The sequence below is a fragment of the Streptomyces sp. NPDC019443 genome (assembly GCF_044389785.1).
Classification (GTDB): domain Bacteria; phylum Actinomycetota; class Actinomycetes; order Streptomycetales; family Streptomycetaceae; genus Streptomyces.
Map to the genome: position 1 here is coordinate 113,776 of NZ_JBIRYJ010000004.1, position 57,671 is coordinate 171,446.

Annotated in this window: 47 protein-coding genes, 1 tRNA gene, 1 pseudogene and 1 riboswitch (2 of these 50 only partly in view); of the genes and pseudogenes, 22 read left to right on the forward strand and 27 right to left on the reverse strand. The window is 70.0% G+C overall.

Annotation, left to right across the window (positions count from 1 at the left end; genetic code table 11):
- Positions 1-473, reverse strand: the start of a protein-coding gene (locus ACH492_RS14730; RefSeq protein WP_398986412.1) for an aromatic amino acid ammonia-lyase. The gene continues 1,042 nt to the left of window position 1, outside the view; the window shows 473 of its 1,515 coding nt (coding positions 1-473); its start codon is at positions 471-473; the stop codon falls past the left edge of the window.
- 141 nt (positions 474-614) lie between these two features.
- On the opposite strand from ACH492_RS14730, the gene ACH492_RS14735 reads away from it, so the two are divergent.
- From ACH492_RS14735 to ACH492_RS14790, 12 genes are all read left to right on the forward strand, one after another.
- Positions 615-1,781: an ABC transporter ATP-binding protein gene (locus ACH492_RS14735; protein WP_398986414.1), complete on the forward strand. Its 1,167-nt coding sequence runs from the start codon at positions 615-617 to the stop codon at positions 1,779-1,781.
- Positions 1,778-2,437, forward strand: a complete 660-nt coding sequence (locus tag ACH492_RS14740) for an ABC transporter permease (RefSeq protein ID WP_398986417.1) — start codon at positions 1,778-1,780, stop codon at positions 2,435-2,437. Before ACH492_RS14735 ends, ACH492_RS14740 begins: the two co-directional genes overlap by 4 nt.
- Positions 2,438-2,441: 4 nt before the next feature.
- A complete protein-coding gene (locus ACH492_RS14745; RefSeq protein WP_356225166.1) occupies positions 2,442-3,110 on the forward strand; it encodes an ABC transporter permease in 669 nt (222 codons plus the stop codon).
- Positions 3,111-3,122: 12 nt separating this feature from the next.
- A complete protein-coding gene (locus ACH492_RS14750) occupies positions 3,123-4,064 on the forward strand; it encodes an ABC transporter substrate-binding protein (RefSeq protein WP_398986419.1) in 942 nt (313 codons plus the stop codon).
- Positions 4,065-4,177: 113 nt separating this feature from the next.
- Complete coding sequence (locus tag ACH492_RS14755) at positions 4,178-4,597, forward strand: hypothetical protein (RefSeq protein ID WP_398986421.1); 420 nt, start codon at positions 4,178-4,180, stop codon at positions 4,595-4,597.
- A 604-nt stretch (positions 4,598-5,201) separates the two neighbouring features.
- Positions 5,202-6,443, forward strand: a complete 1,242-nt coding sequence (locus tag ACH492_RS14760) for a cytochrome P450, cyclodipeptide synthase-associated (protein ID WP_398986423.1) — start codon at positions 5,202-5,204, stop codon at positions 6,441-6,443.
- A gap of 110 nt (positions 6,444-6,553) precedes the next feature.
- Complete coding sequence (locus ACH492_RS14765; RefSeq protein WP_398986425.1) at positions 6,554-6,946, forward strand: nuclear transport factor 2 family protein; 393 nt, start codon at positions 6,554-6,556, stop codon at positions 6,944-6,946.
- Between the two features lie 322 nt (positions 6,947-7,268).
- Positions 7,269-9,308, forward strand: a complete 2,040-nt coding sequence (locus ACH492_RS14770; RefSeq protein WP_398986428.1) for an ATP-binding protein — start codon at positions 7,269-7,271, stop codon at positions 9,306-9,308.
- Positions 9,309-9,626: 318 nt separating this feature from the next.
- Entirely contained in the window at positions 9,627-11,129 is a 1,503-nt protein-coding gene (locus ACH492_RS14775; RefSeq protein ID WP_398986430.1) for an MFS transporter, read from the forward strand.
- Positions 11,130-11,183: 54 nt separating this feature from the next.
- Complete coding sequence (locus ACH492_RS14780; protein WP_398986432.1) at positions 11,184-11,624, forward strand: SRPBCC family protein; 441 nt, start codon at positions 11,184-11,186, stop codon at positions 11,622-11,624.
- Between the two features lie 67 nt (positions 11,625-11,691).
- Positions 11,692-13,053: a carotenoid oxygenase family protein gene (locus ACH492_RS14785; RefSeq protein WP_398986434.1), complete on the forward strand. Its 1,362-nt coding sequence runs from the start codon at positions 11,692-11,694 to the stop codon at positions 13,051-13,053.
- A 210-nt stretch (positions 13,054-13,263) separates the two neighbouring features.
- The gene (locus ACH492_RS14790) at positions 13,264-13,893 is read left to right on the forward strand and encodes an ABC transporter permease (RefSeq protein ID WP_398986436.1); all 630 of its coding nucleotides are present in this window, start codon (positions 13,264-13,266) and stop codon (positions 13,891-13,893) included.
- A gap of 516 nt (positions 13,894-14,409) precedes the next feature.
- Here ACH492_RS14790 and ACH492_RS14795 read toward each other — a convergent pair.
- Positions 14,410-15,798 (reverse strand): cystathionine beta-synthase, encoded by a 1,389-nt coding sequence (locus ACH492_RS14795; protein ID WP_398986438.1) that lies wholly within the window; start codon positions 15,796-15,798, stop codon positions 14,410-14,412.
- A 163-nt stretch (positions 15,799-15,961) separates the two neighbouring features.
- On the opposite strand from ACH492_RS14795, the gene ACH492_RS14800 reads away from it, so the two are divergent.
- From ACH492_RS14800 to ACH492_RS14810, 3 genes are all read left to right on the forward strand, one after another.
- Entirely contained in the window at positions 15,962-16,966 is a 1,005-nt protein-coding gene (locus ACH492_RS14800; RefSeq protein WP_398986440.1) for an SGNH/GDSL hydrolase family protein, read from the forward strand.
- Positions 16,967-17,177: 211 nt separating this feature from the next.
- The gene (locus tag ACH492_RS14805; protein WP_398986442.1) at positions 17,178-18,398 is read left to right on the forward strand and encodes an acetyl-CoA C-acetyltransferase; all 1,221 of its coding nucleotides are present in this window, start codon (positions 17,178-17,180) and stop codon (positions 18,396-18,398) included.
- 422 nt (positions 18,399-18,820) lie between these two features.
- Entirely contained in the window at positions 18,821-19,636 is an 816-nt protein-coding gene (locus tag ACH492_RS14810) for a hypothetical protein (protein WP_398987320.1), read from the forward strand.
- Between the two features lie 14 nt (positions 19,637-19,650).
- Here the strand turns inward: ACH492_RS14810 and ACH492_RS14815 are convergent, their stop codons facing one another.
- The gene (locus ACH492_RS14815; protein WP_398986444.1) at positions 19,651-19,977 is read right to left on the reverse strand and encodes a hypothetical protein; all 327 of its coding nucleotides are present in this window, start codon (positions 19,975-19,977) and stop codon (positions 19,651-19,653) included.
- 99 nt (positions 19,978-20,076) lie between these two features.
- Between ACH492_RS14815 and ACH492_RS14820 the strand changes: the two genes are divergently transcribed.
- Positions 20,077-20,307: a DUF4287 domain-containing protein gene (locus ACH492_RS14820; protein ID WP_307662990.1), complete on the forward strand. Its 231-nt coding sequence runs from the start codon at positions 20,077-20,079 to the stop codon at positions 20,305-20,307.
- A gap of 91 nt (positions 20,308-20,398) precedes the next feature.
- On the opposite strand, the gene ACH492_RS14825 is transcribed toward ACH492_RS14820, so the two are convergent.
- Positions 20,399-21,289, reverse strand: a complete 891-nt coding sequence (locus ACH492_RS14825) for a Bax inhibitor-1/YccA family protein (RefSeq protein ID WP_398986445.1) — start codon at positions 21,287-21,289, stop codon at positions 20,399-20,401.
- A gap of 150 nt (positions 21,290-21,439) precedes the next feature.
- Positions 21,440-21,525 (reverse strand) — tRNA-Leu (locus tag ACH492_RS14830).
- A gap of 400 nt (positions 21,526-21,925) precedes the next feature.
- On the opposite strand from ACH492_RS14830, the gene ACH492_RS14835 reads away from it, so the two are divergent.
- Positions 21,926-22,696, forward strand: a complete 771-nt coding sequence (locus ACH492_RS14835; protein WP_398986446.1) for an ABC transporter ATP-binding protein — start codon at positions 21,926-21,928, stop codon at positions 22,694-22,696.
- 50 nt (positions 22,697-22,746) lie between these two features.
- A complete protein-coding gene (locus tag ACH492_RS14840; RefSeq protein ID WP_398986448.1) occupies positions 22,747-25,299 on the forward strand; it encodes an ABC transporter permease in 2,553 nt (850 codons plus the stop codon).
- 62 nt (positions 25,300-25,361) lie between these two features.
- Here ACH492_RS14840 and ACH492_RS14845 read toward each other — a convergent pair whose 3' ends face one another.
- From ACH492_RS14845 to ACH492_RS14905, 13 genes are all read right to left on the reverse strand, one after another.
- Entirely contained in the window at positions 25,362-26,651 is a 1,290-nt protein-coding gene (locus tag ACH492_RS14845) for a class I SAM-dependent methyltransferase (RefSeq protein WP_398986450.1), read from the reverse strand.
- A gap of 285 nt (positions 26,652-26,936) precedes the next feature.
- Positions 26,937-28,316, reverse strand: coding sequence for an NAD(P)/FAD-dependent oxidoreductase (locus ACH492_RS14850; RefSeq protein WP_398986452.1), 1,380 nt, complete (start codon positions 28,314-28,316; stop codon positions 26,937-26,939).
- Between the two features lie 382 nt (positions 28,317-28,698).
- A complete protein-coding gene (locus ACH492_RS14855) occupies positions 28,699-29,613 on the reverse strand; it encodes an exopolyphosphatase (RefSeq protein ID WP_398986454.1) in 915 nt (304 codons plus the stop codon).
- The gene (locus tag ACH492_RS14860; RefSeq protein ID WP_398986456.1) at positions 29,610-30,143 is read right to left on the reverse strand and encodes a DUF501 domain-containing protein; all 534 of its coding nucleotides are present in this window, start codon (positions 30,141-30,143) and stop codon (positions 29,610-29,612) included. Before ACH492_RS14860 ends, ACH492_RS14855 begins: the two co-directional genes overlap by 4 nt.
- A 36-nt stretch (positions 30,144-30,179) precedes the next feature.
- Entirely contained in the window at positions 30,180-30,653 is a 474-nt protein-coding gene (locus tag ACH492_RS14865; protein WP_398986458.1) for a septum formation initiator family protein, read from the reverse strand.
- A 97-nt stretch (positions 30,654-30,750) separates the two neighbouring features.
- Complete coding sequence (gene eno, locus ACH492_RS14870) at positions 30,751-32,037, reverse strand: phosphopyruvate hydratase (protein WP_398986459.1); 1,287 nt, start codon at positions 32,035-32,037, stop codon at positions 30,751-30,753.
- 285 nt (positions 32,038-32,322) lie between these two features.
- Positions 32,323-32,985, reverse strand: a complete 663-nt coding sequence (locus ACH492_RS14875; protein ID WP_398986461.1) for a transglycosylase family protein — start codon at positions 32,983-32,985, stop codon at positions 32,323-32,325.
- 3 nt (positions 32,986-32,988) lie between these two features.
- A riboswitch (cyclic di-AMP (ydaO/yuaA leader) is annotated at positions 32,989-33,160 on the reverse strand.
- 288 nt (positions 33,161-33,448) lie between these two features.
- Positions 33,449-34,345, reverse strand: a complete 897-nt coding sequence (locus tag ACH492_RS14880) for a transglycosylase family protein (protein ID WP_398986463.1) — start codon at positions 34,343-34,345, stop codon at positions 33,449-33,451.
- 112 nt (positions 34,346-34,457) lie between these two features.
- On the reverse strand, positions 34,458-35,708 hold the full coding sequence (locus ACH492_RS14885) for a cytochrome P450 (protein ID WP_398986465.1): 1,251 nt from the start codon (positions 35,706-35,708) through the stop codon (positions 34,458-34,460).
- Positions 35,705-36,706, reverse strand: a complete 1,002-nt coding sequence (locus ACH492_RS14890; protein WP_398986467.1) for a nucleoside triphosphate pyrophosphohydrolase — start codon at positions 36,704-36,706, stop codon at positions 35,705-35,707. The genes ACH492_RS14885 and ACH492_RS14890 overlap by 4 nt, the downstream gene beginning before the upstream one ends.
- 22 nt (positions 36,707-36,728) lie before the next feature.
- Complete coding sequence (locus ACH492_RS14895) at positions 36,729-37,379, reverse strand: SurA N-terminal domain-containing protein (protein ID WP_398986468.1); 651 nt, start codon at positions 37,377-37,379, stop codon at positions 36,729-36,731.
- 62 nt (positions 37,380-37,441) lie between these two features.
- On the reverse strand, positions 37,442-37,915 hold the full coding sequence (locus ACH492_RS14900) for a GtrA family protein (RefSeq protein ID WP_398986470.1): 474 nt from the start codon (positions 37,913-37,915) through the stop codon (positions 37,442-37,444).
- The gene (locus tag ACH492_RS14905) at positions 37,912-38,889 is read right to left on the reverse strand and encodes a glycosyltransferase family 2 protein (RefSeq protein ID WP_398986472.1); all 978 of its coding nucleotides are present in this window, start codon (positions 38,887-38,889) and stop codon (positions 37,912-37,914) included. Before ACH492_RS14905 ends, ACH492_RS14900 begins: the two co-directional genes overlap by 4 nt.
- A gap of 124 nt (positions 38,890-39,013) precedes the next feature.
- Here ACH492_RS14905 and ACH492_RS14910 point away from each other — a divergent pair, with 124 nt between their 5' ends.
- Positions 39,014-41,398, forward strand: coding sequence for a YfhO family protein (locus tag ACH492_RS14910; RefSeq protein ID WP_398986473.1), 2,385 nt, complete (start codon positions 39,014-39,016; stop codon positions 41,396-41,398).
- A 170-nt stretch (positions 41,399-41,568) separates the two neighbouring features.
- Positions 41,569-42,498, forward strand: a complete 930-nt coding sequence (locus tag ACH492_RS14915) for a class I SAM-dependent methyltransferase (protein ID WP_398986475.1) — start codon at positions 41,569-41,571, stop codon at positions 42,496-42,498.
- A gap of 70 nt (positions 42,499-42,568) precedes the next feature.
- Here the strand turns inward: ACH492_RS14915 and ACH492_RS14920 are convergent, their stop codons facing one another.
- The 3 genes from ACH492_RS14920 to ACH492_RS14930 all read right to left on the reverse strand — a co-directional run bounded on the left by ACH492_RS14920 (position 42,569) and on the right by ACH492_RS14930 (position 46,881).
- Positions 42,569-44,092, reverse strand: a complete 1,524-nt coding sequence (locus ACH492_RS14920; RefSeq protein WP_398986477.1) for a protein kinase — start codon at positions 44,090-44,092, stop codon at positions 42,569-42,571.
- The gene (locus ACH492_RS14925) at positions 44,089-44,709 is read right to left on the reverse strand and encodes a hypothetical protein (RefSeq protein ID WP_398986479.1); all 621 of its coding nucleotides are present in this window, start codon (positions 44,707-44,709) and stop codon (positions 44,089-44,091) included. Before ACH492_RS14925 ends, ACH492_RS14920 begins: the two co-directional genes overlap by 4 nt.
- A 102-nt stretch (positions 44,710-44,811) precedes the next feature.
- Complete coding sequence (locus ACH492_RS14930; RefSeq protein ID WP_398986481.1) at positions 44,812-46,881, reverse strand: N-6 DNA methylase; 2,070 nt, start codon at positions 46,879-46,881, stop codon at positions 44,812-44,814.
- Between the two features lie 214 nt (positions 46,882-47,095).
- Between ACH492_RS14930 and ACH492_RS14935 the strand changes: the two genes are divergently transcribed.
- Positions 47,096-47,917 carry a DUF4352 domain-containing protein gene (locus ACH492_RS14935; RefSeq protein ID WP_398986484.1) on the forward strand — a complete coding sequence of 274 codons (822 nt, stop codon included), beginning with the start codon at positions 47,096-47,098 and terminating at the stop codon, positions 47,915-47,917.
- Positions 47,918-47,973: 56 nt separating this feature from the next.
- Positions 47,974-48,798 (forward strand): hypothetical protein, encoded by an 825-nt coding sequence (locus ACH492_RS14940; RefSeq protein ID WP_398986486.1) that lies wholly within the window; start codon positions 47,974-47,976, stop codon positions 48,796-48,798.
- A 62-nt stretch (positions 48,799-48,860) separates the two neighbouring features.
- Here the strand turns inward: ACH492_RS14940 and ACH492_RS14945 are convergent, their stop codons facing one another.
- The 6 genes and pseudogenes from ACH492_RS14945 to ACH492_RS14970 form a co-directional block, all read right to left on the reverse strand.
- Positions 48,861-49,607, reverse strand: coding sequence for an N-acetyltransferase (locus ACH492_RS14945; protein WP_398986488.1), 747 nt, complete (start codon positions 49,605-49,607; stop codon positions 48,861-48,863).
- A gap of 10 nt (positions 49,608-49,617) precedes the next feature.
- A complete protein-coding gene (locus ACH492_RS14950) occupies positions 49,618-50,412 on the reverse strand; it encodes an HNH endonuclease family protein (protein ID WP_398986490.1) in 795 nt (264 codons plus the stop codon).
- 274 nt (positions 50,413-50,686) lie between these two features.
- A pseudogene (locus tag ACH492_RS14955) lies at positions 50,687-50,891 on the reverse strand (hypothetical protein); the annotation flags it as partial.
- 148 nt (positions 50,892-51,039) lie between these two features.
- Positions 51,040-54,570 (reverse strand): transcription-repair coupling factor, encoded by a 3,531-nt coding sequence (gene mfd / locus ACH492_RS14960; protein ID WP_398986492.1) that lies wholly within the window; start codon positions 54,568-54,570, stop codon positions 51,040-51,042.
- Between the two features lie 337 nt (positions 54,571-54,907).
- Positions 54,908-57,490 (reverse strand): ABC transporter permease, encoded by a 2,583-nt coding sequence (locus ACH492_RS14965; protein ID WP_398986494.1) that lies wholly within the window; start codon positions 57,488-57,490, stop codon positions 54,908-54,910.
- Positions 57,487-57,671 carry the final stretch of an ABC transporter ATP-binding protein gene (locus ACH492_RS14970; RefSeq protein ID WP_356225148.1) on the reverse strand. Its footprint extends 604 nt past the window's final position, so only the last 185 of its 789 coding nucleotides appear in the window; its start codon lies beyond the right edge, outside the window; it ends in the stop codon at positions 57,487-57,489. Before ACH492_RS14970 ends, ACH492_RS14965 begins: the two co-directional genes overlap by 4 nt.

The window sequence follows — 57,671 nt, forward strand, 5'->3', positions numbered from 1 at the left end:
GCGAGGGCCGCGATGTCACCGGTGCCGACCGAGCCGAACTCGTTGACGACCGGGTACGCGCCGCTCTCCAGCGCCTCGCAGAGCGCGGTGACGATGCCGGGACGCAGTCCGGCACCGCCCGCGAGCAGCTGGTTCGCCCGTACGGCGAGCATGGCACGGACCTCGCGGGCGGGCAGCGGATCGCCGATCGCACCCGCGTGCGAGCGCAGCAGCCGCAGACCGTGGTCGGCGGCGGCCCCGGTGGGCACGTCCTCGTTCCGGTTGGCGCCGACGCCGGTGGAGCGCCCGTAGACGCGGCCGGACGCGGCGAGCTCCCGCGCGGCGTCCCAGGCGGCCTCGACGCGCTTGATCGCTTCCGAGCCGGGTACGGGACGGGCCGCGCCGTCGGCCAGCCGGATGACGTCCGCGACGGGGAGGCTCTGTCCGTCGAGGACCACGATGCCGGTGGGCGAGTCCACCATGTGGGACGACATCACGCGCAAAACCTTCCTTTTCGGACGGCTTGTCTTGCCTTCCGAGCATCCGTAACCAGTGATTTACCCCGGGGCATTGACAACTTATTCAGACACCGAGAACTCTGCATGACGATATGCAGGCCGGGCAAGGGACGACTGATGATCAAATTCGAAGCAGTGAACAAGCGCTTCCCCAACGGCACGACGGCAGTCCACGACCTCACTCTGGAGATGGCCGACGGCGGTATCACCGTCCTCGTCGGCTCCTCCGGATGCGGTAAGACCACAACGCTCCGCATGATCAACCGAATGGTCGAGCCGACCTCGGGCACGATCCACGTCGGCGGCAAGGATGTTCTGACGCAGGACGCGGCTCAGCTGCGCCGCTCCATCGGATACGTCATCCAGCAGTCCGGCCTGTTCCCTCATCGCACGATCCTCGACAACATCGCGACGGTGCCGCTGCTGCTGGGCTGGGGCCGGCGCAAGGCGCGGGCGCGGGCCGCCGAGCTGCTGGAGACGGTCGGCCTCACCGCCGACACCGGCAAGCGCTACCCGCACCAGCTCTCGGGCGGGCAGCAGCAGCGGGTGGGCGTGGCCCGCGCGCTGGCGGCTGACCCGCCGGTGCTGCTGATGGACGAGCCGTTCGGTGCGGTCGACCCGGTCGTCCGCACCCAGCTCCAGGACGAACTACTGCGTCTTCAGCAGGAGTTGGGCAAGACGATCGTGTTCGTCACGCACGACATCGACGAGGCGGTCCGGCTGGGCGACCGGATAGCGGTGTTCCGCACGGGCGGCCATCTGGTCCAGTGCGCGACCCCGGCGGAACTGCTGGCGCGCCCGGCGGACGATTTCGTGGCGGACTTCCTGGGCGCGGAGCGGGGGTTGAAGCTGCTGTCGCTCTCGACACTGGCGGGCGTTCCGCAACAGCGGGCCGCCGCGCTGCGGTCGGACGAGCCGGTCGCCGCGGCGGCCGCGGACGGCCGCTGGCGGCTCGTGGTCTCGCCCAAGGGCGAGCCGCAGGGCTGGCTCGACACGGACGCGCTGCCCGCACAAGGCGTGGCCGGTGACGCGCGGTTGCTCCCCGTACGCCCGCTGCGCGACGGTGACTCCCTCCTCTCCGCCCTCAACGAGTCGGTCGCATCCCCGGCCGGCCTGGTCGCCCGGGTCGACGCGGACGGCGTCCTGACGGGCGTGAGCGCACGAGAGGTGATCCACGACAAGGCGGGCGAGTGGCACGGCTCGGCGGCGACCGGTACCGGGCCGGACCTGGCCGGGTCCGCGACGGACACCGCGACCACCCCCCTCAAGGGCGGCACCTCATGACCATCGAATGGTCGTGGATATCCGACCACGCCGGCGACCTCACCACCCTCACCCTCTCCCATCTCCAAGCCGCCCTCTCCGCAGTCCTGTTCGGGCTGCTCATCTCCCTCCCCCTGGCCGTCTTCGCCCACCGGATCAAGCCGCTCCGCGGATTCCTCCTCGGGCTCTCCAACGTCCTGTTCACCATCCCCTCCATCGCCGTGTTCGTGCTGCTCCTCCCGGTCTCCGGGCTGACCCGCACCACCACCGTCATCGGCCTGACGATCTACACCCTCGTCGTCCTGCTCCGGAACACCGTCGAGGGCCTCGACTCCGTGCCGGCCAAGACCAAGGAGGCCGCCCAAGCGATGGGGACGCGCCCCCTGCGTACCCTCCTCACCGTCGAGCTGCCCCTCGCGCTGCCCGTGATCATGGCCGGCGTGCGCATCGCGACCGTCATGTCGATCTCGCTCGTCAGCGTCGCCACCTACATCGGCGACGGCGGCCTCGGCCAGCTCTTCACCGACGGCTTCCAGCGCAACTTCCCCACCCCCGTGGTCGTCGGCGTCGTCCTCACCCTCCTCCTCGCGCTGATCGCGGACACGCTGCTCGTCGCCGTGCAGTACGTCCTCACCCCCTGGACCAGGCTGCAACATTCAAAGCGTGAGAGGGCCTGACGACATGTACGAGCTCTTCAAGAACCTCGGCTCCTGGCTGGTCAGCGGCGAGCAGTGGACGGGACCCGACGGCATCGGCCACCGACTGACCGAGCACCTCCAGTACTCGCTCCTCGCGACCCTCATCGCCGCCGTCATCGCGCTGCCCGTCGGCCTGCTCATCGGGCACACCGGCCGCGGCGCGTTCCTCGCCATCAACCTCTCGTCGTTCGGCCGGGCCCTGCCCACCGTCGGCCTCGTCGTCCTGGTGTTCCTGGCCAGCGGCCTGTCCATGACGCCGGTGTACGTCGCACTGGTCGCCCTCGCCGTCCCGTCGATCGTCACCAACACCTACGCCGGCATGACCGCCGTCGACCCCGAGGTGAAGGACGCCGCCCGCGGCCAGGGCATGCGCGGCCACCAGGTCCTGTTCCAGGTCGAGATCCCGCTCGCGCTGCCGCTGATCATGACGGGGCTGCGGCTCGCCCTGATCCAGGTCGTGGCGACGGCCACCATCGCCGCGTACGTCAGCTTCGGCGGACTGGGCCGGTACGTCTTCGACGGCCTCGCCCAGCGCGACCTCGTCCAAGTCCTGGGCGGAGCCGTACTCGTCGCGATCGTCGCCGTCGTGCTCGACCTGGGGCTCGCCGCCCTCCAGCGTGTCCTCTTCCGCCACCGCACCGCCGCTCACTGAGGAGCTTCAGCCATGAACCGACGTACCCTCCTCGGCGGCCTGTTCGCCGCGGCCTCCGTCCCCGCTCTCGCCGCCTGCAGCAGCGGCATCACCTCCCTCGAAGGCGAAGGCGGCAACGTGTCAGGAGGCGGCTCCAGCAAGGACGGCGTCACCATCGGCACCGCCAACTTCACCGAGAACCAGATACTCGGCTACCTGTACGCGGCCGTGCTCGAAGCCGCCGGTGTGAAGACCAAGGTCCGCCCCAACCTCGGCACCCGCGAGATCCTCATCCCCGCACTCCGCGGCGGCGACATCGATCTGCTCCCCGAGTACCAGGGCGCGCTGCTGCACTACCTCGACCCGAAGGCGAAGGGCACCGAGGAGGGCGAGATGCAAAACGCCCTCGCCATAGTCCTCCCCAAGGGCCTGCAGATCCTCCCGTACGGCCTGGCCGAGGACTCCGACGCCTTCGCCGTCACCCGCGAGACCGCCGACGAGTACGGCCTCAAAACCCTCGGCGACCTCGCCAAGCAGAACGGCAAGCTGGTCATCGGCGCGGCCCCGGAGGTCAAGAAGCGGGTCGTCGGCGTCGTCGGCCTGAAGGACGAATACGGCGTGGAATTCAAGGAGTTCAAGTCGCTGGACTCCTCCGGGCCGCTGGTCAAGGGCGCGCTGAAGAAGGGCGACGTGCACGTCGCCAACCTCTTCACCACCGACACCGACATCGCCGCCGAGGGCTGGGTGGTCCTCGCCGACCCCAAGAACCTGATCCCCGGTCAGCATGTGGTCCCGCTGATCGCGGACCGCAAGGCCGACTCGACCGTGCGCAAGGCGCTGGCCCGGCTCGGCGCCGTACTGACCACGGAGCAGCTGACCGAGCTCAACCGGCAGGTCGACAAGGACAAGAAGGACCCGGAGGACGTCGCGAACGCCTGGGCGAAGCAGCACGGGCTCGCCAAGAAGGGAAGCTGAAACCGATGGCTCATCGCGGACCGTACGATCCTCACCCCCCAGGTAGCCCTAGGGACAAACAGTGGGGCTACCCCCACTGACGCGGCTGCCACCCGCCCGTAGCGTGAAGCGTTATGGAAGCCCGCGACCCTGAGCTCAAAAAGGAGCTCGACGCCACCCTGCACGCCCGCCGCGAGCTGGGGGAGGAGTACGACTCCGCGCTCGTCGAATCATTCCTGGAGAAGGTCGAGCAGCGCCTCGACGGCACGGTGGACCGCCGCGTCCGGCGCCAGCTGGCCGAACAGCAGATGGTGGTCGCCCGGGGCGCCCGCCCGGCGCAGTCCGCGGAGGCCAATTTCGGGGAGCGGTTCGGCTTCGGGATCATTTCGATGATCCTCGCCGTCCCGCTCTCGGCGATCGCCGTGGTCAACGCCGACCTGCCGGGTCTGGTCGTTGCCTGGTTCGGGATCGTCGGCGTGAACGCGGTGCATGCGGCGCGGGGCTGGCCGTGGATGCGGGGGCGCCGCGAGGAGAAGCCCGACTGGGAGGGCTGACGCTCCCGTACGAAGGGTTGGCGACCGCGGACCGCCTTGCGCTGCCGGGCCAGTTGGCGGTCCCCGCCCCGACCACTCGCCGCCGGCGCACTCGCCGTGAACCCGGCGCTCCTTGCCATCCCCCTGGTGCGCAGGCAACGCGACAGCTCGCCCCAGCGATAACCGCATCGCCGGCTCCGTAGGATTGGTGTCGACGGCGCCCCCTGACGGGAGCCCTGTCCATCAGCCCGCCGTAGGGACCGGCGGGGACTTCCGGGCAACGGCGCCGGTGCTGAAAACGGGGGTGGGAGCCGTCATGGCGTCCGAGGGAGAAAGACCGAGCAGCGCGCGAGTGCGGCCCCCAACTGCCGGAACGATGAACTCGCGCGCCCCCCGCGGGGCGCCGAAGCCGTCGGCGAGGTCCGCCGCCGCTCGCCCGCCTCATCGAAGAGCGTCTCACCCAGCGGCCGACTCGGCTCCCGACACGGGCCTCGGCGTTCACCCGGACCAGCCGTTCCTTCCGCCAGACCCTCGCGGTCCAGGACGCCGACGCCCGCCCCCAGCTGAGAACTCGGCGAGCAGTTGCCGTCCCCTCCTTGCCTCTTCCCTTGAGAGATTTCCTGCCATGCCCAGACCCGAGTCCGGCTTCAGTGTCCTGTCCGACGACTTCGCCGCCGCCCCCTACCGGTACTTCGCCGGGCTGAGGGAACGTGCACCGGTGCACTACGAGTCGGCGATCGACAGCTACTTCCTCTCCCGCTACCAGGACGTGAAGCAGGTGCTGACCGACCATCAGGCGTTCAGCACCGAGACGCTGCAGGTACGCGCCGAGCCGGTGATGCGCGGACCGGTCCTCGCCCAAATGACCGGGGCCGAGCACACCGCCAAACGAAAGATCGTCGTCCGGGGCTTCACCGGGCAGGCCCTGCAAGACCAGATACGCGCCATCCACGCCAACGCCGCCGAGCTCATCGAACCCTTCCTTCCCCGGGGCAGGGTGGACCTCGTCAACGACTTCGGCAAGCCCCTCGCCGTCTACGTGACACTCGACGTCCTCGGCCTGGACAAGAAGGACTGGCAGCAGGTCGCCGCCTGGCACAGCGGGGTCGCCGAGTTCATCACCAGCATCGTCCTCACCCCGGAACGGCGCCGGCACTGCCTGGACTGCGCCGAGCAGTTGGAGGCCTACCTCGTCCCCCTCATCGAACAGCGGCGCCGCCACCCTGGCGAAGACCTGATATCGAAGCTGTGCACCGCCGAGTTCGACGGCATCGCCATGAGCAATCGCGACGTCACCGCGCTGATCATCAACGTCCTGGCTGCCGCCACCGAGCCCGCCGACAAGACCCTCGCCCTGCTCATCAAGCACCTGATCGACCACCCCGAGCAGATGGCCCAGGTCCGCCAGGACCCGACCCTGCTGTCCGCCGCGATCGCCGAGACCCTGCGCTACACCCCGCCGGTCCAGCTCATTCCCCGCCAGTCGGAGAAGGACGCCGTGTTCGCCGGCACCACCGTCCCGGCAGGTGCCACCGTCTTCTGCATGATCGGCGCGGCCAACCGTGACCCCGACGCCTTCACCGCCCCGGACACCTTCGACATCCACCGCCCGGACCTGGGCACCGCCCGCTCCTTCACCGCCGCCGCCCAGCACCTGGCCTTCGGCACCGGACTCCACCAGTGCGTCGGCGCGGCCTTCGCCCGCGCCGAGATCGAGACCGTCGCCGCGATGCTCCTCCCCCTGCTCGACCAGGTCCGCTACAGCCCCGACTTCCGCTACCGGGAGACCGGCCTGTACACCCGCGGCCCCGCCTCCCTGTCGCTGGACTTCACCCCCGTCCACGAAGGCGTCCCGGGCCACGCCTGATACCGGCCACCCCTCGTCCCGGCCTCGAGCAGACCGGCCGGCGATCAACCTTCCCCGACTCCGGGAGCCGGGGCCGCCCTGACCCTCCACCTCTCCGGGAAGAGACTTCAGTGACACCGACCGACATCACCCGAGCCATCAACGACCTGCTGTTCAACCCGGGCCTCGACCTCGCCGAAGCCCTCGACCGGCATTTCACCCCCGACTACCGTCAGCGCACCGACGGCGTGTGGAGCGACCGCGCCGCCTTCGCCCAGCACATGACACGCCTCCGCTCCCTGGTCCGCAGCGGCCACATCGAGGTCCATGACGAATTCCGCGACGGACTGCGTTACGCCGACCGTCACACCGTCACCCTCACCCAGCACAACGGCCGTACGTCCCGCACCGAGGTGTACCTCTTCGGCCAGTACGCCCCCGACGGGCGCTTCCAACGCGTCGAAGAAACCACCCTCCTGCTCACCGACCACCCCGACGACCGGAACCTGGGACTCATCAACTGACGCTACGGAACCTGCGACAAGAGTTCTGTACTTGCGGACCGACCCCCAGGCCCGTTCGAGCCGGCACCCTCCGCAACCGCCTTGCCGGCGTCAAGAATCGGCCATTGATGCGTGCAACGCTTTTGTTAGGATCGCTAAAGGAGTAGCGGCGTCATCGACGGCGACCCTCCGACGTACCGGACACGACACCTCGATGACAGGCGAGGGGGACCGGACCGGGACCGCCGCCATCCGTGCCTCGTCCCGGTGCCTGCCGCCGCGAGGCTCGATGGGTACGTCCGGGCATGACCGTCCGGTGCCGGATACGGGGAGGGGAGCCGTCATGGGGTCCGTGGGGGAGAGACTGAGCAGCGCGCGAGTGCGGGCCTTCGTCGGTCGGGAGGAGGAACTCGGTCGCTTCGAGGAGGCGTTGACCGGTGATCCACAGGCGCCCTTCGTGTTCTACGCGTTCGGGCCGGGTGGCATCGGTAAGTCGACTCTGGTGCGGCGTCTGGCGGACCAGGCCCGTTCGGCAGGTCGGTTGCCTGTCGAACTCGACGGCCGTTTCGTCAGCCGCGACCCGGCCGACTTCGAGCGCGCGGCCGCCCCTTTTCTGGACGTTCCCGGCACGGTCCTGTTCGTCGACTCCTTCGAGCACTGCCAGTGGCTCGAGAGCTGGCTGTGGCAGCACTTCCTCCCTCGCGCCGCGGACGGCGCCCTTGCTGTTCTGGCCGGCCGCCTCGCGCCGCAGGCGCAGTGGAGCGCCGACCCCGCGTGGGCCGGGGTCCTGCACGTCACCGAACTGAAGCCGTTCGTCGATGAACAATCCCGGAGTCTGCTGGCCGCGGCGCGGCTCCGGCCCGAGTTGCGGGACCGGGTGCTCCGCTTCGCCGGAGGCAACCCGCTGGCCCTGTCCCTTGCGGCCGCCGCGGGAGCAGGTTCGGCGGGCTGGAGCAAGGAGGAGATCTGGGCTCCCTCGGCCGACGTCCTGCGCACTCTGTTGGCAGGTCTGATCGGAGAGGTGCCCACGGCGGCCCACCGCCGAGCCCTGGAGGTGGCGGCACAGGCACACTCGACGTCCGAAGAACTGCTGTCCTGGGTACTGCCCGAGGAAGACGCCCACCTGCTCTTCTCCTGGCTGAGGGACCTGCCCTTCATGGAGTCCACGCACCGAGGGCTCCACCCGCACGACGCCGCACGCGAGACGCTGGCCGCCGATCTGCGCTGGCGAGCACCCCATGCCTTCGTGACGATGCGTCAGCGATTGGCGGAGGAGTACCTGCGCCTACTGCGCGAGGCACCCGAGGAGCGTGTGTGGACCGTCACCGACGAACTCTTCTACCTCTTCAAGGAGGTGGAAACCCTGGCGCGCCTGCGCACATGGTCCCGCGAGGACGAGGTGCACGACCGCCCCCTGCAGCCAGGTGACATCGATGTCGTGCTCCGCATGGCCGAGCAGACCGAAGGTCCCGCCTCCGCGAACCTCGTCCGCTACTGGGCGCAGCGCCAACCGCAGGCATTCAGCGTCTACCGTCTCGTGAGCACAGGCCGGATCGTGGCGTTCACGGCTCGACTCGTCCTGCCGGCCCCACCCGACCCCCAGGACCTGGCCACCGATCCCGTCGTCGCGGCAGCCTGGGAGCACACCGACGCCACCGCGCCCGTGAGCCCCGGCGAGCACATCGGCATAAGCCGCTTCTCGATCTACCCCGAGCGGTACCAGGTCCCCTCGCGCGTCATCGACCTGAGCAGTTCCCGGGCCCAGGCGGAAGCCGCCCGTGCTCGCGGACGCGCATACGGCTTCGCCGTCTACCAGGACGCCGACGCCTGGGCCGTGCGCGTGAAGGGCACCCTCGCGGACACCGGTGCGCGACCGCGAGTCGGTGAGCACACCTACGGACTGTTCAGCGTCGACTGGCGCCAGGTGCCCGTCGAGGCCTGGCTCCACCGCTTCATATCAGCCACCGACGTGCCCGCCCAGTCCGGACCCTCGGGCATCTCACGCACCGTGTTCGACCAGGCCGTACGCGAAGCCCTGGCGCACTGGCGCGATGCGGGCGCCTTCACCGCCTGTGCCCTGATGCGCGCCCGTCTCGCGGCCGACTTCGACGACCCCGTCAAAGAGATGCGCGCCCTGCTGCGCCAAGCCGTCGACGATCTCGCCCGCGACCCGCGTGGAGTGCGAGCCCGCGAAGCCCTGACCGCGGGGTACTTCTCCGGTGCACCCACCCAGGAAGCCGCCGCCCGCCGCCTCGGCCTGCCCTACGGCACCTACCGTCGCCACCTCCGCCAGGGCCTGGACCTGCTCTGCGAAGCCCTGTGGCAGTGGGAACTGCACGGCCCCGACGAGAACCACGGGCGCACGGTGTCGACGTACACGTGAAAGCCGGCTCCGGCGACATTTCCATGGCGGGGACCGTCCCGATGCGGCGGTCGCCCTGTCCGCGTACCGGTGACGTCGGTGGGAGATCCGGGCGACGTAGCGGGGGAGAAGGGGGGAGACCTGCCCGTCCTGTCGTGTGGAGCTCGTTCGTGATGCCGCCCGTGGATCCGTAGCCGTGGGGGGCTCAGCACCACTCACGCCGTGTGCCGGCGTACGTCCGTGGCAGGGCTCCTCGTGGACAGGTGCGGACAGGACTGGACAGTCAACGCCCCTGCTGAGCATGGAAAGTGGACACCGCCCGACACGAGGCTGTGCGCCATGAACCTTGGACGCACGAAGGACCAGGCACCCCCCACTCGCCGGCCGGGGGCCGTGCTCGCGGCGCTCGCCGCAGCGCAGTTCACCGTCATGCTCGCCACCTCGATCGTGAACGTGGCGCTGCCGCAGATCCGTGCCGGGGTTGGCCTGTCGGCCGACGGCACCACCTGGGTGATCAACGCCTACGGCCTGGCGTTCGGGGCGCTGCTCCTGGCCGGGGGCCGGGCAGCCGACCTCCTAGGCCGCCGCCGGGTGCTGATCGCCGGCCTCGGGCTGTTCGCGGGGGCCTCGCTGGCAGCAGGACTGGCCACCTCCGCGGGCGTCCTGATCACCGCCCGCGCCGTTCAGGGACTCGGCGCCGCCGCGATCGCCCCAGCCGCACTCGCCCTGGCCATGAGCCTGTTCCCGTCCGGCCCCGGACGCGGCAGAGCCTTGGGCGTGTGGGGCGCAGTATCCGGCGCGGGAGGAGCGGGAGGCGTCCTTCTGGGCGGCCTGCTCACCGAGGCGTGGGGCTGGCCCTGGATCTTCCACTCCGTCGCGCTCGGGGCGGTGCTGGTCCTCATCGCCGTGGCGGCCCTCGTGCCACAGGCTGCTGTTCGGGAGTCCGCGCGATTCGACCTCCTGGGCACCGCCACCGTCACACTCGCCCTGACCTGCCTGGTCTGGGCCCTGACCACCGCACGCGGCACCGGCTGGACGGACGTACAAGTGCTCGGCGCCCTCGCCGGTGCCGGCACGCTGCTCGCCGCCTTCGCCGTGATCGAGATCCGCCGGCCGAACGCGCTGATACCCCCGCGACTGATCACCACCGGCCGCGTCGCCGCAGGAAACCTGCTGATGGCCCTTCTGGGGTCCGTGTGGATCGCCCTGTTCTTCTTCCTGCCGCTCTACCAGCAGCAGGTCCTCGGAATGGACCCCTTGGCCACCGGAGCGGGCCAACTCCCGCTCGCCGTAGCCAATATGTTCGGCGCCGCCGTCGCACCTCGCATCTCCCGGCGTATCGGCGGCACCGCAACGGTGACCGCGGCCTTGCTCACCGAGGCCGCCGGACTGCTGTGGCTGTCACGGCTCAGCGCCGACGGGAGCTACCTCGCCGATGTCCTCGGTCCGAGCATCCTTGTCGGACTCGGTCTGAGCATCGCCTTCGTCCAGCTCACCGCACTCGCCATGGACGGAGTCCCGCCACAGGACGCGGGTCTGGCCGGCGGGCTGGTGAACACCACCCGCCAGGTCGGCGGCGCGATCGGTCTCGCCGCCCTGGCCACCCTCGCCGGCTCCGTCACTGCCCAGGCATCCACCCACCAGCCCCATGTGGAGGCGCTCAGCGCCGGTTACCGAGCCGCCTTCACGGTCTCCTGCGCCGTTCTGGCCGTCGCCGCACTCCTCGCCCTGCCGCTCACCCGCCGCAGCCGCACCACCCACGGCGTCCTCCCGCCCACCGTGGCCGCTTCCACGACGCCGCGCCAACAGGACCAGGCGGCCCACTGCGCACCCACCGCCTGATCCAGCCCCGGCAGCCGAACCAACCCAATCCACCACCACCGATGAGGCCATCACATGCACACCATTGACTCCACCGCCCCCGTCGTCGTCAGCCTGACGACGACCGTCGACGCCCCGCTCGCCACCGTCTGGTCGCTGCACACCGACATCGACAACTGGCCGGTCTGGAACGCCAACATCGACCAGGCCAGGCTCAGCGGACCGGCAGCGGTCGGCACCGACTTCACCTGGCGCACCCACGGGCTGAACATCACCTCCACCATCCACGAACTCCTCCCCGAACAGCGGATCGTGTGGGGCGGGACCGTCGAGGGCATCGTCGGCATCCACGTATGGACCTTCGAGCAGTCCGGCGACCACGTCGTCGTCCACACCGAAGAGTCCTGGAGCGGAGAGGCCGTCGACGCCGCGGCCGACGAACTCGCCACGGCTCTGAAGACCTCCCTGGAGAGCTGGCTCGACTGCCTCAAGGCCCGCGCCGAGCAGACGACCTGAGACCCCACACCACAACACACGCCACACACCACGCACGACAACGACGACGAAATCCGAGGACCCGACCATGAGCAGCAAGCCCTATCTGACCGGCCACTACACCCCCGTCGCCGACGAGATCACCGCCACCGGCCTCACCGTCGAGGGCACCCTGCCCCCCGAACTGACCGGCCGCCTGATCCGCAACAGCCACAACCCCAAGCCCGGCGTCACCCCCACCCACTGGTTCAAGGGCAGCGGCATGGTCCACGGGATCCGGCTCCGCGAGGGCCGCGCCGAGTGGTACCGCAACCGCTGGGTGCACACCCCCGCCCTGGACGGCGCCCCCTACATGACCGAGCGCGGCCCGGACCTGACCGTGAGCACCGCGGGGACCCACGTCATCGAGCACGCCGGACGACTGCTCGCACTGTGCGAGGCGAACTTCCCCTTCGAGCTCACCCCGGACCTGGAGACGGTCGGCGCCCATGACTTCAACGGCCGGCTGCGCACGGCCATGACCGCGCACCCCAAGGAGGACCCGGTGACGGGGGAGCTCCACTTCTTCGGCTCCTCGCCGTTCCCGCCCTACCTCGTGTACTACGTCTCCGACGCCAAGGGCGAGATCGTCCACAGCGCCGAGATCCCGGGCGCGACCGCCTCACTCAAGCACGACTTCGCCATCACCCGCCGCCACGTCGTCTTCATCGAAGGCAACGTCACCTTCGACCCCGCCGAGCACTCCGGCATCCCCTACGGCTGGAGCGACCAGCAGCCCTCCCGCATCGGCGTCATGCCCCGCAAAGGCGATGGTGCCCGGCACGTCCGCTGGTTCTCCATCGAACCCGGCAACATGCTGCACGTCGCCAACGCCTACGAGGACGGCCAGGGCCGCATCGTCCTGGAAGGCCCCACCGTGGACCGCGAGGGATTCCAGCTCTCCTGGAACTGGTGGGTCGGCGCGCCCGAGCGGGGAACCGAGCCCAACACCCGCTCCTACACCCGCCGCTGGGTGATCGACACCGCGGCCGGCATCGTCGACGAGCAGATCATCGACGACCTCGCCGTGGAGTTTCCGACCCTCAATGAGGACTACCTGGGCGCCGAGCACCGCTACCAGTACGCGGTGTCCTTCCCCGACCAGGAAGGTTTCGGCGGCTACGGCGTCGTCAAGTACGACCGCACCACCGGCGCCCGCCGCATCCACCAGGTCGGTGACGCCCGGCTGCCCAGCGAAGCGGTGTTCGTCCCCGCGGCCGGCGCCACCAACGAAGACGACGGTTACCTGCTCACCGTCATCTCCGACCTCAAGCAGGACGCCTCGCAGCTGCTGGTCCTGGACGCCGCCGGCCTCGACCGGATCGCCACCGTCCACCTGCCCCGCCGGGTGACCGCCGGAATCCACGGCTCCTGGATCCCCGACAGCGCCCTGGACAACGGCGAGGACTGAACCCAAGCCGTTCCGCGGCACAGCCGGGGACGACCGCCGGTGGGCGGCTCCGGGCCGACCTCCCAGAGCCGCCCACCACCCCCTTCGGGGCGGTGACTGCCAGTCAGGTCACCGCCCCCGCGCGGCCCGGCGGCTGCACACCGGCCCGAGCCGCCCGTGCTGTTCCCGAACCCCTCACTCACATCCGTAAGCCACCCTGGAGGATTCCCCATGTCCATCGCAGCCCCCGACTCTCCCGTCGCTGCCATTGCCAGTGCCACCCCGAGTCGTCTCGTGAACGAGGTCGACAACCGCGCGGCCTACGTCAGCTTCGGACTCGCCAACCTGCTCGGACACGGCGCCGCCGCAGTCTCCCAGGGCAACAGCCCCTTGCTCGGCCTGCCCGGCTGGCTGCCCACCACACTCCTCGGAATCGGGCTGGCAACCGGCATCACCCAGGCCACCGTCGCCGCCCTGCGAGCCCAACGCGGGGCTACCGGGCCGGACGTCCTTTCCGGCAAACTGCTCGGCGCCTCCTGGATCGCCGCCTTCACCGCCCTGTTCCTCGCCATCACCGGCCTGACGTCCGCCCTCGACATGCCAGAACTGCAGCCCATCCTCTGGCCCGCCGGCTCTGGCCTCATCGTCGGCCTGCTCTACCTCGCCGAAGGCGCCGCACGCCGCAACCTGCTGCACTACAGCCTCGGCGTCTGGCTGGCTCTGGCCTCCACCACGGCGCTCTTCCTCGGCACCCCCGGCCTCTACTGGGTCCTCGCCATTGCAGTCGGCGGCGCCTACGCCCTCGCCGCGGCCCTCGAACGCCGCCGCCTCGTACAGCACGCAGGGCATCCCCAGCACTGACGGCCCCCACTTGTCCGCGCGACATCCAGGCGGCCAAGTCAACCGTCTGCCAGGCGGCCGACTGCATCCGCTCCTGGCGCGCCTGACCGGCTCCGAATTCCGCGCCGGCCCGCCCGATGTGCAGGCACCCCGACGTCGAGCCACAAAAAAGTAAGACGCGGGGACCGCCGCACCCCCGGTGAACCGGGGGGCGGGACGACGGCGGTCCCCGCGTGGGACACGGTCCGGGTCAGGGCCGGTCTCCGCGTCCAGGGCGTCTTGGGAGGTCCGGGAGCCGCTCCGGAGGTCCTAGACGCCGCATTGGGTGCCGGCCGGGATCCCTGCCCGGGCCCCCTGCCGACATCCACCAATGTGCCGGACGCGTGTTAAGCGGGTGCTGCGCGTACGTGTCGCGCTCGTACCGTTTTCGCGACCAGTGCCCTCCGCGGGGGCCGGGGTCACCCCCGGAAGGCGCAGCGGGGGTCGCACCCGACAGCGCCCCGGTCGCGCACCGAGCGAACTCCCGTCCCCCGGCTGCTACTTGCCGCCGCCCGCGAGGAACGCCAGCAGGTCCTGACGGCTCACCACACCCGTCGGCTTGCCCTCCACCAGCACGATCGCCGCGTCCGCCGCGCCGAGCACCGACATCAGGTCGCCGACCGGCTCGCCCGAGCCCACCTGCGGGAGCGGCGCGCTCATGTGCTTCTCCAGCGGGTCGCCCAGCGAGGCGCGCTGCGCGAACAGCGCGTCCAGCAGCTCCCGTTCGACGACCGAGCCGATGACCTCGGCGGCCATCACGTCCGGGTGACCGGCGCCCGGCTTCACGATCGGCATCTGGGAGACGCCGTACTCCCGCAGCACCTCGATCGCCTCGCCGACCGTCTCCTCCGGGTGCATGTGCACCAGGCTCGGGATCTTGCCGCCTTCCTTGTGCCGCAGCACATCCGCGACGCTCGCGGACGGGCCCGAGTCCTCCAGGAAGCCGTAGTCCGCCATCCACTCGTCGTTGAAGATCTTGGAGAGATAGCCGCGGCCGCTGTCCGGCAGCAGCACGACCACCACGTCGTCCGGGCCGAGCCCTTCGGCCACGCGCAGCGCCGCGACCACCGCCATGCCGCAGGAGCCGCCGACGAGCAGCCCCTCCTCCTTGGCGAGCCGGCGCGTCATCTGGAAGGAGTCCTTGTCGGACACGGCGACGATCTCGTCGGTCACGGTCCGGTCGTACGCGGACGGCCAGAAGTCTTCACCGACACCCTCGACGAGGTAGGGCCGGCCGGAGCCGCCGGAGTACACGGAGCCCTCCGGGTCGGCGCCGATGACCTTGACCTTGCCGTCGCTGACGTCCTTGAGGTAGCGCCCGGTGCCGGAGATCGTGCCGCCGGTGCCGACGCCCGCGACGAAGTGGGTGATCCGCCCGTCCGTCTGCTCCCACAGCTCGGGGCCGGTGGTCTCGTAGTGCGAGCGCGGGTTGTTCGGGTTGGAGTACTGGTCGGGCTTCCAGGCACCGGGCGTCTCCCGCACCAGCCGGTCGGAGACGTTGTAGTACGAGTCGGGGTGCTCGGGGTCGACGGCCGTGGGGCAGACGACGACCTCGGCGCCGTACGCACGCAGCACATTGATCTTGTCCGTGGACACCTTGTCCGGGCAGACGAAGATGCACTTGTAGCCCTTCTGCTGGGCCACGATGGCAAGGCCGACACCGGTGTTCCCGCTGGTCGGCTCCACGATCGTGCCGCCGGGCTGCAGCGCTCCGCTCTCCTCGGCCGCTTCGATCATGCGCAGGGCGATCCGGTCCTTGACCGACCCGCCAGGGTTGAAGTACTCGACCTTGGCCAGGACGGTCGCCTGGATGCCTGCGGTGACGCTGTTCAGCTTCAGCAGCGGGGTGTTGCCGACGAGACTGATCATCGAGTGATGGATGCGCACAATGTTCTCCGGGATCTCCGTAGTGATGCGGCCAGCGTAAGCGGAGCAGCGCGTGATTGGGCGACGGTAGCCACGGGGCAGTTAGCTGATGACGACGTAGAGCTGCGACGCAGAGCTACGAGACGGCTACGAGGAGGTGGCTCGGACTGTGTCGAGGGCGAGGGTGGCACGACGCATCGCCGCGGGTGCGGCCTACGGCGGCGGCAGCATCGGGCTGCTCGGAGCGGCGGCCGTGGGGCTGGTACTGGCGGAGGTCCAGCTGGCGAAACGCTCGGTGGGCGGGGGCACGGCCCCCCTCCCGCCGCGCGGTGACGGCCTGTACGGACTGGCCTTCGGGCACAGCGATCCGCTCCTCCTCGGCGTGCTCGGGGACTCCACGGCGGCGGGGCAGGGCGTACGCAGGGCGGGCCAGACGCCGGGGGCGCTGCTCGCGTCCGGACTCGCGGCCGTGGCCGAGAGGCCGGTCGAGGTGTGCAATGTGGCCCTGCCGGGCGCGCAGTCGACCGATCTGGAGCGCCAGGTCACGGTGCTGCTCGCGGACCGGTCCCGGACCCCGGACGTCTGCGTGATCATGATTGGCGCGAATGACGTGACGCACCGGATGCCGCCCACGCACTCCGTCCGGCTGCTCTCCTCCGCGGTGCGCAGGCTGCGTACGGCGGGCGCGGAGGTGGTGGTGGGCACCTGCCCTGATCTGGGCACTATCGAGCCGGTGTACCAGCCGCTGCGCTATCTGGCCCGCCGGGTCTCGCGCCAGCTGGCGGCGGCGCAGACGATCGTGGTGGTGGAGCAGGGCGGCCGTACGGTGTCGCTGGGCGACCTGCTGGGCCCGGAGTTCGCGGCGAACCCGCGGGAGATGTTCGGCGCGGACAACTACCACCCGTCGGCGGAGGGCTACGCGACGGCGGCAATGGCGATGCTGCCGACTCTGTGCGCGGTGCTGGGCCTGTGGCCGGAGACCGACCACCTGGACGCGGACCGCGACGAGGACATGCTCCCGGTGGCGCGGGCGGCGGCCACGGCGGCGGCGGAGGCGGGCACGGAGGTCACGGGCGCGAGGGCCCCGTGGGCGCTCCTGAAGCACCGTCGCCGGCGTCGCCTCCCGGAGCCGCCCCCGACGACCGAACCGGCACAGGCACCGTCGCCGTCGGAAGTACGGCGGGCGTAGCACGGGCGGCGCGAACGGCGCGGGCGCGTCCCGGTCGGCGCGGCGGGTAGCTGCCGCCGTCGCCCGCGCAGCGCGGGCGCATACTGGAGGAGCTGAGCGATCGCTTAGAAAAGAGGTCCGCATCACACGACCCGGCCCGTGACCCCAGCGATACGGACGGGTAACTTCCCAGACAACCCTGCCCCACCGCCTCGCCCCTCATGGAGCTGTGATGCCCGAAGCCGTGATTGTCTCCGCTGCCCGCTCCCCCATCGGCCGGGCCTTCAAGGGCTCCCTCAAGGAGCTGCGCGCCGACGACCTGACCGCCACGATCATCCAGGCCGCGCTCGCCAAGGTCCCTGAGCTCGACCCCAGGGACATCGACGACCTGATGCTCGGCTGCGGTCTGCCCGGCGGCGAGCAGGGGCACAACCTCGGCCGCATCGTGGCCGTGCAGATGGGGATGGACCACCTCCCGGGCTGCACCATCACCCGATACTGCTCCTCCTCCCTCCAGACCTCCCGTATGGCGCTGCACGCCATCAAGGCCGGCGAGGGCGACGTCTTCATATCCGCCGGCGTCGAGACCGTCTCGCGCAGCACCAAGGGCAACTCCGACACCCTGCCCGACACCCACAATCCGCTCTTCGCCGAGGCCGAGGCACGCACCGCCGCCCGCGCCGAGCAGGAGGGTGCCGACTGGCACGACCCGCGCGAGGACGGCCTGATCCCGGACGCGTACATCTCGATGGGCCAGACCGCCGAGAACCTGGCCCGCCTCAAGGGCGTGACCCGCCAGGACATGGACGAGTTCGGCGTACGGTCCCAGAACCTCGCCGAGGAGGCCATCAAGAACGGCTTCTGGGAGCGCGAGATCACCCCGGTCACCACCCCCGACGGCACGGTCGTCTCCAAGGACGACGGCCCGCGCGCGGGCGTCACCCTCGAGGGCGTCCAGGGCCTCAAGCCGGTGTTCCGCCCCGACGGCCTGGTCACCGCCGGCAACTGCTGCCCGCTGAACGACGGCGCCGCGGCTCTCGTGATCATGTCCGACACCAAGGCGCGCGAGCTGGGCCTGACCCCGCTGGCCCGCATCGTCTCCACCGGCGTCTCCGGCCTCTCCCCCGAGATCATGGGCTACGGACCCGTCGAGGCGTCCAAGCAGGCGCTGTCCCGCGCCGGGCTGACCATCGGCGATATCGACCTGGTCGAGATCAACGAGGCCTTCGCCGCGCAGGTCATCCCGTCCTACCGCGACCTGGGCGTCGACCTGGACAAGCTGAACGTCAACGGCGGCGCCATCGCCGTCGGCCACCCCTTCGGCATGACGGGCGCCAGGATCACCGGCACGCTGATCAACAGCCTCCAGTTCCACGACAAGCAGTTCGCCCTGGAGACGATGTGCGTGGGCGGTGGCCAGGGCATGGCCATGGTCATCGAGCGGCTGAGCTGAGCGGCAGCGGAGGGTACGGGTCGCCTGAGGTACGAAGGCGGCACGTGCCCGAAGCGGAGGCGAAGCGGAACGCGACCAAGAGACCGAGCGGCTGAGCTGAGCGGCAGCGGAGGGTACGGGTCGCCTGAGGTACGAAGGCGGCACGTGCCCGAAGCGGAACGCGACCAAGAGAGCGAGCGCCTCAGCTAGGGGCTTTCGGGCCCGCGCAGAACTCGAGTCGTGACCGAATCTCCCCCAGGATGTGACCTACCTCCTGGGGGAGAGCCCTTTTCCCAGGTCAGCACTACATTCACGCTAAACACAGGACACAAAGTCCTGTCCAATTCGTGACGTAATGCACTGACAGGGGGCGCGCGCTGACCGCAAGCTGATGTAGGAAGTCGGGGGGATCGAGTGAAACCGGGAGTAAGTCAGTGAGCGCAATGTCTCTTGCCCTGCTGCTGACCACGGCCGCAGCCACGGCCGTGGGTGCCGCTGCCCTGCACGCCGCCCACGGGCTCCGTAAGCAGGTCACGGCCCTGCGCACCGAACTGGTCACCGCGCACGGCACCAGCCGCATCGCCTCCGTACCGCAGGCCCGCACCGCCCCGGCTGCCGAGATACGCGCCGCCGTCGCCGAGGCGCTAGCCGAGGAGCGGGAGCGCGAACTGGCCGAGGCGCGCGCCTTCTGGGCCGCGCAGGAGTCCCGCGACGCGGCGGACGCTCCCTCCCTGCTGGGCGGCCTGGCCGCCCCGGGCGACGAGCTGCCCTTCTACGTCCCGCGCCAGTCCGACTTCGCCGGCCTTGAGGCGATGGACTTCGAGGCGGCCGAGGCGCTCGACGAGCTGGCGGACCTGCCCGAGGTGACGGAGTTCGCCGAGGACTCCCCCGAGCTGGCCGCGGCCCGCCGCCGCCATCCCTCGCACCCGGACTTCGTCCCGGTCCAGACCCCGGTGGTCACCGACCACGAGCGCACCGTGGCCCGCCTCGAGAAGCTCGCCGAGACGCGCACGGCCCTCACCGACGTACGGCCGGGACCGCTCGGCACGCTCGATGTGTACGTCTTCGCAGACGGCACCACGCTCTGCTTGACCCCCGGCCACCGCGAGACCGCCGAGCAGCTCGCCGAGGCGCTGCGGGCCGGCGACACCCCGATGCTGCTGGGCGGCTCCGGCGTCGCGGGCGCTTATGCCCTGACTTTCGCGTGCGGCGAGGAGAGCGTCTATATCCTCGCGGACCGCGTCATCGCGTCGCTGTAGACCCGCTTACGGGCTTACAGCCCCGCCCGCCGGGCGGCCGCTTCAACGAGACCCACGGCCTCGTCCACCTCCCTCAGGGACCGGGACGGGGCCGTTCGCAGCGCTTCGGCCAAATCGTTCCCGGCGACGTTAAGTTGATCCGCAACTGCGAACAGGCCCGCCTCCGGCATGATCCGCGGCGCCTCCCCGGGCGCCTCGATCCGCTGGGCCCGCACCGCCAACTCCCTGGCCAGCGCCAGCCCTTCGGCCGCCGCACCCCGGCTCAGCCGGCTCTGCGGGGCGGCCCGCAGACGGTCGGCGAAGCGGTCTACGGCGGCCGTCAGATCAGTCGTATCAAGCACTCTGCGACCCTACGCGCCACCCCGGCACTGTTGCCAATACGCGAACCCTCAGGCACGGTGGCGTTAAGGACCACACGCGCAAAGCGTCCGGAGGCGCCGATGTCCCAAGTCTTCTCCGAAGAGACCCATCGCAACCTGCTCTCCCGAATCCCCCACTGCACCGGTCGTGAGATCTCCGACTGGCTCCGCACCGTCGATGAAGGCCCCTCCCTCTTCCGCTTCGAGGAGAAGGTCAGCTGGCTCCGGAGCGAGCACAACCTCGCGTACGGACATGCCAAAGCGATCATCCATGAGTACGACCTGAGGCGCGCCGCGCGCAAACTGCTCTAGGTCCCGAGACGCCGAAGGGCCCGCGGGAACCCCCACGGGCCCTTCGTCACGGCCTGGACGGCCGGTCCCGGACAGAGCCGGTCCCGGACGGTCAGTCGTTGCCGTTGAGGATCGACAGCAGTCGCAGCATCTCCAGGTAGATCCACACCAGGGTCAGGGTGAGGCCGAAGGCCGCCAGCCAGGACTCCTCGCGCGGAGCGCCGTACGCGACCCCGTCCTCGACCTGCTTGAAGTCGAGGGCCAGGAAGCACGCACCGAGGATGACGCCGATGACACCGAAGAGGATGCCGAGGCCGCCACTGCGGAAGCCGAGGCCGTCACCGCCGCCGATGACGGCGAACAGCAGGTTGACCACCATGAGCAGGATGAAGCCCATGGCCGCGGCCATCACAAAGCCGTAGAAGCGGCGGTTGACCCGGATGAGCCGGGTCTTGTACGCGATGAGCACACCGGCGAAGACACACATGGTGCCGAGCACCGCCTGCATCACTGTGCCCGGGCTGATGTAGGTGCTGACCGCGCTGGAGATCACTCCGAGGAAGACACCCTCGAAGGCGGCGTAGGCCAGGATCAGCGCCGGCACCGGCTTGCGCTTGAAGGCCTGAATGAGCGAAAGGACCATGGCCACCAGGGCCGCGCCGATCGCGATGCCGTACGACTTGCCGATGTTGGCCTCGTCGACGGGCAGCAGGACCCAGGAGAGTACGGCGGTGAGGACGACCGTGCCGAGCGTCATGGCGGTGCGCGCCACGACGTCGTCGATGGTCATCACATTAGGACGGGCGGGGGCCTGCGGGCCCGCGCCGAACTGCGTGTCCGCGGGTGCGTACGGGTTGGTCGCGTACGGGGTTGCCGCGCCCTGGGCGTAGGGGTTGTTTCCTACGGCGGGGCCCCCGGCCTGCGGCTGCTGCGCGTTGAACCCCGCGTAGCCATTGTCGCGGCTGAACCCCCGTCGCGAGAAGACCGGGTTACTGCTCCTCATCTCACTCCTCCATGGCCACCCTGCGCGGCCTTGGAGTCAAGAGTAATGCGGGAGCAAAAGAAGCACCCTAGTGCTCGGGGAGGATCTTTCCGCGATCGTGACCCGAACGGCGTCCGCCGGGGCGGGCACCGCCAGGCGCAGAGGGCGGTGTGGTGCCCGGAACCGGACTTGAACCGGTACGCCCCCGAGGGGCAGCGAGGTTTAAGCTCGCCGTGTCTGCATTCCACCATCCGGGCGTGGCGCGCGGGTCCGCGTTGGCACTTGAGCCTATCCGGGTAGATCCCCCCGCCCGCGGCACCAGTGGCCCGATGTTGTCTTATTTTATTGACTTCTGAGGGTGCGTCAGTGCAGGTAAGGGGGCATTCGTACCCGCCCCGCCCGGCCCGTGGCCGCCACCGTCCGCGCGCGGGAATGACGGAAAGTCGCCGCCCCTCCTCCGCCGCCTCCGCCACCGCCCCCTCCCTCGCCGGCCCTCGCCGGATCTCAGGGACGCCGTCATACCAAAGGAGGACGATCCGGCGCTGCGGTCCGACTGAAGAGGGCCCCCGGAACGGGCACCGGGGCTGACGACTCGCCGCCGGACGGCGGACAGGATGGTCTCGTCCCCGCAGATCACCTCGACAGGAGAGCCCACTCGTGACCACCACCCCCCTCGCTCACCGCGCCACCGCAGTGGCCGCCCGCGCCACGGATCTGTCCAAGGTGTACGGACAGGGCGAGACCCAGGTGGTCGCGCTCGACCGGGTCACCGTGGACTTCCGGCAGGCGGAGTTCACCGCGATCATGGGCCCCTCGGGCTCCGGCAAGTCCACGCTGATGCACTGCGTGGCCGGCCTGGACAGCTTCAGCTCCGGGTCCGTACGGATCGGTGAGACCGAGCTCGGCTCCCTCAAGGACAAGCAGCTGACCCAGCTGCGCCGGGACAAGATCGGCTTCATCTTCCAGGCGTTCAACCTGCTGCCGACGCTGACCGGCCTGGAAAACATCACTCTCCCGATGGACATCGCGGGACGTAAGCCCAACAAGCAGTGGCTGCAGCAGGTCATCGAAATGGTGGGCCTGCAGGACCGGCTCAGCCACCGCCCCACTCAGCTCTCCGGCGGCCAGCAGCAGCGCGTCGCCGTCGCCCGCGCCCTCGCCTCGCAGCCGGAGATCATCTTCGGTGACGAGCCGACCGGAAACCTGGACTCGCGCTCGGGCGCGGAGGTGCTGGGCTTCCTGCGCAATTCCGTTCGTGAACTCGGTCAGACCGTCGTCATGGTCACCCACGACCCGGTGGCCGCCTCCTACGCCGACCGGGTGATTTTCCTGGCGGACGGCCGGATCGTCGACGAGATGCTGCACCCCAGCGCCGACGGGGTCCTCGACCGGATGAAGGAGTTCGACGCCAAGGGCCGGACCAGCTGAACGACCGCTGTTCCCCACCCTCCGGCTCTCACCCCAGGACTGACACAGACATGTTCCGAACCGCCCTGCGCAATGTGCTCGCGCACAAGGCCAGGCTGCTGATGACCGTGCTCGCCGTGATGCTCGGCGTGGCCTTCGTCTCCGGCACCCTGGTCTTCACCGACACCCTCGGCAACGCTTACCGCAAGCAGTCGGCCAAGAGCTACGACAACGTCGCCGTCGCCGTCACCACCTTCGGCGACCAGACCGACGGCCAGAAGAACGCCAACATCGACACCAAGACCCTGGAGAAGATCCGCGGTCTGGACGGGGTCGCCGAGGCCACCGGACGGGTCTCCGGTTTCGCCGGGGTCGCCGACCAGGACGGCAAGCTGATCGGCAACGGCTGGTCCAACACGGGCGCCAACTTCGCCCCCGGCAAGGACGGCAAGGACGCCGCGTACGCCTTCACCGACGGCTCGGGCCCGGTGAAGAACAGTCAGATCGCCCTCGACGAGGACTCCGCGGCCAAGGGCAAGTACCGGGTCGGGGACACCGTGCGGGTGGCGACCAACGGCCCGGCGAAGGACTACACCCTCTCCGGTGTCTTCACCACCGAGGACGGCGCCGTCAACGCGGGCGGCAGCCTCGTCCTCTTCGACACTCCGGTCGCCCAGAAGCTCTATCTGAAGCCCGGCTACTTCAAGGACGTCACCATCGCCGCCGCGGCCGGCGCCTCCGACCAGAAGATCCTGGACGAGGTCAAGCCGCTGCTGCCCAAGGACGCCGAGGCGCAGACCGGCAGGCAGCTCGCCGACGACCAGGCCCGGGAGATCGAGCAAGGCCTGTCCAACCTCAACACGATGCTGCTCGCCTTCGCGGCCATCGCCCTCTTCGTCGGCATCTTCCTGATCGCCAACACCTTCACCATGCTGGTCGCCCAGCGCACCAGGGAACTGGCGCTGATGCGCGCCGTCGGCGCCTCCCGACGGCAGGTCAAGCGCTCGGTGATGCTCGAGGCGCTGGTGGTCGGCGCGCTCGCCGCCGTGATCGGCTTCGTCCTCGGTATCGGGCTGGCGACCGGACTGCGGTCCGCGATGGACTCCTTCGGTGCGAAGGTGCCCGCCGGTCCACTGGTCGTCTCGCCCACCGCGATCGCCTCCGCACTCGCCGTCGGTGTACTGGTCACCGTGCTCGCCGCATGGCTGCCCGCCCGCCGGGCCGCGAAGATCCCGCCGGTTGCGGCGATGGGCAGCGCCCATCTGCCCGCGACCACCAAGTCCCTGGTCGTACGCAACACCCTCGGCAGTGTCATCACGCTGGCCGGTGCGGGGGCGATCCTCGCCGGTGCGGCGATGGGCAAGGAAGCGGGCCGGATGGTGATCGGCGTCGGCGCGTTCCTGACGCTGATCGGCATCATCGTGCTGATCCCGCTGCTGTCCCGCCCGGTCATCGCGCTGGCACGGCCGCTGCTGCACCGGGTGTTCGGGGTGTCCGGCAAGCTGGCCGGGCAGAACGCGGTCCGCAATCCGCGCCGTACCGGAGCCACCGCCTCGGCGCTGGCGATCGGCCTCACCCTGGTCACCGGCCTCACGGTCATCGGCGTCACCCTGGGCCAGGCCATCGACAAGATGACCACGGACAACATCCGCGCCGACTACATGGTCACGATGGCGGGCGGCGGCCGCGGACTCGACAAGTCGGCGCTGACCGCGTTGGAGAAGGCGAAGGGTGTCAGTGCGGTCTCCCCGAACCAGTACACCTCGCTGGAGATCAAGGGCGAGTACCACAACGCCTCTGCGGTCACGCCCGGGGACGTGGAGCAGGTCTTCCACATGAAGACGGTCTCGGGCTCCATGGCAACGCTCGGCAAGGGCGAGATCGCGGTCGCCGAGAAGACCGCCAAGTCGAACGGCTGGAAGGCCGGCGACAAGCTGCCGGTGAAGTTCGGCGTCGACAGCGACGGCGGCAAGGCGGAGACCAAGACCCTGACGGTCGGCGCGCTCTACGAGGACAACGACTTCCTCGAGCCCGTCATGGTGGCGACGTCCCTGGTCGCTCCCTACGAGTCGAAGCCCTACATCCCCGAGGTCTGGGTGAAGATGGACAGCGGGGCGAGCGAGGCGAACGAGCAGGCGCTGGTGGACGCGCTGGGTGACAACCCGGCGATGAGCATCATGGACCGGCAGGACATCCGGAACATGTTCGGCGGCATGATCAACACCATGCTGAACATCATGTACGGACTGCTGGCGATGGCCCTGATCATCGCGGTGCTCGGTGTCATCAACACCCTCGCGATGTCCGTGTTCGAACGTCAGCAGGAGATCGGCATGCTGCGGGCGATCGGCCTGGACCGCCGGAAGGTCAAGCGCATGATCCGCCTGGAGGCGGTGGTGATCTCGCTCTTCGGCGCGGTGATCGGTGTTGCGCTCGGCTCCTTCCTGGCCTGGGCGATCGGCGAGACGATCAAGTCGGAGATCCCCGGGTACGCGCTGGTCGTGCCGTGGGACCGGATCGGGATCTTCCTGCTCCTCGCCGGAGTGGTCGGGGTACTGGCCGCCCTGTGGCCGGCCCGCAGTGCAGCGAGGCTGAACATGCTGACGGCGATCAAGACGGAGTAGCAGTACGGGATGCGAGGGGCCCCGCGACCGGGAGTCGGTCGCGGGGCCCTTTGCGTACGCGCTCAGTGCCAGTCGCGGGCCCGCAGCGGCAGCCCGGACTCCCCACTCTCGGGGGTCTTCACGGCCAGGATCTGGTTGACGCCGATCCTGTTCCGCTCGAAGGAGACCGCGGACGCGGCCATGTAGAGCCGCCAGACGCGGGCCCGGCCCGGCGAGCTGTGCCGCACGGCCTGGCGCCAGTTCGCCTCCAGGTTGGCGACCCAGCGACGCAGGGTGAGGGCGTAGTGCTCGCGGATCGACTCGACGTCGCGGACTTCGAAACCGGCTTCCTCCAGGGTGGCGAGGGTACGGCCGAGGGGAGCGAGTTCGCCGTCGGGGAAGACGTATCGGTCGATGAACTCATCGACGTGGTAGGCGGATTCGTCTCTTTCGGGGCGGCGGGCGATCTGGTGGTTGAGCAGCCGGCCGCCGGGCTTGAGGAGCGAGAAGAGCTGGTCGGCGTACTCGTGGTAGCGGACCTGGCCGACGTGTTCGGCCATGCCGATGGAGGAGATGGCGTCGTACGGGGCGTCCCTGACGTCCCGGTAGTCCTGAACGCGGATCTCGATCCGGTCGGTGAGGCCCTCTTCGGCGATGCGCTTGCGGGCGAAGGCGGCCTGCTCGCGGGAGAGGGTGACGCCGGTGACCTGGACGCCGTACTCGCGGGCGGCGTGGACCGCCATGGAGCCCCAGCCGCAGCCGACGTCGAGGAGCCGGTCGCCCTGTTTGAGGGCGAGCTTGCGGCAGATGAGGTCGAGCTTGTCGCGCTGGGCGTCTTCGAGAGTGCCGCCGTCCTGCCAGTAGGCGCAGGAGTAGACCATGGAAGGGCCGAGGACGAGCGCGTAGAAGTTGTTGCCGACGTCGTAGTGGTGGCTGATGGCCCTCTTGTCACGGCGCTTGGTGTGCAACGGCCCGGCGCGCCGCCGGACTTCCTCGGGGGGCGGTGGCGGCGGGGGCAGTGCCCCGCCGATCTTCAGCAGACCGCGGGCTGCGGCGCGCAGCCTGGGGTCGAGGAGCGGGTTGCCGCTGTCCTCGCCCCCGTCGCCGCGCTCCCAGAGGAGCCCGGCGAGCAGATCGAGGGCGTGGTACAGATCCCCGTCGACATCGATCTCGCCGGCCACCCAGGCCCGGGCGAGCCCGAGTTCACCAGGCCGCCAGAGCAGCCGGCGCAGGGCACGGCGGTGCCGGATGACGAGTACGGGAGCGCCTGGAGGTCCGGATTCACTACCGTCCCAGGCCCGGATACGGACCGGGAGCGGGGTTCCCAGCAACTCCTCGGCAAGAGTGGTCAGCCGCAGCGCGGCGTCGCCCATGGCGCACACCTCCGTGACGATGGATCCCAGAAATGCTCCTGCACCAGGCTGCGGTGGCAGCACGGTGCACTCCTGAGAACAATCCGACCACTGTGCGTGCTTCCCGGCGGCGCGCAATGCCCAGGCAAAATACATGCTCGCCACATGTACTTGGCGGAACGGCCACGCGTTCGGGGATGGAGACGGGCTCATGGGCGAGCCCGGACACAGCAAACGAGCCCGGACAGAGCGAAGGGGCCGCCCGCACCACGGATGGCGGGCGGCCCCTTCGCGGGCTTGCCTGAGCTAGGAGGCCTTCGCCTTCTCCGGAGCCGGCGCCACCGCCGCCGGAGCCGGCTTGGCCGCCTCGTAGAACTCCTCGCGCGGCGTCTCGATCGCGCCCAGCGAGACCACCTCGCGCTTGAGGAACATCGCCAGCGTCCAGTCCGCGAAGACCCGGATCTTACGGTTCCACGTCGGCATCGCCAGCCCGTGGTAGCCACGGTGCATGTACCACGCCAGACGGCCCTTGAGCTTGATCTTCATCTTGCCCATGACGATCATCGCGACGCCCTTGTGCAGGCCGAGACCGGCCACCGCACCCTTGTTGGCGTGGCTGTACTCCTTCTGCGGGAAGCCCCGCATGCCGGAGATGACGTTGTCGCCGAGGACCCGCGCCTGACGCAGCGCGTGCTGGGCGTTCGGCGGGCACCAGGCGTTCTCGACGCCGGCCTTGCGGGCCGCCATGTCCGGGACCTGCGCGTTGTCGCCCGCGGCCCAGATGTAGTCGGTGCCCTTGACCTGGAGCTTGTCGGTGCAGTCCACATGGCCGCGCGGGCCGAGCGGCAGACCGTAACGCGCCAGCGCCGGGTTCGGCTTCACGCCGGCCGTCCACACGATGGTGTTGGAGTCGACCTCGAGGCCGTTCTTCAGCACCACGTGGCCGTCCACGCAGGAGTCCATCGAGGTCGACAGGTAGATCTCGATGCCGCGGCCCTCGAGGTGCTCCTTGCCGTACTTGCCCAGCTTCGGGCCCACCTCGGGAAGGATCTTGTCGGCCGCGTCGACCAGGATGAAGCGCATGTCCTCGCGCTTGACGCTGGTGTAGTACTTGGCCGCGTCGCGCGCCAGGTCCTCCACCTCGCCGATGGTCTCCGCGCCGGCGAAGCCGCCGCCCACGAAGACGAAGGTCAGCGCCTTGCGGCGGACGTCCTCATCGGTCGTCGAGTCGGCCTTGTCGAGCTGCTCGAGTACGTGGTTGCGCAGGCCGATGGCCTCTTCGATGCCCTTCATACCGATGCCCTGCTCGGCGAGGCCGGGGATCGGGAAGGTGCGGGAGACCGCGCCGAGCGCGACGACCAGGTAGTCGAAGGGCAGCTCGTACGCCTCGCCGACCAGCGGCGAGATCGTGGCGACCTTGCGGTCCTGATCGATGGTGGTGACCCGGCCGGTGAGCACCTCAGCCTTGGGCAGCACGCGTCGCAGCGGGACGACGACATGCCGAGGCGAGATGCTGCCGGCGGCAGCTTCGGGGAGGAAGGGCTGGTACGTCATGTACGAGCGCGGGTCGACGACCGTGACGGTCGCCTCGCCGTAGCGCATCTTCTTCAGAATGCGACGAGCTGCGTACAGGCCTACGTACCCACCGCCTACAACGAGGATCCTGGGACGCTCCGTGGTGCTCATGCCATCGAGTATCCACCCCTCCCAGGGGGGGTGCTCGTGAGCCCCTTCACAAGGTGTGGACCCACCTCTGCTACACTGCGCGGCCCACGTGACCGAGGTCATGGCGCGGCGGGGGAACCACGGTATAAGGGGAGACGTTGTTCACCCCTCGTGAGCTGGACCCTAAGGGACCTGTCATAGGTGAACCAGCGGCCCGGTACACGCCCCCGTAACGCGCCCCGCACTCCCCCGAATGCCCCCCGCGGGGCGGGACGGACGGGCCGGAGGGGCCTTTCGGCCCCCCACAGGACCCGTCAGGGGCCTTTTCCTTGTGAAGAACTTCACGAAGTTCGTTCAGAGGCCCATTCAGGGGCCGATTCAGAGGCTGATTCAGAGGCCGGTTCTAAGCGATCGACCAGGCGATCCCGTCAAGGATGTCGTGCTCGCTCACGACCACCTCCGGCACCCCGATCCGCTCCATGATCGCGGTCAGTACGAGCGCCCCGGCCCCGATGACGTCGGCCCGCCCCGGGTGCATCGCCGGGTGCGCGGCGCGCTGCTCGTGGTCGGCCTTCAGCAGCGCTTCGCTGATCGCCCTGACCCGGGCGTAGGGGATCCGTGCGTGGTGGATCCTCGTCGGGTCGTACTCGTCGAGACCGAGCGCGATCGCCGCCACCGTCGTCACCGACCCGGCCAGGCCGACCAGCGTCTGCGCCTCACGGATCGGGACGGTCTCCTCGGCGAGGTCGAGCGCGGCCTCGATGTCGGCGCGGATCGCGGCGACCTCTTCGGGCGTCGCCGGATCGTGGCGGATGTGCCGCTCGGTCAGCCGTACGCAGCCGATGTCCACGGACCGCGCGGCCTCGACCTCCCCATGGCCGACGACGAACTCGGTCGAGCCGCCGCCGATGTCCACCACCAGTCGCTCCTCGTGGCCCGGCAACTCCCTAGTGGCGCCGGTGAAGGAGAACTCCGCCTCCTCGTCCCCGGTGATCACCTCGGGTTCGACGCCCAGGATGTCGAGCACTCCGCGGACGAAGTCGTCCCGGTTGGACGCGTCGCGCGAGGCGGAGGTGGCCACGAAGCGGATCTTCTCCGCGCCGTGCTTCTTGATCACGGCGGCGTACTCGCGGCAGGCCGCGAAGGTCCGCTCCAGCGCCTCGGGTGCGAGCCGCCCGGTCCGGTCCACGCCCTGACCGAGCCGGACAATCGTCATCCGCCGGTCGAGGTCGACCAGCTCGCCGGTGGCCGGGTCCGCGTCGGCGACGAGCAGCCGGATGGAGTTCGTACCGCAGTCGATGGCGGCGACCCGGGTCACTTCTCGTCCCCTTCTTCGAACGGCGTGACGCACGGGCCCTTGCGCCACCACTCGGGCAGCATCGCGATCGCCTCGTCGCCCAGCGGATTGACGCCGGGTCCCGCCGCGAGCGAGTGGCCGACCAGGACGTGCAGGCACTTCACCCGGTCCGGCATGCCGCCCGCGCTCGGGAAGCCCTCCAGCACCTCGATGGCGTCGCGGCGTGCGATGTAGTCCTCGTGGGCGGCGCGGTACTTGCCAGCCAGCTCCGGGTCCGTCGCGAGGCGCTCGTTCATCTCCTTCATCACGCCGTTGGCCTCCAGCGTGCCGATCGCCGAGGCGGCCCGCGGGCAGGTCAGGTAGTACAGCGTCGGGAAGGGGGTGCCGTCGGGGAGCCGCGGCGCGGTCTCGACGACGTCGGGCTGACCGCACGGGCAGCGGTGCGCGATGGCGCGCAGTCCGCGCGGCGGACGGCCGAGCTGCTTCTTGAACGCGGCGATGTCCGCGTCGGTGGGCTCGGTCGGGGCGGTGGTGGGAGGGGGCGTTTCCATGCCTGCCTTGGTTCTAGCGGTGCTTCTGTGTGGCTGCTACTTGGTGCGGTCGGCGTTGTCGACGCCGTCCCAGACGTTCGAGTACCAGGGGCGGTCGGTCGCCCCCTCTTCGGTGCGGCGCTTCTCGGCGGCCTCGGGGTTGATCATGATGTAGCTGGTCTCTCCCGGCAGCACGAGATGCAGGTGCTCGCGGGCGAGGCGCCGGATGTACATGTCGTCCCGGAGCCGCGCCTTCTCGTCCCTCAGCCGCTCGACCTGCTCCTTGGCGTCCGCCATCCGACGCTCCTGCTCGGCGATGTCGGCGCGCTGGGAGACGTACTGCCGCATCGGGTACGCGAGCGCGACGGCCAGCGAGCAGACCACCAGGGCCAGGAAGGCCGCGCGGCCGGTGAGCCGGGAGCGGCGGGCCTGCCTGCGGTTCTGCGACCGGTAGACGCGAGCGGCGGTCTGCTCGCCGAGCAGCCGAATCCTGGTCGTGGTGGAGAACCGATCGCGGTCCTGCCCGGCCATGTCCCGCCTCCCCATTACGTACGTACGTCCCCGGACACGGTACGGGACCGCGGCTGGGGACGTACGTAAGAGAGAGCGTCAGCCCTTGCTGTACCGATCAGTTCGCATAGCGAAACCGCGGGAACGCCGAGCGGCCCGCGTACACCGCGGCGTCGTCGAGGATCTCCTCGATGCGCAGCAGCTGGTTGTACTTGGCGACGCGCTCGGAGCGGGCCGGGGCACCGGTCTTGATCTGGCCGCAGTTGGTGGCGACGGCCAGGTCGGCGATGGTCACGTCCTCGGTCTCGCCGGAGCGGTGCGACATCATGCACTTGAAGCCGCTGCGCTGGGCGAGCTCGACGGCGTCCAGGGTCTCGGTCAGCGAACCGATCTGGTTGACCTTGACGAGCAGGGCGTTCGCGGCACCGTCCTCGATGCCGCGGGCGAGGCGCTCCGGGTTGGTGACGAAGAGGTCGTCGCCGACGATCTGGACCTTGGTGCCCAGCTGGTCGGTGAGGACCTTCCAGCCGGCCCAGTCGTCCTCGAACAGCGGGTCCTCGATGGAGACGAGCGGGTACGCCGCGACGAGCTCCGCGTAGTACTCCGTCATCTCGGCGGCCGAGCGGGACTTGCCCTCGAACTCGTACGAGCCGTCCTTGTAGAACTCGGACGCGGCGACGTCGAGCGCGAGCGCGATGTCCTTGCCGGGGGCGTAGCCGGCTTCCTTGATGGCCTCGAGGATCAGGTCCAGCGCGGCGCGGTTGGAGTCGAGGTTCGGCGCGAAGCCGCCCTCGTCGCCCAGGCCGGTGGACAGACCCTTCTGCTTCAGGACCTTCTTGAGGGTGTGGTAGACCTCCGCGCCCCAGCGCAGGGCCTCGGAGAAGGACTCCGCGCCGATCGGGGCGATCATGAACTCCTGAATGTCCACGTTGGAGTCGGCGTGCGAGCCGCCGTTCAGGATGTTCATCATCGGAACGGGCAGCAGGTGCGCGTTCGGGCCGCCCAGGTAGCGGAAGAGCGGCAGATCGGAGGCCTCGGAGGCGGCGTGCGCCACGGCGAGGGAGACGCCGAGGATCGCGTTGGCGCCGAGCGAGGACTTGTCCGGGGTGGCGTCCAGGTCGAACATCGCCTGGTCGATCAGGCGCTGCTCGGTGGCGTCGTACCCGACGAGCTCCGGGCCGATCTGCTCGATGACGGCGAGGACGGCCTTCTCGACGCCCTTGCCCTGGTAGCGGTTCTGGTCACCGTCGCGGAGCTCAAGAGCCTCGAACGCACCGGTGGAGGCGCCGGACGGAACAGCAGCACGACCCGTGCTGCCGTCGTCGAGGCCAACCTCGACCTCGACCGTGGGGTTGCCTCGGGAGTCCAGGATTTCCCGGGCTACGACGACGTCGATGGACGGCACGAGCATCTCCTTCTGGGATGTGACGCTAAATGTGACTCAAGCAGTGGGACACAAGCAGTGCAGGGCAGCGCAGGGTCTCCGTGGCCTTGCGGCAAGAGCCTAACCGGCTCCGGGGCATCGGTCGGCCGGTGCCCGCCCGCTGGGACGGAAAAGGGCATGAACAGGCAGTGACAAGGCAGAACCCCGGCCCGGCGCGTACGGGGGATAGCGCGCCGGACCGGGGTGCTCTGGGGCCCGGGGGTCAGCTCGGGCGGAGCCGGGGCAGCCGGCTCGGGCGGAGCGGGGTCAGCTCAGGTGGAGCTGCTGGCCCGGGTAGATGACGTCCGCGTCGTCGATGATGTCCTTGTTCAGGTCGAACAGCTTCTGCCAGCCGCCCTTGACCTTCTCGGTCTCGGCGATCTTGCCGAGGGTGTCGCCGGCCTTGACCTTGTACTCGCCGTCGCCCTTCTTGAAGCCCTTGGCCTTCGCGGCGGGCTTCGCCGGGGCGGCGGGGCGCTCGGAGCGGGTGGTGGGAACCTCGGCACGCTTCGGCTGCGCCGGCTGCGTGGTGCCGGCGTCGGCGGCGCCGCCGTACGCGGCGTTGGACAGGTTGACGCCGCAGTTCGGCCACGCGCCCTTGCCCTGGCCGGCCAAGACCTTCTCGGCGACCGCTATCTGCTGGGACTTGGAGGCCTGGTCGGCGCTCGCGGCGTACTGCGTGCCGCCGTACGCGGCCCAGGTGGAGGCCGAGAACTGCAGGCCGCCGTAGTAGCCGTTGCCGGTGTTGATCGACCAGTTGCCGCCGGACTCGCACTGGGCGACCTGGTCCCACTCGGAGGCGGTCGCGGCGGACGCCGAGGTGGCGCCGAGGAGCGGGGCGGCGACGGCCGCACCGGTGACGCCGGCGATCGCGGCGAAACGAGTGGCCTTGGACGGGCGACGGTGCTTGCCCTTGCTGGAAAACAGCATGGAACTTCTCCTCACCGACGCCTACGAGGTGAGCTGTCGGGTTCGGGCCGACGAGTTGCCCGGCCGCGCGTCCTGCGCGCGGCTTCACCCCAAGCCGGTTGGAGCCGTCGATCTCAACGGCCGGGGCCGGCGCTTACCTTGGGTCCCCCGCTCCTGCCTTCGGCGCTCTGCGCGACGACTACTCCCCCGAACCGTCGGCAGGATTTGGCGTGACGGTCAGCGGCGCCCGCGGTGGCGAGCGGTTCAGACCGTAAACACAGCTCTCCCCGATGTTCAAAGGAGGAACATCGGGGAGAAAACGCCCATCTCGCCACTCCGGTCACACCCGTTTTCGCAGGTGGGGGGCGGAATGAGTGGTTCCGCCGGGCAAGTCACGGCAGTTGGGACAAAGAGACTCATGTCTCACTTGCACAGACTCGGACATAAGCCCGCGAACTGACCGTGAACTGCCTGCGAATCGCCTCTACTTCAGGCCCAGATCGAGGCTCTGGCCAGGAAGAATGAGGTCGGGGTCGGCACCGACGGTCTCCTGGTTGGCCTCATAGAGCTCGGTCCAGCCGCCGGAGAGCTTCTGCTTGTCGGCGATGGCCGACAGACTGTCGCCCGGCCGGACGGTGTACTCACCGGGCGCGGCGTCCGCATTGCCCGTCTCGCCCGCCTCATCCGGGTTGCCCGCATTGTCGCGTGCCGAACCGTCACCTCGCGAGGCATGCCGACCCGCTTCGCGCTCATTGTCCGTATTGCCCGGCTCGGTCTGCTCCGGGGCGGCCTCGCCACGGTGCTTGCCGCCGCCACTGTCGGCGCCCGGCGCCCCGTCCGTGGCCGCCGGCTCGGCGGGCTCGGCCGACCCGGCCGGGTCCGCGGTCGGCTCGGCAGACGCCGCAGTGGTGGGCTCGGCGGAGGGGTTCGTGGGTATGAGCGACTCGACCGGGTCGCTCTGCTCGGGCGACGGCACGATGCCCGGGTCGACGCCGGTGGCGGCACCGTCGTTCTTCAGGCCGGCGAGTGCCCCGCAGCTGGGCCACGCCGCGGGGCCCTGCGCGTCGAGGACCTTCTCGGCGACCGCTATCTGCTGCGAGCGGCTGGCGAGGTCGGCGCGGGCCGCGTAGTCCGTACCGCCGAAGTCCTGCCAGGTCTCCTGCGAGAACTGCAGCCCGCCGTAGTGCCCGTTGCCGAGGTCGGCGCTCCACATGCCGCCGCTCTCGCACTCCGCGACGCGGTCCCACGTGGAGGCGTCGGCGGCGGAGGCCGAACCGGCGCCGAGAAGGGGGATGGCGATGGCCGATCCCGTCACCCCTGCCGCGACAACAATGGCAGGAGCCTGACGAGGTCGGCGGTGTCGCCCGTTCCCGGAACGCATGCGGTTGCCTTTCACGTGACTACTGAGACGACGGTGAACGTAGCCGCATTCGAACGGAAGTCACAAGTCGATGCAGCGGAGATCACGTGAAAGTCACAGTCTTGACAATGCGTCAGATCTGTCGAGCGGTGAACTCAACCGGCAGAGTGCGCAATCCGCGCATAATGAGACCTCCACGCCACCGCAAATCGGCCGGATCGCCTGCAAGCCGCAAGTCCGGCATTCTCCTGAGCAGCGTGGCGAGCGCGGTCTGCCCCTCGAGACGCGCGAGGGGCGCGCCGAGGCAGTAGTGGATGCCGTGCCCGTACCCGAGATGCTGGTTGTCGCGCCGGGACAGATCGAGGCTGTCCGGGTCGGCGAACCGCTCCGGGTCCCGGTCGGCGGCCGCGAGTACGACGAGTACGGGATCGCCCGCCGCGATCCGCTGCCCGCCGATGACGAGCGCCTCGGTGGCGAACCGCCAGGTGGCGAGCTCCACGGGCCCGTCGTAGCGCAGGAGTTCTTCGACACCGGTGGCCAGCAGCTCGGTCTCGTCGGCGGCGAGAGACGTCTGGAGCCGCTCCCGCTGTTCCGGATTACGAAGCAGGGCATATACCCCATTGCCGATCAAGTTCACGGTGGTTTCAAAACCCGCGAAGAGAAGGATGAAGGCCATGGCAGCGGCCTCGTTCTCGGTGAGGTGCTCGCCGTGGTCGCTGGCCCGGATCAGCCCCGAGATCAGGTCGTCCCCGGGCTCCTCCCGCTTTCGGTGGATCAACTCCGCGAGATAGCCCCGCATCTTCTTCACAGAGCGGGCGACGCCGCCGCGCGGCCCGCCGCCCTGGCCCGGCTTGAAATGTCGCACCATCATCCCGGCCCAGTCGCGGAAGTCGTCCTGGTCCTCGCGCGGGACGCCGAGCAAGTCGCAGATGGCGTAGATGGGGAGCGGGAACGCGAACTCATGAATAAGATCCGCCTCCCCCCTCTCCACGAACCCATCAATGAGCCGGTCCGTCAACTCCTGTACGCGCGGTGCGAATTCGGCAACCCGGCGCGGGGTGAACGCCTTCGATACCAGCCGCCGCAGCCGGGTGTGGTCCGGCGGGTCGATGTTCAGCAGATGGGTCATCAGCTCGGCCTTGCGCTCGCCGGGGATGCCCGTCTTCCCCTTGGCGTGGGCGGGCTCGTCGTGATGCGCGGGATTCTTGCTGAGCCGCTGGTCGGCGAGGGCCTGCTTGGCATCGGCGTACCGCGTCACCAGCCATGCCTCGACTCCGCTGGGGAGGGTGGTCCGGTGGACCGGCGAGTTTTCCCGGAGCCACGCATAGGCGGGGTAGGGGTCGGTGGCGAACTCCCAGGTGAACAGCTCGGGCTGAGCGCTCACTCCTGCCCCTCGGCGGCGCGGATCGCGTCCCTGTAGGCGCGGGCCGCGGCGCGCAGGGCGGCCTCGGGGTCGGTGCCGGACTCCTCCGCCCTGACGGCGAGGGCGAGCAGTTCGTAGCCGGTGCCCCGGCCGGCGGGGAGCGGGACGTCGAGGCCGGCGGTACGGACCCGGCCCGCGAGCTTCGCGGCGAGGGCGAGGCCGGGCTGACCCAGCGGCACGCCGTCCGTCACGGAATCGCGCTGCTTCTCGATCGCCTTCGTGCGGAGCCAGTGCTCCTTCACGTCCTCCGGCGTCTCGGCGTGCTCGTCGCCGAAGACGTGCGGGTGGCGGTGGATGAGCTTCTCGACGATCGTCCCGGCGACGTCGTCGATGGAGAACGGCTCGTCCTCGTCCTCCTGCGCGATGCGCGCGTGGAAGATGACCTGCAGGAGTACGTCCCCGAGCTCCTCGCGCAGCTCGTCACGGTCGCCGTCCTCGATCGCCTCGACGAGTTCGTACGCCTCCTCGATGCCGTATTTGGCGAGGCCCTTGTGGGTCTGGGTCGACGACCAGGGGCACTCGGCGCGGATCCGGTCCATGACCTGGACGAGGTCGAGGAGACGGGCGCCGGGCAGGTCGTACGAGCCGGGAAGCAGCTCCAGGTCCGGCATCTGCACCCGCCCGGACCCGGCGAGCCGGGCGAGCCCGTCGGTCAGGGCCGTATCGCCCTCGCCTGAGGGGACGACCACGACGGTGCGACCTCCCCCAGAGCCTTCGGCCCGGGAGGTACCCCCGGCGCAGGCGTCGACCAGCTCCTGCGCGGTGATGGCCGTTATCTCCACGGCAACACCGGCCTCGCGGAGATACGGCAGCTGGGGGTGGGCCCCGTCGGCACAGAGCACCCGGTCGGCAGCGTGCAGCGTCTGCCACGCGGGCCAGGACAGCAGCCCGGGCGCGACGCGGTGGCTTGCGGTGAGCAGAACGATTCGGCCGGGGGCGACTGGTGCTTCTGTGGTCACCCCTCGAACCTACCTCGCGCCGCTACGCACCCGCCTCGACGGGCTCCGGCTCCTTGCTGACCTGGGTGATCCACGGGGCCTTGTAGTTGCCGAGCTCGAGTTTCTGGTCGTCCCAGGTGCCGAAGCGGGGGTTGACGTCGATGTCCAGCGCCTTGGCAGCGGCGGTGAACGCCTGGTTCAGCTTCTGCTGGCCCTCGGGAGTATTGGTCGCGCCGAGGGCCTCGGCGAGCTTGCTGACCAGGATGTCGCGGCGTACGACGTCGCCCAGCTGGTCGGGGGCGACGCCGCGCTGCTGCAGATACATGGCCGCGAGCTGCTCCTCGCCACCGGACTGCTGCACGAGGGCGGTCCGCCCGTCCTGGATCTCCTTGCGGCTGACCTCGACCCCGGCGTCGTCGGCGGCGCGCTGGACGACCCGCTCGACGATCAGGTCGTAGAGCTTGGCGCGGCTGAGCTGCCCGCTGTCCTTGATGAGCTGGGCGGACTGGGGGGAGCGCTGCTGGGCGGCGCGCACATCCTTCACCTTCGCCTGGACGGTGGACACCTCGATCCGCTCCCCACCGACGACGGCGGCGGCCCCTGGGTGAGCCTCACTGCCGCAGGCGGCGAGGAGGGGCGCGGCGACGAGCAGCGCGGCTGAGACGGTGAGCGCGGTGCGACGGCGGCGGTGCAAAGGAGCCTCCCGGCGTGCGGCGTGATTGTGCGACGATGCACAAGACCCTGCGGTGATCGATGTTAGGCAGTCTCCCTGGCCTGGGCCACTGATTCGACCGACGATTCGCCGGAAGTTGCGACGCACACGTTCACATGGCGTTCAACCTGCGCCGCCGGGCGAGCCGGCTCCGGGCGCAGCATGATCGTCCGGGAAACGGCAAAGGTGATCGGGACGGCGGCACCCGCCGCGATCAGCGGGGCGTAGCGGCTGCCGAAGTGCAACACGTCCACCAGGAGATAGACGCCGCTCGTGGTGACGACGAAGTTCGCCGCGTTGGTGAGCGGGAAGAGCAGGAACTTCCGCCAGGTGGGACGGGTCCTGTATGTGAAGTACGAGGTCAGGAAGAAGGACCCGACCATGCTCAGCGCGAAGGCGACGACATGCGCCGCCACATAGGGCAGCCAGGTGAGCAGGGCCAGATACAGGCCGTAGTACGTCCCGGTGTTCACCACCCCCACCAGGGCGAACCTGACCAGCTGGACCCGGACCGTCATCGTCTTACGAGCTCCCCGTTGCGTTTGTGCCGCTCACCTTCCTGCTGGTGCGGAAGGCCGGCGTTGGTGGCCTTCACCAGGAAGTGCGGTCGCCGCTTCACCTCGTAGTAGATACGGCCGACGTACTCGCCGACCACCCCCAGCATCAGCATCTGCACGCCGGCGAGTGCGGTGACCGCCACCAGAAGGGTGACATACCCGGGGGTGTCCACGCCGTTCACCAGGGCGACACCGACGATCCAGGCGGAATACGCCATGGCGAGCGTGACAAGCAGCAGCCCGAGATAGACGGCGGCCCGCAGCGGCTTGTTGTTGAAGGAGAGCAGGCCGTCGAGGCCATAGTTGAGCAGTTTGCCGAAGCTCCACTTGGAGCGGCCCTGCTCACGCAGCGCATTCTCGTACTCGAAGGTCGTGGTGCGGAAACCGACCCAGGCGAACAGACCTTTGGAGAAGCGGTTGTATTCGGTGAGTTCGAGGATCGCGTCCACCGTGCGGCGCGACAGCAGCCGGAAGTCACCCACGCCGTCGACGAGTTCGACGTCGACGAGCCGGTTGATCAGCCAGTAGTAGGCGCGGGCGGTGAGGGTGCGGGTGACCCGGTCGCCTTTGCGCGTACGGCGGGCGATGACCTGGTCGAAGCCCTCCTCATGAAGCTGCAGCATGCGCCTGACCAGCTCCGGCGGGTGCTGGAGGTCGGCGTCCATGATGACCACGGCGTCACCCTCGGCATGCTGGAGCCCGGCGAGCATGGCCGCCTCCTTGCCGAAGTTGCGGCTGAAGGAGACATAGCGGGTACGAGGGTCGGCCTCGGCGATCTCCTCGAGGAGAGGGAGCGTCCGGTCCTGGCTTCCGTCGTCCACATAGACCAACTCGAATTCCTGCCCGAGCAGGGAGAGTTCTGCGGTCACATGTTCATGGAAGCGGCCGATGATCTCCTCTTCGTTGAAGCACGGAACAACTATCGAGATCAGCACGGAAGAACAACAACCCACCCGAATGTCCCGTGCGGATTCCCTGCATGACGCGCAGGCGACCATTTCGTGAACTGGGCTTCCCACGACATGTTTTCAACATCCACGCTGGCATATTCGAGGAATCATGTCGACTCTGCAATCCGCGCGCGGCCGCGCCGCCGCCCTCGCTGCGCTGATCACCGTGGGAGCCGTGTGCGCCGGTGACGCCGTCGCCCGCAGCTTCCCCTTCGGACCGCACACCCGCAGCGTGAACGACCTCGGCAATCAATTTGTGCCATTTCATGCGCATCTGTGGGATCTGCTGCACGGGCGGGCCGACGGCGGACTGCTGCTGAACTGGCAGTCCGGATACGGCACCAGCTTTCTGCCCGACCTCGGGACCTATCTGACCAGCCCGTACTCGATGCTGGTCGGACTCTTCCCACGGGACCGGATCGACCTCGCCGTCTATGTGATCACGCTGCTGAAGATGGCGACCGCGGCCGCGGCCATGGCCTGGCTGCTCCTGTCACTGCGCAAGGACACGGGCGGGCGCTGGTGGATGGCGGCGGTGCTCGGCGGCTCGTACGCGTTGTGCGGCTGGTCGGTCGTCGAGGCCTCGTACAACCCCATGTGGATGGACGGCCTCGTCGCCTTCCCGCTGCTGTGCCTGGTCGGCGAGTGGGCGCGCACGGCACGCCGGCCGGTTCTCGGCCCGGTGGTCGTCGCGGTGGCGTGGATCGCCAACTTCTACACCGCGTACATGGCGACCATCGGGGCCGCGCTGGTGCTTCTCGTGCGGCTGCTGCTGGAGGAGACGGCGGCAGGGGACCGGATGCGGGCGCTGCTGCGGGCCGCCCGGGCCGTACTGCTCGGCATCGCGCTGGCCGCGCCCGTCCTGATTCCCGTCTTCCTCGGCTCCAAGCACGCCTATCCGGGGTGGACGAAGGAGTTCGCCCCGGCCGGCTGGGCCGATGTGTTCGCCCGCACGCTGCCGGCGACGTACAGCTTCTTCACGCCCGCGGTCTTCCTCGGCAGCGGCGCGCTGTTGCTGGCCTGCACGCTCGCGTTCAACAGCGCGGTGCCGCGGCGCGAGCGGTGGGTGTGGACGGGTCTCGCGGCCGCGACCCTGGTGTCACTCCAGTGGGCGCCGACGCATCTGGTGTGGCATGTCTTCGCGACGCCCAACGGCAGCCCGTACCGGCAGACCTTCGTCTTCGCCGGGATTCTCGTGATCGCCGCCTGGATCTGCCTCTCGTACGACTGGCCGGGGCGGCGCGCCCTGCTCGGCGGCGGCGCCGTGGTGGCCGTGATCGCACTCACCGCCTCCACCAGCGACCTCGTCACCGCCTGGACCTTCCCGCTGTTCGCGGCCGGGATCGCGGCGGTGGCGGGCGGTCTGCTGCTCGCCAGGCGCGGCAAGTACGCCGTGGTCGCGGCGCTGCTGCTCAGCGGCGCTCTGATCGGGCAGGCAGCGGCGACCACCGCGTACGCCGACCGGCAGCGGCTCGGCAGGCTGGACGACTACCCGGCCTGGGGCGAGCCGCAGAGCGAGCGGGCGGCGGCCGTGGCGAAGGCCGACGGCTGGCCGCGCCACCGCACCGACCCGGGCCGCGACCAGATCACCGGCAACGATCCGATCCTGATGGGCGGCCAGGGCGGCTCGTACTACAGCAGCCACACGCCCGATGTGTACACCCGCACGCTGGCCGCGCTCGGCGCGGGCTGGACGTCCAACGGCCGCAGTGTGCAGTCCCTGGACAACCCGGTCACGGACGCGATCTTCGCCGTCGGCGCACGGGTACGCACCAAGCCGGGACAGCACCCGGAGGTGACTCGGGCCGCCCGGACGCCGCCGCTGCTGACGGTGCGGTCCGCAGGTCCCGCGGGCCGCTACAACTGGAACCCGTTCCGCAACCAGGAGCTGCTGCTCGGCTCGCAGGTCTACGACTCTGCGGTGAACGGCTCCTGCCCGGTCGGCAGCGAGGTCTTCCTCTGGGCGCCGAACTACACCGGCAAGGCCCGCCTCGGCGACAACGAGCAGGTGACGCTGCGCGGCGGACAGCCCAAGCGACGTGCGGCGCTCACCTCGCTCGGAACAGTGAACTCTCCCGGTACGACGATCAGTTACAGCCGTGGCAACCCTCGTACGACCGTGGGCTGTCTGGACCGGGCGAAGCTCACCGCCGCGGTGGACCGGCTGAAGACGACAGGGCCGGTGTCTCTCAAAGTCACCGACAGCGGCGTACGGGCCGAACTCCCGCCCGGCACCCAGGGGACGGCCGTCCTCGCCGCGCCCCGGATCGCGGGCTGGAGCTGCAACGGCAGGCCCGCGGACTCCTACCTCGGGCTCGTCGCCGTACCTCTGGAGGGCAAGGCGACGACGGTCGACTGCTCGTTCCGCCCGCCGGGCCTGAAGGCGGGCGCGGCGATCGGGGCCGCGGGGTTGCTGGCACTTGGGGGCCTGGCTCTGCTGCCCCTGCTGCGGGCGCGCCGGACGGGCAGCAAATCCAGCCCGTCCGGCGCTTGAGGACTCAGGTAACCGGGGGCGGAGCCCCCCTAAGGGGGACGCGGCTAAGGGGGACGCGGCATTCCGTCGTAACGACGTCACAATTCCGCCGCCGCAAAGCCATCAGGACTTCATCTGCCCAGCATCCCGCCGTGGCCCGCGCGGCGGCGCTCCGGCGTAGCTTCCCCGGCATGCCCTCTCTCCTTCGGAACCGGCTGGCGAAGTGGGTCTTGAGCCCAGCCGACACCATGATCGAACGGCGCATCGAGCAGCATGTGAAGCGTGCTACGCAGGCCTTGCAGACCGATCTCGACGCTCTCCACCGAAAAGTGGCCGCCCTGCAGAACCCGCAGTACGGACTCGGCCTGCTCGTCGACGGGACGGGTCGAAGCGGCCACCGGACGCCCACCGCCGCCCAGATCGACACCCTCGCGCGTCAGATCCAGGGCGTGGCGGACGGCAGTGAACACGCTCTCCGCAATGTGACCGTCGCCTATCGCACGGTGATCGCCCTGGAGTCACTCGGCGTGGGCAGGCTGGCCGGGTCCACCTCCAACGTGTGCGGAAAGCTCGCCACGGTGCCGCTGCTCTCCCCGCCGAACGGCAATGTCCTCGAAATCGGCACTCTGTACGGGATGTTCGCCGCGGGACTGCTGCGGATGCTGCACCGGTCCGGGCTCGAACCGCATCTGACGATCGTCGATCCGCTGGCGGGCGCGCAGCTTCAGCCCGGCGCCGCCCCGCAGGGCGCGGATCCCACCGGCACGCCGGTGCGCGAGGACGTCGTACGGGCCAACCTGGCACTCGGTGGCGTCGGTTCGGTGATCGACGCGCGAATCCAGCAGGGCTTCTCGGGTGATCCGGAGGTGCGGGCCGCCGTCTCCGACCGGGAGTACGGAGTGATCGTGGTGGACGGCGATCACTCCATGGACGGGGTGCGGGCCGATCTGGAATGGGTCGAGCAGATCGTGGCCCCGGGCGGGATCGTGGTCCTCGACGACTACGGCGACAAGGCCTGGCCCGGGGTGCAGGACGCCCTGGACAAGCACCTGGCGAGCGGGACTTCGCGGCTGAGCCTGCTGGGGCGGGTGTCCACCTCGGCGTATCTGCGCGCGAACTGATCGTTCGTCGAGAGTCCCGCGGTTACGTGCTCCCGCGGCTACTTGCTGCTGCGGTTACCTGCTCCCGCGGTTACTTGTTGTGGAACTGCTGCTGCCGGTTGAGCGCGCGTCGCAGCTCGACCGGCAGCTGGTGGTACGGCCCCAACGCCCGCTCGGCGTCGTACAGCAGGCCCTGCAACTGGTGCCTCGCCGCCGTGTGGTCGCCCACCGCGAGCAGCAGATTCCCGATCCGGTGGCGGACGTCGAAGGCGCGCGCCGCGTCCGCGTCGCCCGACTGCTTGTTTTCGTAGTACGGCAGGACGGCGCGGTACTCGGCGAGCGCGGCGGCCGCCTCGCCCAGCTGTTCCAGGCACTGCGCGGCGTCGTAGCGGTACTGCAGCGTCTGCGGGTCGGCCGGGCCCGCCTCGGCGGCCCGGTCGTCGGCAAGCCGCCGCAGCTCGGGAAGCGCACGACGGTACTGCCCGTCGTCCATCAGCGTCGTCGCGTACTGCTTGCGCAGGATCCGTACGACCGGCGAGTGCTCGCCGTGTTCGGCGGCCGCCGCCGGGAGGATCCCGCCGAGGATGTCCACGGCCTGGGTGATGCTGCCCTCGCCGAGGAGGCGCTTGACCTCGTCGACGGCGGCCGCGACATCGGGGCGTGGCGCCGGCGGAGTCGGGGGTGTCATGGGCGGCGGCGGGGCGGTGACACGGTCCGGCCAGGGGGCGTGCGGGCGCAGGAAGGGCCGGGTCGGGTCGAGCGGTCCTGCGGGCGCGCCGCGGCTGGGCAGCAGCGGCGCGAGAGCCTCGTACACCTCCTGCGCGCCCGTCGGGCGGTGCTGCGGGTCCTTGGCGAGCAGCCGCAGGACCAGTGCTTCGAGCGGCTCGGGGATGTCGGGGCGCAGCTGGCGGACCGGGAGCGGCGGCTCGTAGAGATGGCGGTGCAGCACACCGAGTGCGGTGGAGCCCGCGAACGGGACGTTCCCGCTGAGGAGTTCGTGCAGCAGCACGCCGAGGGCGTAGAGATCGGTGTACGGGCCGACCGCGCCGCCCATCGCCTGCTCGGGGGCCATATAGGCGGGGCTGCCGATGGGCGATCCGGTGTGCGTGAGGCGGGTGGTGTCCACGTCGATGACGGACGCGACGCCGAGGTCGAGGACCGTGACCGTGCCGTCGGGCTTCACCATGACGTTCCGCGGCTTGAGGTCGCGGTGGACGATCGGCACGGCGTGCACGGCGGCGAGCACCGCGCACAGCTGGGCGGCGACCGAGACGGCCCACGGCCAGGGGTACGGCTCCTGCTCGGCGAGATGGTCGGCGAGGTCCGCGCCCTCGACGTACTGCATGACGAGGAAGAGCTCCTCGCCGTCGCTGCCCGCGTCATGGACGGTGACCAGACCGGGGTGCGAGACCTGGGCGGTGACCCGGCACTCGCGGACGAAGCGGCGACGCATGTCGTCGGCGGCGGCGGCCGCGGCCATGTGGTCGGGGCGGAGCAGCTTGACGGCGACGCGGCGGTCGAGGCGGTTGTCGTACGCCGTCCAGACCTGGCCCATGCCGCCCTGGCCGATGACGGTGGAGAGCTCGTAACGGCTCGCGATGACGCGTCCGTTCACCGGCCCTGCTCCGGGCCCTGCTCCCGGCCTTGCTCCTTGCGGAGATAGTCGCTGAGCTCGTCGAGCTCAGCGCGTACCTGGTCGATGCGGGGCTTGTCGGACGGGGAGTGCGGCTGGGACTGGGGCTGGGACTGCGGCTGAGGCCGAGGCTGGGGCTGCGGCTGGTGCGGGACCGTCGGGTAGCCGTATCCGGGCGCGGGCGGCTTCGGCGGCAGCGGCTGTGCCTGCGGCGGCAGGCCGTAGGGCACGGTGGGCCCGTAGTACGGCTGCGCGGCCCGGGAGGAGAAGTGCTTGATGTCCGCGTACAGGAAGTAGGGCACCACGGCCAGGGCAACGGCGAGCATGATGCCGATCGACACATCCGACCGGGTCATGGTCAGGTTTTCGGTGGGGTCCGACAGCAGCGTGCCGAAGCAGGCGATGAAGGAGACCAGCACCACCGCGAAGAGCACCCAGTCGAGCGCGCGCTTGGTGACGAGAGCGAGCCGCAGCATCGTGCCCCAGGCCAGCATCCCGCAGCTGAAGACGGGGAGTATCGCGAAGAGCACCCGCAGCACGATCACCGACGTCGGTATGTCGCGCGGAGGCTGCGGCGGCATATAGCCGGGGCCATGCATTGGTGCTCCTGAAGGCCTGGGGACGAGGCGGTTTGCGAGGACGAGCGTATACACCGACACGGACAACGGCTGCCGGGTTGTACGGAACCGTTGTCGAACCGGTCACGCCGTGAGACTGCCGTCCGCCAGACCGTCGTACAGACCCTGGACCAGCTGCTCCCCCAGCCGCCCCGCCAGTCGCAGCGCGTCCTCGAACGCGGCCAGTGCGCGGAAGCGTTCACCGTACCGCCGCTGGTCGGCCAACGGCAGCCGGGGCAGCTGCAGTCGGCGTACGTCCAGCCGGGTCGAGGTGGACGCATAGCTGCTGGCCTGCCGGGCGTTGGCGGTGCCGCGCAGGAACCCGGCGAGGAACCACGGGTCGAGCGCCGCCGGATCGGGGCTCAGCAGCTGGAGGTTGCGGCCGAGTGCCGCACCCGCCGTCGCCGCGTCGACGACGCGTACGACCGAACCGCCACCGAGCACGGGCACGACGACATCGCCTTCCGCGACGAGTACGGCCTCCTCGTCGGGTCCTTCGGGGAGCGTGCCCGAGGGCGCGGCGCCGGCGAGAACGTCCTGCTCGGTGAGTACGGGTACGGCAGCACCGGACGACGCGCCCGTGCCGCCGGCCCGGATCACCAGCGCGCCCGCGCGGGCCAGTTCGCCGACCGTGGTGGCGGGCCAGGGCGCGGGCCGGTCGTGGGCGGACGGCGCCGGGGTGAGTTCGCCGGTCAGCCGGAGGGTGTCGGCGAGCCGGTCCCGTACGCGCAGCAGCTCGGCCGCGCCGCCGCCCGCGGCCGGGGGCGGGAGGTGCCGGGCGGGGGCCAGGTCCACGTCGTCGTCGAGGAGTTCGATGACCGGGACCGCGCGGCTGACGCCCGGCCGCTCCTCGGCCGTGCCGTGCCGGTCGAAGGGCTGCCAGGCGTCGAGGACGGCACTCTGGACGGCCTGCCAGTCGAGCTTGTCGCGGCCACCGCCGGCTCCGGCCAGCTCGGCAGTGTCCACGAGCAGCAGTTCGGACGCGGGCGGCTTGCCCGCCTCGGGCCTGCGCAGCACCCAGAGGTGGAGGGGGATGCCGTACGGGGGCGCGGCGCCGGCCGGCAGCGAGACGACGGCCCGAAGCGCGCCGCGGCGCAGCAGGCCCGCGCGGATACGGCGTCCGGAACGGCGGGACGCGGCGGCCGGCGGCATCAGCAGGACGGCGGTGCCGCCGGGGCGCAGTCGGGCCAGCGCGTGCTGCACCCAGGCCAGTTCGGACTCGGTGCGGGCGGGGAAGCCGTACTCCCAGCGCGGGTCGTAGGCGAGTTCGTCGTGGCCCCAGTTGCGCTCGTTGAACGGCGGGTGGCAGAGCACGGCATCGACGGTGGCCTCGGGGAAGGCGTCGGCGCGCAGGGTGTCGCCGCTGCGGGCGCGGACCGTGGCGTCGGAGTGCAGGGCGAGGCGCAGCGCGGTGAGCGCGGTGAGGTCGGGGTCGGCGTCCTGGGCGTACAGGGCGGAGGGGTTCTCGACGGCGCGCAGCAGGGTGCCTGCTCCGGCGGCCGGGTCGAGCACGGTGGCGGCGGGCCCGGCGACGGCAGCCATGAGGGCGGCGGGGCCGGGCGGCGTGAGGGTGTACTGGCGGAGGTTGGTGTCGAGGAAGCGCCCGAGCAGGAACTCGTAGGTCTCCCGGTGGCCCAGCTCGGCGGCGAGTTCGGCGACCGAGCGCAGCAGGGGCACGCTGTGAACTCCTCCGGCGATCGAGGGCACGCCCGAAGAGCGTTCGGACGCCCCGAGCTCACGGAAGAGGTCACCTCGGTCCTCGCCGAAGCGCGCCGCCAGTACAGGCTCCACCGCGGTCGGCAGCAGTTCCGCCATGCGCTTGTCGGAGGCCGCCGTCAGCTCCTGCCACAGGCTCGGCCTGTCCCGTACGAGCAGCAGGGTGCAGCCTGCCTGGACCAGTGCGGTGGCGGCTGTCGCGGAGTGGTCGGCGAGTAGTTGCCAGACCCGTTCGCGCAGCGGGACTTCGGCGAGTTTCCCCTGGTCACGCAGCCACTGCTCGACCTCTGCCAGGGCGAACGACGGACTGGTTTCGGTGCCGCCCACGGGTTTGGGGAAGTCCGCGTGCCGTCGCCGCCAGTTGCTGACCGCGGCCCTGCCGACTCCTGCCAGCCGGGCGATCCCGGCGGCCGTCACCTCGCTTGCGTTCTCCGGCACCTGGCCGCCTCCCTCTCCCACGCCAGCCGGTCCTGCCCGTCTGCTGTGTCGCCGAGCATACCGGCGCACGATAGATGCATCCCTTCACAGTGTGAGTGAACCTGAATCTCGTGAATAGTGTTGACTCGGTTCACAGCCTCTGGTCTCATTAACCCGTCGCTACACGGGACTTTCGGCAAGTCCGCACCACACTCCACGCCCCCGGAGGACATCCATGTCCCATTCCATGCAGCAGCCGCAGTACGGCGCCCCGCAGTTCGGGCAGCAGACACCGCCCCCGGTCCCGATGCGCAACGGCCTCGGCACGGCCGCGCTGGTGCTCGGCATCATCGGCACCGTCTCCGGTCTGATCCCGTTCTTCTTCTGGCTGGCCGGCATCCTCGGCCTGATCGCCCTGATCCTGGGCCTGTCGGGACGGGGCCGCGTCAAGCGCGGAGAGGCCGCCAACAAGGGCGTGACCACCACCGGCGCGGTCCTCGGACTGGTCGCGCTGATCCTCTCGGTCGTCGGCGCGGTACTCACCTTCAAGGCCGTGGACGAGGCGGTCGACGAGATCAACAAGGCGGCCACCGGCACCACCGCGTCGAAGGAGCCGGCCGCCGGCAAGAGCGACGGTGCGGCGAAGGGCGACGCCAAGGGGAAGGGTGCGGGCCTCGCGGCCGGTGACACCGCCGTCTACGACGACGACCTGAAGATCACGGTCTCCGCGCCCAAGGCGTACACCCCGAGCGAGTTCGCCGCCGGTCACACCGCGGGCAACAAGGCGTACGAGGTGACCGTGGTCGTCGAGAACGGCGGCAAGAAGAAGTTCGACACCACGCTGCTGACGACGGACGCCCGCGCCGGGAACGACGGCGTCAACGCCGAGCAGATCTTCGACGAGAAGGTCGGCAGCGGCTTCAGCGGCCCGATCCTGCCCGGCAAGAAGTCCACGGTACGGTTCGCCTTCGACGCCCCGGCCGCCGCCAAGGAGCTGACGGTCGAGGTCAGCCCGGGTCTGACGTACGACGCCTCGCAGTGGGAACTGAAGCTCTGATCCGCCACACCCGTCCCTGACCCACCCTCCGTCCCGACCCACTCGGAGAACACGCCATGCATGCCATCGCTCCCGCCCGCCGCCGTCGCACCGCCTTCGCCGTACTCGCCGCCGTTGTCGCCCTCGGCGGCGCGGCCTGCGGACAGCTCGGCCCGGAGCCCGCCTCCAAGGGGGCGAAGAGCTCCGCGAGTTCGAAGGGCGCCAAGGAGAACGCCAAGGACAAGAAGGCCGCCGAGCCGTTCGCGGGCCTGTCCGGCCCCGAGATAGCCAACAGAGCGGCCAGAGCCACCAAGGCGGCCACCTCCCTGACCCTCGACATCACGATGAAGAGCGCCGACGGACCCACCAAGGGCTTCATGGCCATCAGCACCAAGGGCGACTGCAAGGGCACGCTGTCCGTCGGCAGCGACGGCACCGTCGAGCTGATCAAGACGGGGAACACCGCGTACATGCGGTTCGACGAGGCCTTCCTGCGGGAGCAGAGCAAGGGCGAACCGGCCGCGGAGGCCGACGCCGTGATCAAGACGCTGAAGGGCCGCTGGATGCGCACGGACGTCTCCGACCCCGAGGCCAAGGACAGCCTCGAACTCTGCGACCTCGACAGCGTGCTGTCCGAACTCGAGGCGAACGACAACGCTGCCCGCCGGGCCGGGGAGACCACGGTCAACGGCCAGAAGGCGCTGAAGCTCACCGAGTCGGACGGAGAGGCGACCTACACGCTGTACGTCGCCACCGAGGGCGAGCCGTATCTGCTGAAGGTCGAGCAGGTGGGCGGCGAGGAGCCGGGCACGATGACCTTCTCCGCGTACAACAAGCCGGTCGCGGCGAAGAAGCCGGCGGCCAAGGACATCCTCGACCTGGACAAGCTCGGCGAGCAGTGACGTACAGCCGCGAGCAGTGAAGTACAACCGCTGGAGGCCGCCCGTGAGGCGGCCTCTTCGCGTCAAACCCGGTGCCGCACCCACACATTGGGCTCCACATACACCGCGTACCCGCGCTCCGCCTCGCAGTGCACCGGCACCAGCGCGCCCGGCACCTCCACCGGACCGGACTCCTCGAAGGGCAGCCCGGTCCACTCACGCCACTGCCTCAGCGACCCGGAGACCGTCATGGAGGCCGGCGCCACCGACTCGACGACCCCGCCGGCCCGGACATGGACCCGCAGCCAGGGGTCGTACGGCAGACCGTCGGCGGCCCGGGTGCGGTGCGCGTACTCCTCGATCAGGGCGTTCGGTTCACCGCTCTTCGCGCTCGGCCGCACCGGCGCGACCAGCTCCTGGAAGCCGAGCCCGCCAACGTTCTCGCGCAGCGCGGCCAGCATCCGGCCGGAGATGCCCTGACCCTGCCGGTCCTCGGCGACGGTGATCTCGATCGCGCTCACCGTGTCCGGCGTACGCCCGTGCCGCAGATCGGAGAAGGCCCACAGCATCACCTGGTCCCAGCCGCCTTCGGGGAGCCCGCCGCGCCCCTCCGCCGCCATCAGGAACGGCACGCTGAACGCCCGGCCCACCACCCGGCCGTCCGGGTCGGTCGCGACCAGCACGTACTCCGGCAGCTCGGCGACGATCCGCCCGATGTTCGCCCAGCCCACCGGGTCGTTGATCACAAACTTCGGCCAGGTGTCGAGCATCTGCCACATGGGGCCCCGGAGTTCGGGCCGCTCGGCGAGCGTCGTGATGATCAGCTGCATGCGGGGCAGGCTAGCCGCCGCACTGCGTGAGCATCGACTTCTTATCCGCCGCCGTCACCGGCAGGTCGTACTTGACCGCGACCTGGGAGATCCGTACCGCGTACGAGCAGCGGATCCGCTTGCTCGGCGGCAGCCAGGACGCCGGGCCCGAGTCGCTCTTGGAGCTGTTGGCGGGGCCGTCCACGGGGAGCAGGTTCAGCGGGTCGTTGGCGAATTGCTGCCGCTTGGCCTTGTCCCAGCGGGCGGCGCCCATCTGCCAGCCGTAGGAGAGCGGGACGACATGGTCGATCTGGACGGCGGCGGCCTTCTGCTTGCGCCAGTCGATGACGGTGCCGGTGTACGGGTCGTTCAGCGTCATCGCCACGACGACGCAGTCGGAGCCGGAGCGGTAGCGCAGATTCCGCCCGTCGCGGGCGAGCAGGTCGTTCCTGGTGTCGCAGCCGTTGCGGGCCAGCGGGACGCCGTCGGCGGTGTCCATCCAGGCGTAGCCGAAGCGTTCGCGGGCGTAGCCGGTCTTGGGGCCGCGACCCTTAGTGGTCACCTTCTCGATCAACCGGCGGGCGGCGGCTCTGTCCTGCTCGGAAGTGAGAGGGGCCAGGCCGGGCTTCGTGCCTTCGGGGTTGACCAGCGGGCTGGTGCCACTGCCGGCGGCGGCCTGCGTGGAGCCGGAACCGGAGCCGGAGCCCGAGGGCTTGGCGTCACCCGAGAGTCCGGATCCGTCACAGCCGGTGAGCACCGCCGCAGCGACCGCAGTCGTCAGTACGGCCGCGAGCGCGCGCGATATTCGTTCGCCGGGTCTGTTCACCTTCGTACCCTACTGAGCCCAAGTGGCGTACGCAGCAGAGCAGTTCGCCCGTATCACGTAATATTTGCCCTGGTGTGCACCGCTATGGCTGAACCGGGCCAGGTTCCAGCGCGCGCGAGGGGGAGGGTGCGCGTAGCGTCAAAAGTGTCCCGACCCCCTGCGGAAGGCATCTCATTACGACAGCGATACGCACACGTACACACACGCACCGCCCCCCGGAGCCGAGCCGGCCCCCGCGGGCGGTGTCACGTTCCCGGGCCCGGGCAGGGGCGCGTCACACCTTGCCGATGCCGAGAGTGTTCTCGGCGGGCAGCACACCCGCGCCCAGCACCTCGCGCCAGAGCGGGCCGAGCAGATCCGCCAGGCGGTCCCGTTCTTCCATGCCGAGGGCCGCCCCAGGGCGCGGCGGCCAGTTCGTCCGTACGCCGCTCGACCTCGGCCCGCAGCTCCCGCCCGGCTTCCGTGGCCACGCCTTCCGCGTGCCCGCGGACGGCTGCCACCGCCATGGCCCGGCTTGCCGACGACACGCATGAGGCGCGCTGTGGGCCCTCCGCAATGCGCAGAGCAGCCCGGAGCGCCTCCGGCAAAGTGCGTCCGGCTGCTCATCGGCCCGGCAGCGCCGTCGCGCTACGACCCCAGAATCGTCGTCAGGAACTCGCCCGTCCACGCCAGCAGTTCCCGCCCCACCACCGGCTTCCCGCCGATCTTGCCCGCCGTCGGGCGGGGCACCAGGATCTGGTGGACCGCCGGCTTGATGACCGTACGCGGGTAGAGACGCTTGAGCCGCAGCTCCTGCGACTCCCTCAACTCCACCGGCGCGAAGCGGATGTTGGAGCCCTGGAGCACGATCTCGCCCACCCCGCACGCCCTGGCCAGCATCCGCAGGCCCGCCACCAGGAGAAGGTTCTCGACCGGCTCCGGGAGCTTGCCGTAGCGGTCCGTGAGCTCTTCGCGGACCGCCTTGATGTCCTCCTCCGAGTTGGCGGAGGCGATCGCGCGGTACGCCTGGAGGCGCAGCCGCTCCCCCGGTGCGTAGTCGTGCGGGACATGCGCGTCGACCGGGAGCTCGATCTTGACCTCGAGCGGGGGCTCTTCCTCCACGCCGCCCTCGACCGCGGCGCGGTAGTCGGCGACCGCCTCGCCCACCATGCGGATGTACAGGTCGAAGCCGACGCCCGCGATATGGCCGGACTGCTCGCCGCCGAGCAGATTGCCCGCGCCGCGGATCTCCAGGTCCTTCATCGCGACGTACATGCCCGCGCCCATCTCGGTGTGCTGGGCGATGGTCGCCAGGCGCTCGTGGGCGGTCTCGGTGAGCGGCTTCTCCGGCGGGTAGAGGAAGTACGCGTAACCGCGCTCGCGGCCTCGGCCCACCCGGCCGCGCAGCTGATGCAACTGCGAGAGACCGAAGTTGTCGCCGCGCTCGACGATCAGTGTGTTCGCGTTGGAGATGTCGATGCCCGACTCGACGATCGTGGTCGAGACGAGGACGTCGAACTTCTTCTCCCAGAAGTCCACCACGACCTGCTCGAGCGCCGACTCGTGCATCTGGCCGTGCGCGGTCGCGATGCGGGCCTCGGGCACGATGTCGCGCAGCCGGGCCGCGGCCCGGTCGATCGACTCGACCCGGTTGTGAATGTAGAAGACCTGGCCCTCGCGCAGCAGTTCACGGCGGATGGCCGCGCCCAGCTGCTTCTCCTCGTACGGCCCGACGAAGGTGAGCACGGGGTGCCGCTCCTCCGGGGGCGTCGTGATCGTCGACATCTCGCGGATGCCGGTGACCGCCATCTCCAGGGTGCGCGGGATGGGGGTGGCCGACATGGTCAGTACGTCGACGTTCGCGCGGAGCTTCTTCAGCTGCTCCTTGTGCTCGACACCGAAGCGCTGCTCCTCGTCGACGACGACCAGTCCCAGGTCCTTGAACTTCGTCTCTGCGGAGAACAGGCGGTGCGTGCCGATGACGATGTCGACCGAGCCGTCCCGCAGGCCCTCCAGGGTCGCCTTCGCCTCCGCGTCGGACTGGAAACGGGACAACGCCCGTACATTCACCGGGAATTGGGAGTAGCGCTCGGAGAAGGTGCCGAAGTGCTGCTGCACGAGCAGCGTCGTCGGCACCAGGACCGCGGCCTGCTTGCCGTCCTGGACGGCCTTGAACGCGGCCCGTACCGCGATCTCCGTCTTTCCGTAGCCGACGTCGCCGCAGATCAGCCGGTCCATCGGGACCGTCTTCTCCATGTCCTCCTTGACCTCGGCGATCGTGGAGAGCTGGTCTGGCGTCTCGACGTACGGGAACGCGTCCTCCAGCTCCCGCTGCCAGGGTGTGTCCGGGCCGAAGGCGTGGCCGGGGGCGGCCATCCGGGCGCTGTACAGCTTGATCAGGTCGGCGGCGATCTCCTTGACCGCCTTCTTCGCCCGCGCCTTGGTCTTCGTCCAGTCGGCGCCGCCGAGCCGGTGCAGGGTCGGGGCCTCGCCACCGACGTACTTGGTGACCTGTTCCAGCTGGTCGGTGGGGATGTAGAGCCGGTCGCCGGGCTGGCCGCGCTTGGCGGGCGCGTACTCGACGAGCAGATACTCGCGGGTCGCGTTCTGCACGGTGCGCTGCACCATCTCGATGTACCGGCCCACGCCGTGCTGCTCGTGGACGATGTAGTCGCCCGCCTCCAGGGTGAGCGGGTCGATCGTCTTGCGGCGCTTGGCCGGCATCCGCTGGCCGTCCTTGCCGGCCGCCTTCTGGCCGGAGAGGTCGGTCTCGGTCAGCACCGCGAGCTTGAGGCCCGGGTCGATGTAGCCGTAGTCGATCGAGCCGCAGGCGACATGGACGACGGACGGGGAGAGCTCGGCGAGGTCGGCGTCGAGGCGGGCGGCGATGCCTTCGCTGCCCAGCACCTCGACGGTACGGGCCGCGGGGCCGTGCGCCTCGGTGACGTACACCGTGCGCCAGCCGTCCGCGAGCCAGCCCTTGGTGTCGGCGAGCGCGCGGGCCGTGTCGCCGCGGTACATCTCCGGGGCGTGCATCCCCAGCTTGATCGTGTCGTCCGACAGCTCTTCGTCGGCGGCGAACGGGGATACGGACCACCACATCATGCCGAGCTCGCGCGCCCGGTCCCGTACGTCCGCGATCCCCCACAGCGAGGCCGCGTCGACGTCGACCGGAGCGTCCCCGCCGCCCGCGGTCGCCGCCCAGGACGCCTGCAGGAACTCCTGGCTCGTCGCCACCAGATCCGCGGCCCGGGTACGCACCCGCTCCGGGTCGCAGACGACAGCCATCGAGCCCTTCGGCAGGACGTCGAGCAGCAGCTCCATGTCGTCGACGAGGACCGGCGCGAGGGACTCCATGCCCTCGACCGCGATCCCCTCGGCGATCTTGCCGAGCAGCTCGCCCAGCTCGGGGTGCTGTTCGGCGAGGGCCGCGGCCCGCTGCCGTACGTCGTCGGTCAGCAGCAGCTCGCGGCAGGGCGGCGCCCACAGCCCGTGCTCGGCGACTTCGAGCGAGCGCTGGTCGGCAACCTTGAAGTACCGGATCTCCTCGACGTCGTCGCCCCAGAACTCCACCCGAAGGGGGTGTTCCTCGGTCGGCGGGAAGACATCGAGGATGCCGCCGCGGACGGCGAACTCGCCGCGCTTCTCGACCAGTTCGACCCGGGAGTACGCGGCGGCGGCGAGCGCCTCCGTTACCTCACCGAGATCGGCGCTCTCCCCGGTCCGCAGCGCCACAGGTTCCAGGTCGCCGAGCCCCTTGACCTGCGGCTGCAGCACTGAACGGACCGGCGCGACGACGACCGAGACCGGTCCGGCGGCCGGGTCGTCCTCCGCCGGGTGGGCCAGCCTGCGCAGCACCGCGAGCCTGCGGCCCACCGTGTCGGAGCGGGGCGACAGCCGCTCGTGCGGCAGCGTCTCCCACGAGGGGTACTCGGCGATGCCCTCCTCGGGCAGCAGTGAGCGCAGCGCCGCCGCGAGATCCTCGGCCTCGCGCCCGGTCGCGGTGACGGCCAGCACCGGCCGCCCGGACTCGCGGGCGAGCGCGGCCACCGCGAAGGCGCGGGCGGCGGGCGGGCCGACCAGGTCGACATGCATACGGTGGCCGTCACCGGCAGCCTTCACCGCGTCGGCGAGCGCCGGGTCACGTACGACGGCATCGAGCAGACCGTGCAGGCTCATGAAGGGCTTCCATCCGGGGCGGGGGGTAGACAACGCGAACCGCCCGACACGTCGAACGGGCCGGGGGTCTCCAGCGTACGACGCGGGTGCGACAGCCGCGTCCGGAACCCTCGCGCCTGCGTCCACCGGGAGCCGCATCGACCGAAGAGGAGTCCGGGGAGTTCTGCGCCGCACCCCGTGAAACAGCAGGTCGGACAGGTGCACCTGATGACCGGGGCTCTCCACGGAGCCCAGGACATGGTCCGGGAGGCATTCGTACGGGAGCACACCCCGGCCCCGGGGTGTTGGAGGAACACCCCGGGGCCAGGACCCCCTACCGTAACGCGCCGCCGCCCCCCTACTCCGTGGCGATCGCGTTCAGCACGTTCATCCGGCCCGCCCTGAACGCCGGCACCAGTGCCGCGAACAGGCCCACGAACGCCGAGCCCACGAACACCGTGAGGATCGTCGGCCACGGGATCTCCAGGACCCCCAGGCCCTCCAGCGCCAGCAGCTTCTGCGCCGTCGTGCCCCAGCCCATGCCCAGGCCGAGGCCGAGCAGCGCGCCGAAGAGGGCGATGACCACCGATTCCAGGCGGATCATGCGGCGCAGCTGGCGGCGCGAGAGGCCGATGGCGCGCATCAGGCCGATCTCCCGGGTCCGCTCGACCACCGACAGGGCGAGGGTGTTCACCACGCCCAGCACCGCGACGATGATCGCGAGCGCCAGCAGGCCGTAGACGATGTTCAGCAGCTGGCCGATCTGGTCCTTCAGGTCCTGCTTGAAGTCGGTCTGGTTCTGGACCTTGTACTGCGGGTACTTGGCGACCGACGCCTTGAGCGCCGCGTAGGCCTCCTTCTCCTTGCCGTCCTCCGCCTTCGCGAACATGATCAGGTTCTTGGGCATCTTGTCGGCGGGGACGTACTGCGCGGCGGTCGTGATGTTGGTGTACATCGCGCCCTTGTCGACGTTCCCGTCGTCGGAGGTGATCGCCGCGACCTTCAGCTCGGCCGTCCGGCCGTTCTTGAAGGCGACCTTGATCTTGTCGCCGACCTTCACGCCGTGCCTCTTGGCGTAGGTGTCGCCGACCGACATCGCGTTCTTCCCGTACGCCGCCGAGAGCTCGCCCGCGACGGTCTCGCGGCGCAGATCCTGTGCGTACGTCGGGTCGGCCGCGACGATCTCCTCGTCCTCCGTCCTACCGTCGGGGGAGGTCAGCTTCGTCTGCACGCCCTTGTAGTTGGTGACGTGCTCGATGTGCGGGGCCGACTTCAGCGCCTTCTCGACCTGCGGCATGATCGGCTGGCCCTTGCCCGACTGGACGATGAAGTCCGCGCCGACAGACCTGTCGAGCTCGTCCGTCGCCGATGCGACCATCGAGGAGCCGACCACCGACAGGCACGCCACCAGGGCGAGGCCGATCATCAGGGCGGCGCCGGTCGCTCCCGTACGACGGGGATTGCGCAGCGCGTTGCGCTCCGCGAGCCGCCCGACCGGACCGAACATCCGCAGGACGACCGCGCTGATCACCCGGACCACGACGCCCGCGAGCAGCGGGCCGATGACCACGAAGCCGATGAGCGAGAGGATCACGCCGAGGCCGAGGAACATCGAGCCCTCGCTCGCCTTGTCGGCCTGGGTGGAGACCAGGAGCGCGGCGGCACCGGCACCCGTGAGCAGGAGGCCGATACCGGCCCGGATCCAGCCGGCCTTGCCGTCCGCCGGGGTACCGGCGTCGCGCAGCGCGGCCATCGGGGAGACCTTGCCGGCCCGGCGGGCCGGGACATACGCGGCGACGACGGTGACGACGATGCCGAGGACGAGTCCGACCACCGGGGTGGTCCACTTCACGGTCAGGTCCTGGGTGGACAGGTGCATGCCCATGGAGCCCATGAGCTTCATCAGCCCGACGGCCAGCCCCACGCCGGCGGCGACCCCCGCGATCGAGCCGACGATGCCGAGCAGCAGCGCCTCGACGAGCACGGAGCGGTTGACCTGCTTGCGGCTCGAGCCGATGGCCCGCATCAGGCCGATCTCGCGGGTGCGCTGGGCGACCAGCATCGAGAAGGTGTTGACGATCAGGAAGACGCCGACGAGGAGGGCGATCCCGGCGAAGCCGAGCATCGCGTACTTCATCACGTCGAGGAAGGAGCCGACGTCTTCGCGGCTCGAGTCTGCGGCTTCCTTCGCCGTCTGCAGCTTGAAAGCACCGTCGAGGGTCGTGGCGACGTTCTGCTTGAGCCGCTCGTCACTCACGCCCTCGGCCGCTGTGACGGAGACATGGGTGAACAGGCCTACCTTGCCGAGCAGTTCACGCTGCGCGGTGGCGGTGTCGAAATAGACGACGGCCGCACCCGGGTTGGTGACCTTGAAGGAGGCGATGCCGGAGATCTTGGCGGTGAAGTCGCCGGTGACGGCGATGGTGCGCAGCTCGTCACCGAGCCCCAGGTTGTGCTTCTCTGCGGTGTCGGCGTCGACCATCACCTCGGTGGGTCCGCGCGGTGCGTGGCCGGAGGTGATGTCCATCGCCTTGAGGTCATTCTCTGTCCAGTTGCCGGCGATCGTCGGAGCGCCGCTGCTGGAACCCATGTCCTTGTTCTTGGAGTTGACGACGGTCACGCTCATGCTGACGACCGCGCCCTCGGCGGACTTCACGCCGTCGGCCTTCGCCACCCGCTCGACGAGCGAGGCGGGAAGCGACTCGGGCTTGCCGGTCTGCGGGTTGTCGTTGTCGTCGCCGCCGTCGCCGGAGCCCTTGGGGCTGACGGTGACATCGGACGCGGTCGCGGCGAAGAACTTGTCGAACGTCGTGTTCATCGTGTCGGTGAAGACAAGCGTCCCCGACACAAAGGCCACCGACAGCAGCACCGCCACGGCCGAGAGCGCCATTCGCCCCTTGTGCGCAAAGAAGTTGCGCATCGAGGTCTTCCATACAGTCACGACGTCCGCCCCCGCGCGTCGAAGTCCTTCATACGGTCAAGTACAGCGTCGGCGGTCGGCCGGAACATCTCGTCGACGATCCGGCCGTCGGCGAGGTAGAGGACCCGGTCCGCGTACGAGGCGGCCACCGGGTCGTGCGTGACCATCACGATGGTCTGGCCCAGTTCGTCGACCGAGCGGC

Excerpts from the sequence above, each read along its gene's own strand:
- ACH492_RS14735 (WP_398986414.1), top strand. The coding sequence starts at position 615 with ATGATCAAATTCGAAGCAGTGAACAAGCGCTTCCCCAACGGCACGACG.
- ACH492_RS14740 (WP_398986417.1), top strand. The coding sequence starts at position 1,778 with ATGACCATCGAATGGTCGTGGATATCCGACCACGCCGGCGACCTCACC.
- ACH492_RS14745 (WP_356225166.1), top strand. The coding sequence starts at position 2,442 with ATGTACGAGCTCTTCAAGAACCTCGGCTCCTGGCTGGTCAGCGGCGAG.
- ACH492_RS14750 (WP_398986419.1), top strand. The coding sequence starts at position 3,123 with ATGAACCGACGTACCCTCCTCGGCGGCCTGTTCGCCGCGGCCTCCGTC.
- ACH492_RS14755 (WP_398986421.1), top strand. The coding sequence starts at position 4,178 with ATGGAAGCCCGCGACCCTGAGCTCAAAAAGGAGCTCGACGCCACCCTG.
- ACH492_RS14760 (WP_398986423.1), top strand. The coding sequence starts at position 5,202 with ATGCCCAGACCCGAGTCCGGCTTCAGTGTCCTGTCCGACGACTTCGCC.
- ACH492_RS14770 (WP_398986428.1), top strand. The coding sequence starts at position 7,269 with ATGGGGTCCGTGGGGGAGAGACTGAGCAGCGCGCGAGTGCGGGCCTTC.
- ACH492_RS14775 (WP_398986430.1), top strand. The coding sequence starts at position 9,627 with ATGAACCTTGGACGCACGAAGGACCAGGCACCCCCCACTCGCCGGCCG.
- ACH492_RS14780 (WP_398986432.1), top strand. The coding sequence starts at position 11,184 with ATGCACACCATTGACTCCACCGCCCCCGTCGTCGTCAGCCTGACGACG.
- ACH492_RS14785 (WP_398986434.1), top strand. The coding sequence starts at position 11,692 with ATGAGCAGCAAGCCCTATCTGACCGGCCACTACACCCCCGTCGCCGAC.
- ACH492_RS14790 (WP_398986436.1), top strand. The coding sequence starts at position 13,264 with ATGTCCATCGCAGCCCCCGACTCTCCCGTCGCTGCCATTGCCAGTGCC.
- ACH492_RS14805 (WP_398986442.1), top strand. The coding sequence starts at position 17,178 with ATGCCCGAAGCCGTGATTGTCTCCGCTGCCCGCTCCCCCATCGGCCGG.
- ACH492_RS14810 (WP_398987320.1), top strand. The coding sequence starts at position 18,821 with ATGTCTCTTGCCCTGCTGCTGACCACGGCCGCAGCCACGGCCGTGGGT.
- ACH492_RS14820 (WP_307662990.1), top strand. The coding sequence starts at position 20,077 with ATGTCCCAAGTCTTCTCCGAAGAGACCCATCGCAACCTGCTCTCCCGA.
- ACH492_RS14825 (WP_398986445.1), bottom strand. The coding sequence starts at position 21,289 with ATGAGGAGCAGTAACCCGGTCTTCTCGCGACGGGGGTTCAGCCGCGAC.
- ACH492_RS14840 (WP_398986448.1), top strand. The coding sequence starts at position 22,747 with ATGTTCCGAACCGCCCTGCGCAATGTGCTCGCGCACAAGGCCAGGCTG.
- ACH492_RS14845 (WP_398986450.1), bottom strand. The coding sequence starts at position 26,651 with ATGGGCGACGCCGCGCTGCGGCTGACCACTCTTGCCGAGGAGTTGCTG.
- ACH492_RS14850 (WP_398986452.1), bottom strand. The coding sequence starts at position 28,316 with ATGAGCACCACGGAGCGTCCCAGGATCCTCGTTGTAGGCGGTGGGTAC.
- ACH492_RS14860 (WP_398986456.1), bottom strand. The coding sequence starts at position 30,143 with ATGGAAACGCCCCCTCCCACCACCGCCCCGACCGAGCCCACCGACGCG.
- ACH492_RS14865 (WP_398986458.1), bottom strand. The coding sequence starts at position 30,653 with ATGGCCGGGCAGGACCGCGATCGGTTCTCCACCACGACCAGGATTCGG.
- ACH492_RS14875 (WP_398986461.1), bottom strand. The coding sequence starts at position 32,985 with ATGCTGTTTTCCAGCAAGGGCAAGCACCGTCGCCCGTCCAAGGCCACT.
- ACH492_RS14880 (WP_398986463.1), bottom strand. The coding sequence starts at position 34,345 with ATGCGTTCCGGGAACGGGCGACACCGCCGACCTCGTCAGGCTCCTGCC.
- ACH492_RS14900 (WP_398986470.1), bottom strand. The coding sequence starts at position 37,915 with ATGACGGTCCGGGTCCAGCTGGTCAGGTTCGCCCTGGTGGGGGTGGTG.
- ACH492_RS14910 (WP_398986473.1), top strand. The coding sequence starts at position 39,014 with ATGTCGACTCTGCAATCCGCGCGCGGCCGCGCCGCCGCCCTCGCTGCG.
- ACH492_RS14915 (WP_398986475.1), top strand. The coding sequence starts at position 41,569 with ATGCCCTCTCTCCTTCGGAACCGGCTGGCGAAGTGGGTCTTGAGCCCA.
- ACH492_RS14925 (WP_398986479.1), bottom strand. The coding sequence starts at position 44,709 with ATGCATGGCCCCGGCTATATGCCGCCGCAGCCTCCGCGCGACATACCG.
- ACH492_RS14935 (WP_398986484.1), top strand. The coding sequence starts at position 47,096 with ATGTCCCATTCCATGCAGCAGCCGCAGTACGGCGCCCCGCAGTTCGGG.
- ACH492_RS14940 (WP_398986486.1), top strand. The coding sequence starts at position 47,974 with ATGCATGCCATCGCTCCCGCCCGCCGCCGTCGCACCGCCTTCGCCGTA.
- ACH492_RS14945 (WP_398986488.1), bottom strand. The coding sequence starts at position 49,607 with ATGCAGCTGATCATCACGACGCTCGCCGAGCGGCCCGAACTCCGGGGC.
- mfd (WP_398986492.1), bottom strand. The coding sequence starts at position 54,570 with ATGAGCCTGCACGGTCTGCTCGATGCCGTCGTACGTGACCCGGCGCTC.